The sequence below is a fragment of the Xylanibacillus composti genome, assembly GCF_018403685.1.
Taxonomy (GTDB): domain Bacteria; phylum Bacillota; class Bacilli; order Paenibacillales; family K13; genus Xylanibacillus; species Xylanibacillus composti.
This window is the reverse complement of record NZ_BOVK01000018.1, coordinates 1-57,671: the sequence shown is the minus strand read 5'-3', so window position 1 is coordinate 57,671 and position 57,671 is coordinate 1. Positions and strand designations below refer to the sequence as shown.

General features: G+C 54.0%; 51 protein-coding genes, 3 pseudogenes and 1 riboswitch (1 of these 55 running past the window's edge). Of the genes and pseudogenes, 10 read left to right on the top strand and 44 right to left on the bottom strand.

Features of this window, described 5'->3' with window-relative positions; all coding sequences use genetic code 11:
- The 11 genes from nrdF to XYCOK13_RS07890 form a co-directional block, all read right to left on the bottom strand.
- Positions 1–336, bottom strand: the start of a protein-coding gene (gene nrdF, locus XYCOK13_RS07940) for a class 1b ribonucleoside-diphosphate reductase subunit beta (protein WP_213411466.1). It extends 621 nt beyond the left edge of the window; the window shows 336 of its 957 coding nt (coding positions 1–336); its start codon is at positions 334–336; the stop codon falls past the left edge of the window.
- Between the two features lie 29 nt (positions 337–365).
- Complete coding sequence (nrdE, locus tag XYCOK13_RS07935; RefSeq protein WP_213411464.1) at positions 366–2,450, bottom strand: class 1b ribonucleoside-diphosphate reductase subunit alpha; 2,085 nt, start codon at positions 2,448–2,450, stop codon at positions 366–368.
- Positions 2,437–2,796, bottom strand: a complete 360-nt coding sequence (gene nrdI / locus XYCOK13_RS07930; RefSeq protein WP_213411462.1) for a class Ib ribonucleoside-diphosphate reductase assembly flavoprotein NrdI — start codon at positions 2,794–2,796, stop codon at positions 2,437–2,439. The genes nrdE and nrdI overlap by 14 nt, the downstream gene beginning before the upstream one ends.
- Positions 2,797–3,067: 271 nt before the next feature.
- A riboswitch (cobalamin riboswitch) is annotated at positions 3,068–3,268 on the bottom strand.
- Between the two features lie 89 nt (positions 3,269–3,357).
- The gene (locus XYCOK13_RS07925) at positions 3,358–4,626 is read right to left on the bottom strand and encodes a hypothetical protein (RefSeq protein WP_213411460.1); all 1,269 of its coding nucleotides are present in this window, start codon (positions 4,624–4,626) and stop codon (positions 3,358–3,360) included.
- Between the two features lie 262 nt (positions 4,627–4,888).
- Entirely contained in the window at positions 4,889–5,539 is a 651-nt protein-coding gene (locus XYCOK13_RS07920) for a GntR family transcriptional regulator (protein WP_213411458.1), read from the bottom strand.
- Between the two features lie 861 nt (positions 5,540–6,400).
- On the bottom strand, positions 6,401–6,589 hold the full coding sequence (locus tag XYCOK13_RS07915) for a hypothetical protein (protein WP_213411456.1): 189 nt from the start codon (positions 6,587–6,589) through the stop codon (positions 6,401–6,403).
- A 30-nt stretch (positions 6,590–6,619) separates the two neighbouring features.
- Positions 6,620–8,623, bottom strand: a complete 2,004-nt coding sequence (locus XYCOK13_RS07910; protein WP_213411454.1) for a GTP-binding protein — start codon at positions 8,621–8,623, stop codon at positions 6,620–6,622.
- Positions 8,624–8,712: 89 nt separating this feature from the next.
- Complete coding sequence (locus XYCOK13_RS07905) at positions 8,713–9,042, bottom strand: ArsR/SmtB family transcription factor (RefSeq protein WP_213411452.1); 330 nt, start codon at positions 9,040–9,042, stop codon at positions 8,713–8,715.
- A 1-nt stretch (position 9,043) separates the two neighbouring features.
- A complete protein-coding gene (locus tag XYCOK13_RS07900) occupies positions 9,044–9,469 on the bottom strand; it encodes an SRPBCC family protein (RefSeq protein ID WP_213411450.1) in 426 nt (141 codons plus the stop codon).
- 399 nt (positions 9,470–9,868) lie between these two features.
- Positions 9,869–14,422, bottom strand: coding sequence for an S-layer homology domain-containing protein (locus XYCOK13_RS07895; protein WP_213411448.1), 4,554 nt, complete (start codon positions 14,420–14,422; stop codon positions 9,869–9,871).
- Between the two features lie 109 nt (positions 14,423–14,531).
- Positions 14,532–16,091 (bottom strand): methyl-accepting chemotaxis protein, encoded by a 1,560-nt coding sequence (locus XYCOK13_RS07890; RefSeq protein WP_213411446.1) that lies wholly within the window; start codon positions 16,089–16,091, stop codon positions 14,532–14,534.
- A 163-nt stretch (positions 16,092–16,254) separates the two neighbouring features.
- Between XYCOK13_RS07890 and XYCOK13_RS07885 the strand changes: the two genes are divergently transcribed.
- Entirely contained in the window at positions 16,255–16,920 is a 666-nt protein-coding gene (locus XYCOK13_RS07885) for a flagellar brake protein (RefSeq protein ID WP_213411444.1), read from the top strand.
- A 100-nt stretch (positions 16,921–17,020) separates the two neighbouring features.
- Here XYCOK13_RS07885 and XYCOK13_RS07880 read toward each other — a convergent pair whose 3' ends face one another.
- From XYCOK13_RS07880 to XYCOK13_RS07835, 10 genes and pseudogenes are all read right to left on the bottom strand, one after another.
- Positions 17,021–18,877, bottom strand: a complete 1,857-nt coding sequence (locus XYCOK13_RS07880) for an ABC transporter ATP-binding protein (protein WP_373314354.1) — start codon at positions 18,875–18,877, stop codon at positions 17,021–17,023.
- A 4-nt stretch (positions 18,878–18,881) separates the two neighbouring features.
- Positions 18,882–19,829, bottom strand: coding sequence for a phosphoenolpyruvate carboxykinase (ATP) (locus tag XYCOK13_RS07875; protein ID WP_213411442.1), 948 nt, complete (start codon positions 19,827–19,829; stop codon positions 18,882–18,884).
- Positions 19,830–19,926: 97 nt separating this feature from the next.
- On the bottom strand, positions 19,927–20,067 hold the full coding sequence (locus tag XYCOK13_RS07870) for a paeninodin family lasso peptide (protein WP_213411440.1): 141 nt from the start codon (positions 20,065–20,067) through the stop codon (positions 19,927–19,929).
- A gap of 29 nt (positions 20,068–20,096) precedes the next feature.
- On the bottom strand, positions 20,097–22,079 hold the full coding sequence (locus XYCOK13_RS07865; protein WP_244865059.1) for an asparagine synthase-related protein: 1,983 nt from the start codon (positions 22,077–22,079) through the stop codon (positions 20,097–20,099).
- 139 nt (positions 22,080–22,218) lie between these two features.
- Positions 22,219–23,239: pseudogene (locus XYCOK13_RS07860) on the bottom strand (siderophore ABC transporter substrate-binding protein).
- Positions 23,240–23,312: 73 nt separating this feature from the next.
- Positions 23,313–24,071: an iron ABC transporter ATP-binding protein gene (locus tag XYCOK13_RS07855; protein ID WP_213411436.1), complete on the bottom strand. Its 759-nt coding sequence runs from the start codon at positions 24,069–24,071 to the stop codon at positions 23,313–23,315.
- Positions 24,068–25,018 carry an iron chelate uptake ABC transporter family permease subunit gene (locus XYCOK13_RS07850; RefSeq protein WP_213411434.1) on the bottom strand — a complete coding sequence of 317 codons (951 nt, stop codon included), beginning with the start codon at positions 25,016–25,018 and terminating at the stop codon, positions 24,068–24,070. Before XYCOK13_RS07850 ends, XYCOK13_RS07855 begins: the two co-directional genes overlap by 4 nt.
- Positions 25,011–25,961: an ABC transporter permease gene (locus XYCOK13_RS07845; RefSeq protein WP_213411432.1), complete on the bottom strand. Its 951-nt coding sequence runs from the start codon at positions 25,959–25,961 to the stop codon at positions 25,011–25,013. The genes XYCOK13_RS07850 and XYCOK13_RS07845 overlap by 8 nt, the downstream gene beginning before the upstream one ends.
- A gap of 230 nt (positions 25,962–26,191) precedes the next feature.
- Positions 26,192–27,697, bottom strand: a complete 1,506-nt coding sequence (locus XYCOK13_RS07840; RefSeq protein WP_213411430.1) for an AraC family transcriptional regulator — start codon at positions 27,695–27,697, stop codon at positions 26,192–26,194.
- A 93-nt stretch (positions 27,698–27,790) separates the two neighbouring features.
- On the bottom strand, positions 27,791–28,888 hold the full coding sequence (locus XYCOK13_RS07835) for a GerAB/ArcD/ProY family transporter (RefSeq protein WP_244865058.1): 1,098 nt from the start codon (positions 28,886–28,888) through the stop codon (positions 27,791–27,793).
- Between the two features lie 91 nt (positions 28,889–28,979).
- On the opposite strand from XYCOK13_RS07835, the gene XYCOK13_RS07830 reads away from it, so the two are divergent.
- Positions 28,980–29,207: a YczF family membrane protein gene (locus tag XYCOK13_RS07830; RefSeq protein WP_213411428.1), complete on the top strand. Its 228-nt coding sequence runs from the start codon at positions 28,980–28,982 to the stop codon at positions 29,205–29,207.
- Positions 29,208–29,213: 6 nt separating this feature from the next.
- Here XYCOK13_RS07830 and XYCOK13_RS07825 read toward each other — a convergent pair whose 3' ends face one another.
- The 3 genes from XYCOK13_RS07825 to XYCOK13_RS07815 form a co-directional block, all read right to left on the bottom strand.
- Entirely contained in the window at positions 29,214–30,413 is a 1,200-nt protein-coding gene (locus tag XYCOK13_RS07825; RefSeq protein ID WP_213411426.1) for a Ger(x)C family spore germination protein, read from the bottom strand.
- On the bottom strand, positions 30,414–31,973 hold the full coding sequence (locus XYCOK13_RS07820) for a spore germination protein (protein ID WP_213411424.1): 1,560 nt from the start codon (positions 31,971–31,973) through the stop codon (positions 30,414–30,416).
- A 110-nt stretch (positions 31,974–32,083) separates the two neighbouring features.
- Positions 32,084–32,923 (bottom strand): manganese catalase, encoded by an 840-nt coding sequence (locus XYCOK13_RS07815; protein ID WP_213411422.1) that lies wholly within the window; start codon positions 32,921–32,923, stop codon positions 32,084–32,086.
- A 115-nt stretch (positions 32,924–33,038) separates the two neighbouring features.
- On the opposite strand from XYCOK13_RS07815, the gene XYCOK13_RS07810 reads away from it, so the two are divergent.
- Entirely contained in the window at positions 33,039–33,827 is a 789-nt protein-coding gene (locus XYCOK13_RS07810; protein WP_213411420.1) for a hypothetical protein, read from the top strand.
- On the opposite strand, the gene XYCOK13_RS07805 is transcribed toward XYCOK13_RS07810, so the two are convergent.
- The 3 genes and pseudogenes from XYCOK13_RS07805 to XYCOK13_RS07795 all read right to left on the bottom strand — a co-directional run bounded on the left by XYCOK13_RS07805 (position 33,824) and on the right by XYCOK13_RS07795 (position 37,249).
- Positions 33,824–34,849: an NADH:flavin oxidoreductase/NADH oxidase gene (locus tag XYCOK13_RS07805; RefSeq protein ID WP_213411418.1), complete on the bottom strand. Its 1,026-nt coding sequence runs from the start codon at positions 34,847–34,849 to the stop codon at positions 33,824–33,826. The genes XYCOK13_RS07810 and XYCOK13_RS07805 overlap by 4 nt on opposite strands.
- Positions 34,850–34,901: 52 nt before the next feature.
- Positions 34,902–36,276, bottom strand: a pseudogene (locus XYCOK13_RS07800) (YjiH family protein).
- A 607-nt stretch (positions 36,277–36,883) separates the two neighbouring features.
- A complete protein-coding gene (locus tag XYCOK13_RS07795; RefSeq protein ID WP_213411416.1) occupies positions 36,884–37,249 on the bottom strand; it encodes a VOC family protein in 366 nt (121 codons plus the stop codon).
- Between the two features lie 259 nt (positions 37,250–37,508).
- Here XYCOK13_RS07795 and XYCOK13_RS07790 point away from each other — a divergent pair, with 259 nt between their 5' ends.
- The 4 genes from XYCOK13_RS07790 to XYCOK13_RS07775 all read left to right on the top strand — a co-directional run bounded on the left by XYCOK13_RS07790 (position 37,509) and on the right by XYCOK13_RS07775 (position 39,514).
- A complete protein-coding gene (locus XYCOK13_RS07790) occupies positions 37,509–37,736 on the top strand; it encodes a helix-turn-helix transcriptional regulator (protein WP_213411414.1) in 228 nt (75 codons plus the stop codon).
- A complete protein-coding gene (locus XYCOK13_RS07785) occupies positions 37,729–38,175 on the top strand; it encodes a hypothetical protein (protein ID WP_213411412.1) in 447 nt (148 codons plus the stop codon). The genes XYCOK13_RS07790 and XYCOK13_RS07785 overlap by 8 nt, the downstream gene beginning before the upstream one ends.
- Positions 38,176–38,182: 7 nt before the next feature.
- Positions 38,183–38,680, top strand: coding sequence for a small multi-drug export protein (locus tag XYCOK13_RS07780; RefSeq protein WP_213411410.1), 498 nt, complete (start codon positions 38,183–38,185; stop codon positions 38,678–38,680).
- A gap of 210 nt (positions 38,681–38,890) precedes the next feature.
- Positions 38,891–39,514, top strand: coding sequence for a GyrI-like domain-containing protein (locus tag XYCOK13_RS07775; RefSeq protein WP_213411407.1), 624 nt, complete (start codon positions 38,891–38,893; stop codon positions 39,512–39,514).
- A gap of 715 nt (positions 39,515–40,229) precedes the next feature.
- Here the strand turns inward: XYCOK13_RS07775 and rlmN are convergent.
- From rlmN to XYCOK13_RS07720, 11 genes are all read right to left on the bottom strand, one after another.
- The gene (gene rlmN, locus XYCOK13_RS07770; protein WP_213411404.1) at positions 40,230–41,309 is read right to left on the bottom strand and encodes a dual-specificity RNA methyltransferase RlmN; all 1,080 of its coding nucleotides are present in this window, start codon (positions 41,307–41,309) and stop codon (positions 40,230–40,232) included.
- Between the two features lie 38 nt (positions 41,310–41,347).
- A complete protein-coding gene (gene greA, locus XYCOK13_RS07765; protein ID WP_213411402.1) occupies positions 41,348–41,827 on the bottom strand; it encodes a transcription elongation factor GreA in 480 nt (159 codons plus the stop codon).
- Between the two features lie 175 nt (positions 41,828–42,002).
- Positions 42,003–42,302: a spore coat protein gene (locus XYCOK13_RS07760; RefSeq protein ID WP_213411400.1), complete on the bottom strand. Its 300-nt coding sequence runs from the start codon at positions 42,300–42,302 to the stop codon at positions 42,003–42,005.
- Positions 42,299–42,508, bottom strand: coding sequence for a hypothetical protein (locus tag XYCOK13_RS07755; protein ID WP_213411398.1), 210 nt, complete (start codon positions 42,506–42,508; stop codon positions 42,299–42,301). Before XYCOK13_RS07755 ends, XYCOK13_RS07760 begins: the two co-directional genes overlap by 4 nt.
- A 39-nt stretch (positions 42,509–42,547) precedes the next feature.
- Positions 42,548–43,684, bottom strand: a complete 1,137-nt coding sequence (locus tag XYCOK13_RS07750; protein WP_213411396.1) for a zinc-dependent alcohol dehydrogenase — start codon at positions 43,682–43,684, stop codon at positions 42,548–42,550.
- Positions 43,681–44,067: a spore coat protein gene (locus XYCOK13_RS07745; RefSeq protein ID WP_213411394.1), complete on the bottom strand. Its 387-nt coding sequence runs from the start codon at positions 44,065–44,067 to the stop codon at positions 43,681–43,683. Before XYCOK13_RS07745 ends, XYCOK13_RS07750 begins: the two co-directional genes overlap by 4 nt.
- A gap of 16 nt (positions 44,068–44,083) precedes the next feature.
- Positions 44,084–44,341, bottom strand: a complete 258-nt coding sequence (locus tag XYCOK13_RS07740; RefSeq protein ID WP_213411391.1) for a spore gernimation protein GerQ — start codon at positions 44,339–44,341, stop codon at positions 44,084–44,086.
- 220 nt (positions 44,342–44,561) lie between these two features.
- Positions 44,562–45,377 carry an ATP-grasp domain-containing protein gene (locus XYCOK13_RS07735; protein ID WP_213411598.1) on the bottom strand — a complete coding sequence of 272 codons (816 nt, stop codon included), beginning with the start codon at positions 45,375–45,377 and terminating at the stop codon, positions 44,562–44,564.
- Between the two features lie 104 nt (positions 45,378–45,481).
- Positions 45,482–46,354, bottom strand: a complete 873-nt coding sequence (locus XYCOK13_RS07730; protein WP_213411389.1) for a Crp/Fnr family transcriptional regulator — start codon at positions 46,352–46,354, stop codon at positions 45,482–45,484.
- 138 nt (positions 46,355–46,492) lie between these two features.
- Positions 46,493–47,719, bottom strand: a complete 1,227-nt coding sequence (gene fabF / locus XYCOK13_RS07725; protein ID WP_213411387.1) for a beta-ketoacyl-ACP synthase II — start codon at positions 47,717–47,719, stop codon at positions 46,493–46,495.
- A 77-nt stretch (positions 47,720–47,796) separates the two neighbouring features.
- Positions 47,797–48,393 (bottom strand): TetR/AcrR family transcriptional regulator, encoded by a 597-nt coding sequence (locus XYCOK13_RS07720; RefSeq protein WP_213411384.1) that lies wholly within the window; start codon positions 48,391–48,393, stop codon positions 47,797–47,799.
- Positions 48,394–48,651: 258 nt separating this feature from the next.
- Here XYCOK13_RS07720 and XYCOK13_RS07715 point away from each other — a divergent pair, with 258 nt between their 5' ends.
- Complete coding sequence (locus XYCOK13_RS07715) at positions 48,652–49,635, top strand: dimethylarginine dimethylaminohydrolase family protein (RefSeq protein ID WP_213411382.1); 984 nt, start codon at positions 48,652–48,654, stop codon at positions 49,633–49,635.
- A 29-nt stretch (positions 49,636–49,664) separates the two neighbouring features.
- Here the strand turns inward: XYCOK13_RS07715 and XYCOK13_RS07710 are convergent, their stop codons facing one another.
- The 6 genes and pseudogenes from XYCOK13_RS07710 to XYCOK13_RS07685 all read right to left on the bottom strand — a co-directional run bounded on the left by XYCOK13_RS07710 (position 49,665) and on the right by XYCOK13_RS07685 (position 55,477).
- A complete protein-coding gene (locus tag XYCOK13_RS07710) occupies positions 49,665–50,546 on the bottom strand; it encodes a TolB family protein (RefSeq protein ID WP_213411379.1) in 882 nt (293 codons plus the stop codon).
- A complete protein-coding gene (locus XYCOK13_RS07705) occupies positions 50,543–51,070 on the bottom strand; it encodes a GNAT family N-acetyltransferase (protein ID WP_213411377.1) in 528 nt (175 codons plus the stop codon). Before XYCOK13_RS07705 ends, XYCOK13_RS07710 begins: the two co-directional genes overlap by 4 nt.
- 897 nt (positions 51,071–51,967) lie before the next feature.
- Complete coding sequence (locus tag XYCOK13_RS07700; RefSeq protein ID WP_213411597.1) at positions 51,968–52,858, bottom strand: metal ABC transporter permease; 891 nt, start codon at positions 52,856–52,858, stop codon at positions 51,968–51,970.
- Between the two features lie 27 nt (positions 52,859–52,885).
- A pseudogene (locus XYCOK13_RS07695) lies at positions 52,886–53,779 on the bottom strand (metal ABC transporter permease); the annotation flags it as partial.
- Positions 53,776–54,513, bottom strand: a complete 738-nt coding sequence (locus XYCOK13_RS07690; protein WP_213411374.1) for a metal ABC transporter ATP-binding protein — start codon at positions 54,511–54,513, stop codon at positions 53,776–53,778. The pseudogene XYCOK13_RS07695 and the gene XYCOK13_RS07690, both read right to left, overlap by 4 nt.
- Before the next feature lie 4 nt (positions 54,514–54,517).
- Entirely contained in the window at positions 54,518–55,477 is a 960-nt protein-coding gene (locus XYCOK13_RS07685) for a metal ABC transporter solute-binding protein, Zn/Mn family (RefSeq protein ID WP_213411372.1), read from the bottom strand.
- Positions 55,478–55,801: 324 nt separating this feature from the next.
- On the opposite strand from XYCOK13_RS07685, the gene XYCOK13_RS21835 reads away from it, so the two are divergent.
- Entirely contained in the window at positions 55,802–55,888 is an 87-nt protein-coding gene (locus XYCOK13_RS21835; RefSeq protein ID WP_280520884.1) for a putative holin-like toxin, read from the top strand.
- 222 nt (positions 55,889–56,110) lie between these two features.
- Entirely contained in the window at positions 56,111–57,166 is a 1,056-nt protein-coding gene (locus tag XYCOK13_RS07680; RefSeq protein ID WP_213411370.1) for an LLM class flavin-dependent oxidoreductase, read from the top strand.
- Positions 57,167–57,671 lie beyond the last annotated feature (505 nt).

Genomic DNA, 57,671 nt, shown 5'->3' with positions numbered 1-57,671 from the left:
CTCTTCGTTGGATACCAAGGTGGTAAAGATGCTGCTGTAGGATTTGGCATGAATCTGCTCCATCATGCCCATGAAGCCGAGCACGGCCTTGCGCTGCAGTCCGTCCACATGCTCCAGAATCTTCGGCATGCCGACGCCGCCCTGCACGGTATCCAGCAAGGTCAGACCGCCAAGCACCTTGATGTACAGCTCTTGCTGCGCTTCGCTCAAGGACAGCCACGCCATCTTGTCATCAGACAGCGGTATTTCCTCTTCTGTCCAGAACTGCATAATATTTTGGTTCCAGAAGGTCAGACTGAAATCATCGTCCGGCCGATTCCAGTTCACTGCTTTCATCGTCGCACATCCCCCTATTCATCGGCTGCCTAGACGGAACAGCTGACGCATTCCTCGACGGACAGATGGTTCGTCCGCGTGTAATAAAGTGACTTCAAGCCTTTTTTCGCGGCGTAAATATAATAGCGGGCCAACTGCCGGGTCGAAATATCGCTGTTGACATGCAGGATGGTGGACACGCCTTGATCGATATGCGCCTGAATTTCTGCAATCAAATCGAGCATCTTGAACGGGTCCATCTGGTACGCCGATTTGTAGTAGAAAAAGTTGTCCGCGCTCAAATACGGCATCGGGTAATACGTTGTCGAGTTCGCATAGGTCCGCGTTTCAATCGGCTGCACGATCGGCATGACGCTGGATGTGGCGTTCTGCACATAGGAGATGCTCTGTGTCGGCGCGATGGCCAGCCGGTATGCATGATACAGGCCATACCGGGCAACCTCCTCCTTCAACCGTTGCCAATCTTCCGGCCCGGGAACAGCGATGCCCTCGAACAGGCGCTTGACCTTGTCTGTCGCCGGACGGTAATCGTTCTGCTCATAGCGGGCGAAGTATGTGCCATTCGCATAATCCGACTGCTCGAAGCCTGCAAAAGTCACACCGCGCTCACGGGCAATGTCCATGCTTTTTTCCAGCGAGTAAAAGTTCATCATCATAAAAAAGGTGCGAGCGAAGTCCTTCGCTTCTTCGCTGTCATAAGCAATCTTGTTCTTCGCCAAATACCCATGCAGATTCATCGCGCCGAGCCCGACAGAGTGCAGCTCCCGATTGGCCTTGACGACGCCCGGCGCGTTGGCGACCTCTGTCATGTCGCTGACCGCTGTCAAGGCGAGCATGCCTTCATGCACCGACTCTCTCACCTTGCGACGCTCCATGACATTGGCAATGTTGAGGGACGCCAGATTGCAGCTGATGTCCCGACGGATTACATCCGCTTGTCCGTAATCGCCGATCTCGGACGTCTCCTGCAGCTGGAAAATTTCCGTGCACAGGTTCGACATCTTGATGGCGCCCAAGCTGCGCAGGGCATGAGCCTTATTCGCATTGCTCTTGTTCATGATGTAGGGGTAACCGGATTCCAGCTGGACGGCGGCGATTTTGGTAAGCATGTCGCGCGCGCTCATGACAGCCTTCTTGCGCACCCGGTCATCCGCCAGCAGCTGATCGTACATCTCGTCCATATCCATATCGTCCATATGTATGCCATAAGCTTTGTAAATGGAATAAGGCGCAAATACATGAAGCGGTTTGTTCTCTTCCGCAAGCTTATAAAATTTGTCCGGCACGATCAGCCCGATCGACAGCGTCTTCAGGCGAATCTTCTCATCCGCATTAATCTTCTTGCTGTCCAGGAATTCCACGACGTCCCAGCCGAAAATGTTATAGTAGGCCGCACCCGAGCCTTTGCGCTGCCCCATCTGATCCGCATAGGAGAAAGCATCCTCCATCAGCTTCAGCACCGGCATGATGCCTTTCGCCGCGCCCTCAACTTCCTTGATCGGCTCGCCGCGCCCGCGCAGCTTCGACAGATTGACGGCTACCCCGCCGCCGATCTTGGAAAGCTGCATGCATGTGCCCAGCACATAGTTGATCGAGTTCAGCGAATCGTCCATCTCCAATAAGAAGCAGGACACCATCTCGCCGCGTCGGCTTTTGCCGGCATTCAGGAAAGTCGGCGTAGCCGGCTGCAGCCGCTGTTCCATCATGGAGGAGACGAGCTCCCGGGCAATGGCTGCATTCCCGCGGGCTAGATGGAGGGCAACGATCGCAACCCTGTCCGGAAAGTGCTCCAGGTAGTAGGCGCGGTCGTTGCTTCTCATCGCGTAATCGTTATAAAACTTGGAGGCCGCCATATAGGAGGCAAACTGGAACGGATAGCTGTGCGCCAAAGCGTAGATGTCCTCGACTTCCTCCGGCGAATAGTATTCATAGACATTTTCATAGTAATTGTTCTCGATCATATATTTCATCTTGGCCGCCGTGTTCGGGAACGAAAGGCTCTTGCTGCGCACCTCTTCCATGTACACTTCTACGGCCTCGCGGTCTTTGTCCAGCTGGAAAAATCCATTTGGATCACGCTGCATGATTCGATTGTTCAGTTCAATATGCCGCAATGCTGCTCACTCCTTGTCTAAACTGATCCACATCCTGGCGGGTTCCGGAAAGCTCGAACTTGCTGACGACAGGAACTCCGTACAGCTCTGCAATGCGATCCGCGCTGGCCGCGAACCGATCACCCCAATTGCGGTTGCCGCTTGCCGACACTCCGCGCATGCGACGATAGTTGCGCTTCAAAAAAGCATCGACCTTGTCCGGAACTTGGCCGAAGCCGGTCGTATAGGTCACCAGCACAAAGGGCTCGTCCAATGACAGTTGATCATCGATCTGAACAGCGGGCATATTCAGCTTTGCAATGAACCGGCGCACGTTGCCAGTCCTCGAATCATAAGCAATCAACATCGCAGTTTGTCCCCTTTCGTTCCTCTCGCATCCTGGTGCTCGTTCTCCCTTGACCCCAACGACTGCTCTTGGCGCGTGCTTCGTCAGCCAAGGAGCTTATGTATGCCGACCCGTCATGTTTCTTTGTGCCGCCAGCACTCGCATGCTGACGGAAGCCATCAAAAAAGGCGCATACGGCCAACAGAAGGGCCGAATGCGCCAATTGCGGGCAAACCATGTCACAAGCCACACAAAAAGGACAAAGCGGACACCTTCCTGTTCACCGCAGGGTCGTGTCTAACATGGACAGGCAGGTCTCCTGGCTTGGGCATCAACATGTCCGTTCCCCTTCCCAGCTTGCTTCGCAGCCAGTGGCATGTTGAACGAACACTCCGCTTATACAGTGGCGGGACCGCGCCGGATTCGCACCGGACTTCCCTATTAAGCTTTTCATTCGATCGAATGAAAAAACACCTGTACATACTATATATAGTTGGTAATTAACAATCTATATCAAGAACTTGTATTTGTCAATGAAAAAACTAGCGGAAGCGAAGGGAACGTCATAGCCAAATCTAGCGGTTAAGACAGGGTAACTTTCTTCTCTATGCTGCGGCCATCTGTCAAATGCACGACCGCCTTCCATTCCTTGTCTTCCTCTGTCATGACCCAGGCGTCCTGAATCCAGGTCGTCTGATTGCGAATCATGAACGGCTCGTTGAAAGCCAGGTCCACCAGCTCGCCATTGCGGAAAAACTCCACATAATCGATCCGTTCCGGGTAGAGACTGGCGAGGCGAATCCAGCGCTTGTTGTCCACGGTCATATGCGGCTCAAAGCCCTGCAGCACAAATTGTTCCTCCTCTTCGAGCGGAGGCAGCTCAATGCCCAGTCCGGCAGCCATCCGCCGGGCGAAGAACGTGTCCTCTCCCTCGGTAATGCCCCAATCGGCAGGCGGCTCCTGCTTGGTCAGATTATTGTAATATCCCCAGGACGTAGCGGTCTTGTAGGCGACTTCCATCATGCCGATGCACGGTGAATCTTCATTGCACACAATGGGCTTGTTCATCTGCCAGCCTCTCACCTTTTGGATCATATTGTAGTATTCCTGACGCGTGCAATTATTGGCGTGAATCAGGATGACATCGCTGGCTCGCGCCACTTCTTCATTCGTCGCGCCGCCCATCAGGCTGGAGCCTGTCGGCATGCCGCCCGAGCTTTCCCTGGCCAGTTCGATTAAATACGCCATCCCCTGATGCGAGCTGATGATCGGATAGGCGAGGAAGCCGGCGATCTCATATTCATTCGCCACCTCAATGATTACGTTCGTATATCCGCCCTTCTTCAGGATGCCGCAGGCGGTCTTGATCGCGTTCCGTACGGCCTCCCCGTCTCGCAGCCGATGAATCTGCGCCTGATAGAACAAACTGACAATCACGACCATGCCGATCTCGTCGGCCGCCTTCAGCAGCCGATGCAGCCGGGCTTCATACGCCGGGTCGAAGGAAAGGCCGTCTGCGCTGTACGGATTGTTGTCGATCGAGGACCAGTCCTCAATCGTGAATACGGGGCCTCCCCCCTGCAGGCCAACTGTGATTGCCCGCAAGCCGTGCGCGTACCATTCCGGCAGAGCCGCAATCAGCTCGTCTGTGTGCAGATCCGGATCAAACGTCTTGCGTCCGAATCGCGCGAACCGCTCCTGCTGTGCCCGATCATCGAACACCCCCTGGATGAAACGGGCGTTCATAAGAAGCCCATGCGTGGAGGCCGGACTGTTCGGCAGCTCGGAATAGGTGAGCCTGCCGTTGATCAGAAATTTCTCGCCGCTGATGCTGAGTTGTGTGTTTCCCATGTGAATTCCGCCTTTCTGTAATGGAAGGTGTGTGCGTATTGCTTCTTGCATTGGCGCTGCTTGCCAAGCATGCCTGGATGCGGCCTGCCGCGCAAACAGGCTGCGATTGGATACATTGTATACAATGGTGGGCGCCTAGGGGGGAGGTTGCGTCCCATACTCATACGAGCTCTTGCTCGGGGACTTCACCTCCCTGTTGCCAAGCATGTTGCTTCCGCTGTCAGGGTGAGCATTGGTACCGCGGTGTCTGCCGGGGTCAGGCCTATCCATCCGACCAACCGGATTGTCGGATAGTCGGAATGGCTTTGCGGAGGTGCTCAATCATCAGCTTCTCTGCCTGTTCCTCATTCCGCTCTTCGAGTGCGTCCAGAATGGCCAGATGCTCCGGATATGTTTCCTCGGGAGAACGAATAATTCCCTTGCTGAAAGCCAAGGCAAACACTTGCGTCTGCGTGAAATTTTGATGCAGAATTGGATTGCAGCTCGCTTGCACCAACCGCGTATGGAAGTCCACATCGGCCTTGCGGTATGCCTCCAGCTCGCCATGTTCTTTCCACTTCTTATAGGCCGATGTGATTAGCGTCCGCAAATAGACAAGCGTAGCTTCGTCCATCATTTGCGCCGAGAGTCGGCACGCCAAGCCCTCCAACGCCGCTCTCACTTCCCACACGGAGATTAGCAGCCCGCTCGAAATCCGGCGGACAACCAGCCCTTGCGGCGTTGACTCGAGCAAATAGTCTCTCTCCAATTGAGCCAGCGCCCGGCGCAGCGGTGTCCGGCTAACCCCGATCCGGCGGGCAATCTGATCCTGGATAATCAGGTCGCCCGGCTTCAGCTCTCCATTGATAATGAGTTCCTTCACCTCGTTATACACCTTGCGTTCCAAATACCCGCTGTTTGCTACTCGCGACACAAGCCCATCACCCTTCACCGCTCTAGTCTCCGCATTCCCAAATCCGAACCACCTGATATTGTGCTTCCCTTACCTTGCCTTGCGCCTAAGTGCACTGCCTGCATCTGTGACAGGTTCCGAGTGTCCGCGAAGCATCGAATAGTCGCTGATCCTGCACCCAGGGCCTGGAGGCGTGAGTCGCATGGCGTGCGCTTACTTAGAGCAGCATCGGCAACGGAAGCTAGGCTTGAGACAAGAACGCTAAGCCTAAGTCCAGTTTGGAGGCTTGGGACAAGAACGCTACGCCTAACTCCAGTTTGGATACCCAGTTTTGGGAAGTATGCTCTTGGCTCCGACTGCGCATGTTTGCATGCTGGAAGTTCGTGCTTGGTTCATGCAAAACATACGTGAAGTGCATGTACCATTCCAGGCTGCTAATCGGATGTTGATTCTATCCATTGTATACAATGGGAAGTTGCAACCATTATAGGCATAACACGCAGGAAGCGTCAAACGAAGTGCGCTCTTACTCCCGCCTGCCGCTATCATGTAGGACGCGCCTTACCCTTGCTCGTTGCATATGGCGATGCCAATCCCATGCGAGGGCGGATCATGGTCAGGAATGATACCTCTACCAATAATTAATGGTAGCGAATACATAAAATTAAGCAAATATAAGCCGATTTCGTCAGTTTATTACCCAATTACTATTAATAATAGATACGAGCGTAATAGTTAATGGTAATTGGGTAATAATTCGCCTGTATCCCTGCCCCATGCCAGCGAATTAGTGAAGTTGCTACCATTCATTTATGATACTGCTACTAATATGGTCAAGTATACGCGGCTTGCCCACTCTGGCAGGCTTATTCCCCGCTCCTTCTATACCCATTTGCAGTCCGGCAGCCGCCAATGATCTGCTGACAGCTTGCCGAGAAGCTGCCCGACACGACAATAAGTGATGGACGAAGCACCGCCCTGCGGCCTTTGCGGCCTTTGCGGCCCTTGTGTCCCATGCATCCCTTGCGTCCATGCGGCATCCATGCGCCCCTTGCGCCCCTTGCGTCCCATGCGCCCCTTGCATCCAGGCGGCCCAGCGCATTATAGCAAATGCATCTTGGCCTCCGCTTCATCCCAGGGCACTGTGTACCCGACTCCCTTCGCGCAGAAAATGGAGGATGAGGTGTACAGCGGATCGGCGTCCTTGCGGTAACCCTTGCGTTCGATCACCTCTTGTTCATTATGGCAGCGGTCGTAGCCGCCGAACGTCGCATGAAATGCGCCTTTGCCGTGCGTGATCGCCGCAAGCTCTGCGGCATACTGCATCATCGTGGCCACGGGGGCTCGTCCGGTAATGACCGCTTGATTGCCCACGGTCTCCGGCGGGTCGAATTGTCCGGCTGCCTGTTGAATGTCGGACAAAACCCTGCCCAAATGGTCCAGCTCAACCTTGATCTTGAATTGATAGTATGGCTCGAGCAAGATATTATCCGCCTTCTCCAAGCCTTGTCTGAGCGCACGAAACGTAGCTTCGCGGAAATCCCCGCCATGCGTGTGCTTGTTGTGGGCACGGCCGGTCAACAGAGTCACCTTCACATCGGTAAGCGGCGAACCGGTCAGCAAGCCATGGTGGTCCCGCTCGAACAGATGCGTTCTTACAAGGTTCTGGTTGCCGACACTCAGATCATCGGCATGACACGCATTCTCGAACACAAGACCGCTGCCGCGCTCCCCCGGTTCCAGCCGCAGGTGCACCTCGGCATAATGCTTGAGCGGTTCGAAATGGCCGTATCCGTTGACGGTGCTCAGAATCGTCTCCTTGTACAAAATTTCAGGCGCACCAAATCGCACGTTTATGCCAAACCGTTCCTGTACAAGCTGCTGCAGCACTTCCAGCTGAATCAATCCCATCACGTGGATATGGATTTCCTGCACGGTTTCTTCCCATACAACCGCAAGCGAAGGATCCTCCGCATCGAGTATGCGAAAGGCTTGAAGCACCTCCTTCACGTTCCATGGGGGATCGAAGATCACCTTAGCCTGCATGGTCGGGACCATCTCGAATTCCGCTTTTTCCTGATACACACCCAAGCCCTGTCCAACAGCGGCACCAGACAATCCGGCAACAGCGAACAAGGCCCCGGCCCGAACTTCATCGATCGCCTGATATTTGCTGCCGTTATAGAGCCGAAGTTGCGTCACCTTTTCACAAACACGGTCCTCTTCATACCCATAACAAAGCTCATCCCGCAGCCTCAGCTTCCCGCTTATCGCCTTGGTGAACGTCAGCCGATTGCCGTTCTCGTCATGGCGAATTTTATACACCCGGCCGCCGAACGGGGCCTGCTCATCATACTTGGTGTCTGCCAGCAGGTGGAGCTGATCCAAAAAATCCGTAATGCCCACATCCTGCAGAGCAGATCCGCATGCGCAGGGAAACAGACGATGCGCATTGACCATGCCCTGCATCGCCTGCAGTCCGAGCATGTAATCCGCAGCGCCTTCCAGATAGGATTCCAGAAGACGCTCATCCCGCTCAGCCAACTGCTCCAGCAATGAGTCGCCTATGCGTCCCTCCTCGAATTGTCCGGTAATCAGGCAGACATCCGGTGTCAAATGCGTGCGTATGTCTGCCAGCGCCTTTTCCATGTCTGCACCTGTACGATCGGTCTTGTTGAGGAAAAAGAACGTCGGCACCCTGTGCTTATGAAGCAGCTGCCACACCGTCTCCGTGTGCCCCTGAACCCCTTCGACGGCGCTCACGATCAGGATGGCGTAATCGAGCACCTGGATTGCCCGCTCCATCTCCGGCGAGAAATCGACGTGCCCTGGCGTATCAATCATGTAGTAGGTATTATTCCGGTAGGTGAAAACAGCCTGATCGGCGAACACGGTAATGCCCCGGGCCCGTTCAATCTCATGACTATCCAAGAAAGCATCCTTGTGGTCCACTCTCCCCCGCTGCCGGATGCTCTGTGTATGGTAAAGCAGCTGTTCGGCGAACGTGGTTTTGCCTGCATCCACATGCGCGAACACGCCAATTGTAATTTGCAACGGTTCCACCTCATTCCCTATTCCCTTGCTGGATCGCACCCGGCTGTTCATGAGCCGCGTGTGCGCCCCTAGTTGATTATAGCACTTGACAGGCAAATTGCAGGGGGTAGGATTTATGAGGTTGGGACGGATGCGTTTAACTATTCCTCCTCGGATTCCACATATGATTTGAGCATGGACAGCTTGTTTTCCCAGTAACGTTCATAGTAGGCCAACCATCGTTTGAGCTCCAGCAGAGGTTCCGGATCTAGTCGATAGCGCCTTTCCCGGCCGACCTTGCGCTCGCGAACGAGTCCCGCGTCGGCCAAAATGTGCAGATGCTTGGAGACAGCGGTTCGGCTGATTGGGAAATGGCTGCTGATTGCTGTCACCGGCATTTCCTGTTCATCCAACAAACGCAGCAACCGGCGCCGGGTAGGATCGGCGATGGCTTGGAACACATCCGGCTTCTCCGAACGGGCTGCTTCCATCTTACGCCTCCACCTGCTCGCCAAGCTTCTGCACGAGCCCGACCCAGCCCTGGTTCATGCGATCGCGCACCTCGCGATGGCTCTGTCCGAACTCGGTCACCTTGTCCGCATCCCATCCGCTGTGGATTAAGGTGAATTCCGTCTTCCCTCCGACATCCTTCAGCTCGAACGTTACCGTCCAGTCCTTTCCCCATTGAAACCTGACCAGACTTTGCGGCACAACCTCCAGCACCTTGCACTGCGACATACCGAAAGGACCGGAATCCATCTCGAATTCATATCCCGGCTCAGGCTTGAAATTGTTCGGCATGAACCATGCCGCAATCCCCTCCGCTGTTGCAACAGCGTCCCACACCTTGCTTACCGGGGCGTTGAACACCTGAGATTGGCGAATATCCGGTACGGCATTTGATTTGGAATCTGACATTTCTCCACGCTCCTGACTTGTAATTAGCTTGCATCACGAATAGTATGTCCACTATATCGCGAAACCAAAAGGTTTCATATAAGAGTATACGAAACCAAAAGGTTTCATGTCAAGAAACAGACCTGGCCTCCTCTATTCGCGCAGAAGGGGAGGCCGAAGAATAGTCGGGCCGGATGTCAGCAGCACCGTCGTCGGCAATGCGGTGAGAGGCAAATTGGCGACCGCTACATGATGCCGATTCTGATCATCGGCTTGATCTGTTGACCCTAGCGTCCACCACTTAGACTTAAGATAAATGTACCCACTTAAAAGAAAAGAGCCTCCTGATTTCTGATGAGAAATCAGGAGGCTCTTTCAATCCATTGATTCGTTTATGGCTAGGCTGTGAGAGTCACTCCATTAAGGAGAAACCCAGTGTTCGCCGCCTTCAGTGCGAAGCTTATAGGAATGATCAACCGACGCCTCCATAATGTCGCGGAAGGCCCAGTGACTTTCCTTTACATCTGGCCATATGGATGTTGGCGCGTTATACAGCGGTCCTCGCTCAAACAGCTGATTGATCAGCGTTACAGCTTCCGCACGCGTCAACAATCCGGCAGGTTTAAACGTGCCGTCCAAGTATCCTTCCATCCACCCTTCCTGGGTCAAAGCTGCAATAAAGCCGTGCGCCCAGTAGGTTGGCGAGACATCCGAATACGTAGTTTCCTCAGTTGCCGCTTGCAGGTTTAGATAGTTGAAAGCAAAGGCGGCCATTTCAGCACGTGTGATCATTTGATCCGGGCGGAAGGTTGCATCCGGATAGCCTGTCATCAATTCGGCAGCTTGCACCCGCTTAATGGCCGTTGCAGCCCAATGCGTGTCAGCTACATCCGAGTAACCTTCTCCGACGACTGAGCCTGCTGCGCCGAGATTGTCCAAAATCATCGCCAGCTCTGCCCGAGTCAACCCATTCTCCGGCTTGAAGGTACCGTCTGGATAGCCGTTCATATAGCTTTCATGACGGCCATCCGATGCCGTATGAACGATCGTGAAGGTACTGAATTTCGCAATGCCGAATTGCAGCCCCCATGTTCCATCGTTCATCCGTACCGGCTTGCCTTGAACTAGTGCCTTATCTCCATCAGTGTGCTCGATGAAGATGGACAGTTCACTCAGGAATTGCTCGCGCTCTGCCGCATCGCTCGGCAACTGGACATCGCGCAATGGGAGGATCAGAGTAACTGGACGACTGGACAAGTTCGTCTCGATGGTCATGGGACGCGTTACGACATATACTTCCTTGTTTCCAGCCATTTCACGAACAATCCGTTCCGTCGTTGCGCGTTCTTCTACTTCACTGCGCAAATTCGGATCTCTCACCGGCACAAGGCGGAAGTAGAATTCCTCTTCCAGTCCTTCCAAAGAAGTGCGCGGAATTTGGATTACGCCATGGTCAGTATAAATCTCCAGATCAATGCCGCTATCCTGCAAAATCTTCAACGTTTCCAACGGTATATCCACTTGCAATTCGCTCACTTCATCTTCTGGGTCAGGAATCACTATGCGAGCGATGCTTTCTCCAGTTTCAGCAGCCTTCTGCGCCGCTTCCTCAGCTTTCTCCGGCGTGAAGGCTACGCGGTCATGGATACTGCCGTTCTCTCTAGTGCGGTGGATATCGACTTTAACAATATCCGCTTCCTTGTCTCCGCCAATGATGACATCTACGGTCACAGACTCTGTAACAGGTCCGCCACCGCCGCTGCTTGCTCCAGAACGAATCACAGTGACCGTGTATTCGGTTACCTGTCCTGAGGAATCCGTTACGGTTACGAGAATCGTATTCGTCCCGACTCGAAGGCTGAAGCTCTCGCTGGCGTCGCCATTAACGACAGGTATGGCCTCGCCGTCGTTGATGCTCATCACGATTTGCGCTCCCGGATCGAGTGCAGTCGCAGTGAGGGCAATGCTTCTTACGGCATTCCCTACCCGAATTTCGTAGTCTTGTTCTTCCGCATCCGCATCAAAGGCCGGACTTAGTTGACCATGAGAAGATTCAAGGTTAATCAGCTTGCCTGTAGCACGCACGATGACAATCGTGTACTCCTCCAAAGGCGCAGTCAGATCGGTTTGGTCAAACACTTGCACTTTAATTTCATTCCGTCCTTCTTGAAGCTCTCCGAGGTTGCTCCAATCCCATCCATCCACGGAGTCTTTTACAACCTCCACGCCGTTCAACCATACTTTGGTGACAGTTTCTTCCACATTGTATGGAGTTGGAGAGATCGACACGCTTGTCACATCATTCGGTACTACCGCCAGGTAGCCCTCTCCATTACCGTTATTCTTATCCGGATCGAAGTCAGGCAGCAGCACTAGCGGTTCGCCATTCAGTTCCAAACCAAATTCAGAAATCTTCCCGCTTACCATCGGTATAGTAGAAAGGTTGATATTGCCCAGCTCATTGTTCACATTGCCCGCTGCAGCAATATCGCCCGCGGTTTCATCGTAAGCGAGCTCATCCCCCGCCACGTAAGGCGCATCAAGGCGAACGGTGATTTCATCGCCAGCCCCATTGCTTCCGACATAGTAGACTGGCTTTTTGTCATCGCCAACAGTCAATCCGGCAATCGCTTCCCCCGGGGCCAAACCGTCAGTGGCGATCGGCATATTGAACTTCAGCTTCAATTGAGCCGGATTGTTAGGGTCAGTAGTGACTCTGACCAGTTCAAGCGCCCGAATCTTGTTGGCAACTGTGTCCGGCTGCTCCGCGGCGCCGATATTATCCAACAGATTGGTAGCAGGGTTATAGTAGGAGCCTACCGAACCTTTGGCCTTATCGTAGATGAGCGACAGCTCTTCCGGCCCTAGCGGCTCTGGAAGCTCCAGTACAACAACAGGATCATTGTCGTCAGGGGAAAGCTTGCCAATCGGCGTCAGACCGTTAATCTCGAAGCCTGTCCAGTTAAAGCTAGCATCATCAATGGGATAATTAAAGGTCAGCTTCACCTGATTCGGCGTCTCATGCTCGACTTCCACTCGAACCAGTTGCAGCGGATCTTCTGTCACGTCAGGCTGAGACGCGGGATTTTCCCCTTCGATCGGAGCCAGTGTATTGTTCCGGTTGTTGGCATCCGCGATTCCATTATCCGCGTCATAGGTAACCTGGTCATCGGCTTGCAATGTCCCGTCGATCTTAACCCGTACAATATTTCCGTTGATTTCTTCAACCGTAACGGACTTGCCTCCGATTTCAAAACCCGGAATGATCTTGCCTACCTCTAGTCCTGCGCCGCCCACAGGCTTATTGAAGACGAGGTCAACCGTATTGTAAGGTTCTTCGCCGATAACCTGAATCCGTTCCAGTTCTAACGGGATAATCTGGTTGTCTACCGGTCCACCCAGATTATCAGCGATCATGGACGGCAGCTTATTGTCCGGTTCATTGACGGACTGCACATTGTCTCGCTCAGCATCATAAGACAGCGTCAACTCTCCCGGACCAGCAGGTTCTTTCAATTTCACTACAACTTTTTCGTCTTCTACAGATAATACAGAGTCAATTTCCAATCCATTGACCTTCAAATTGTCCAGGTCAACGTCATTCACATGATTGCCAACAGGAAGATTGAAGGTCAGCACCAATTCCCCTGGCTTCTCATCTTCTACAATTGCGCTGAGCAATTTGAGACGCGGTTCGGCTACTACAGTAACGCCGCCAATCGTATACGTATCGCCTTCCGAATTAGCAAGGGTCATGTCGATTTGCCGCTGAAGCGGATCCACAGCTGTTCCGTCATTCGAATAAGTAACCAGACGGGCTACAGACTCGGCCACCTTGTCTGTGATCGCGCTGCTCAACAGACGGACATTGTCGATTTCCAGGGATGCCCCTAGCACCAACCCGCCCGTTTTATCATAAGATCCCACTACGAACCGGAACTTGTATCTTCCGTCGTGTGGAATTTCTCCCCGATAGGACGTCCAATCTCCTGTTTGTCCACGACCATACATCAATTCAATGTGATTACCGGACTCATCCACGATGAAGCCGTACACTTCATAGTTGTCATCTTGTCCGGCTGCCTTCCAATCAAAAGCCAGTCTATCTCCTCGCTTGGCTTCAAAGAAATCCGCGCTTACAGCCTCCGCCCGAAATGCAGTGCCAAAAGGAGGTACATTTCGAGTACCTGTAATGCTGCCGCTCGTAAATCCAAGCTCTAAAGAATGATTATTATCCACAATATTTATTTGAGCAATGGATCTCCCCGGATTTGACAGGGGCCGCTCCTGACCTTCGTAGAACTGGTTGCCTGGATAGGCTTCATCAGTGGTATAAGTATACGTTGGGCCGCCTGCATACACGGAACCTGTGACGGTGTATGGGCCGCTGCCGCTTATGGACTCGTATGGTATGCCTTTAGTTTTTGTGGCAAGTTCCCCTAAAAAGATTTGGGAGTCGGAATTAATCTCCCAACCTGGAAGCTGCAATCTCCCAGCTACTTCGTAAAATTCTTCGAAGTTGCCATTTTCCAGAGGAGTAGAGAAATCGATCTGCAATGCGTTTCCTACTCCATTATCCGTAGTATTTACTGAACCAATGGTTACCCCGTTCAAGTAAATATTGTGGCCGTCAGAAGTAAGCAATGCCCCGCCTATTTGGATCGGAGTCTCGGTAACTCGCAGCGCCAACGTTTCATTTGCCTTCACCCCGCCATTGATATCAAAGCGGAGGTAGCCGTCAGCAAAAATCTCGTCCCCATACACACTAAGACTTACATTAGGAGCCAGAGTAAGAGGATCCTCATTTGCATCGTAATAGAGTTTGTCTGTCGGCAACCCGCCAACACTTGGAGCTGCTTCTGCTATCAGCCCGACCCCTGGAAAAAAGCCTCCAAACGCAAGCATAAAGGATAAGCACAACGCCAGGTATGATCTCCATGTCTTCAAATCTGCTTCACTCCAATTTTCTGTCATTCGTGAGAGTCTCCATCCATCCGTTCCCCTTCTTCGCTGTCCCCTCCTTCTGTTTATTAGAACGAAGCTGGATCGGATCTATTCTAACCGGCTCGCCTATACATAATCTCTACACGGAGACTTGTCCGGCTCTCGCAGGAACCACAGTCTCTTCAATTCCCCCGCCAATGTCCCCGGACAATTCGGAAACAAGCGTATGCAAGCGAATCGCAATCTGTCGCATCGTTTCAACGGATGACAACATTTCTTCCATCGATTGGTGCTGTTTGTTCGACGCACCCAGGACATGCTGAATATTCCCCCGGATTTGGTCAAAGGAACCCGCGCTATCCAACATGGATTGTTGAATTGTGGAGGTGCTGCCCGCAATGGCCTCTGTTGAAGCGGAAATCTCCATAACTCTTCCGTGAACCGCTCCATTCGATTGCACGATGCCCAGAAATGCTTGTGTGGTGTTGTTGACCAGCTCATTGCCTGTAGACACTTGCTTCTCCAAGTCATCCATCGTTTGAGCAGTATGTGTGATCTTCTTCTGCATTTCTGAAAGGAGTTCCAAAATATGAATGGCAGACACCGTCGTTTGCTCGGACAGCTTGCGAACTTCCTGTGCCACCACCATGAACCCGGCTCCTTGCTCACCTGCATGGGCCGCTTCAATTGTGGCATTCAAGGCCAATAGATTGGTTTGCGCTGCAACGTCCTTGACCAGATCCACGATTTCTTCTGCCTGATTCGCGTGTTCGACCAACTCCCCTAATACTTGTTTGACCGAAAGGGAGGACTCGCTGATTTGGTTCATCTGCTGCCCCGTCTGCTCGATCACTCCTCTGCCTTGCGCAGTCAGCTCCATATTCTCGCTTGAGGTCTCGCTGAGAATCACAGTTGCCTTGGCAATGTGCCGAACCTCTTCCTCCATGCGCTGCATGAGCATAGCGATTTGGTCGGCCTCCCGCTGATTCTGTGTTGTCAAAGCCGAGATAGACATTGTCTGCTGGTGAATGGAGTCAGCATGCTTCGTATTCGACTCTGCCCGGGCCAACAAGGATGCGCTGTGCTGCTCTATCGATTCCGAGGTAAGCGTCAATTCCCGCAGTAATTGTTTAATCGTCTGCTGATGCTTGTCATTTTCTTGCTTCATGGCTGCCGTATCCTTCTGTTTCCTATGAATCTGTGCCATGTTCGCCGCTGCAGTCAGCACTAGAAAAGCCGCGTGAATCATAACCATCGAGAAGGAGTAGTCGCTTTGCCCGTAGGCAAATTCCGGCATCCACAAGTACGATCCAATATGGTGTATGGCGAATAAGGCGGTCATCCAAACCATCAGACCTATATGTTGATAGGAGGCGGCTACCGCCATGACCATAAAAATGGAAAAATGATACTCGACCATACCGTTGCCTGCAACAATGATCGTCACACTGGTGAACGTGAGATGCGTGGCGTTCACCCACGGAAACCACGACAAAATTTGCTTGCGATACAAATACACATTCCATAGAAAGATACCCGCGGTCAAGCCCATCATCGCGAAAAATGCCGTGTCCAAGTTGACTTCGCCGTGTCCGTGACCGGCCATCAGTTCGGTATGATGCAAGGCATATACAATCATAGCCAGGATCATCCCGCACATCGATAACCGCAGATGCAATTTTTGAAATTGTGTTGTCATATTCCTCTCCTCATTGCCAATTGTATTTTTATTGAGTCAACTACGCAGAAGTATAAATTTTCCTCCTCGACGAATTCTCCACAATCCGTTTAGAAATTGTTGAGAACAATTTGCTGTAATAGAACTTGCAGCTAGGGAAACTGAACAGGAGGCTACATTGGAAATGGATGATGCAGAACATCTAGAATTTTGGCCAGGACAATGGATCGAACTGCAGAATGAAAGCGGCGATATCTTCCATACGCAGATTATGAAGAGCGAGGGCCGACTTACCTATATCCAACGTCCCACTAACCGATATTGCGAGCATATGTCCATGACTCCAGGGCAATCGGTGGAAGTCTTCTTCCACGATCAGCGAAACGGGCTTTATAGCTTCACCGCGACTCTGCAGCGAGTTCAGGGGCGGGATTCGTTCGAATCGCCTTTTATGCGGAATGTGAAGAGGGCCCAGCGAAGAAAATATTTCAGAGTGCCGGTTGATATGGAGATGGAGTTGGTTGAGAAATCAGATGATCCAGCCAAGAGCCGCCAGCCGCTGCTGCTGCGCACGGCAGATCTGGGCGGAGGCGGAGTCGCCTTCCACTGCGCGCAATCCATACCCGCAGGAAGCAAGACGAGCGGTGTGCTCCATCTGAGGACCAAACAGAATTCGAAGCAGATCCCGTTCCACGGCACGATTATGAATTGTCGCCCTTTGCCGGATGGACAATACAAAATAGCGCTCGAATTCGAGGATATGAAAGAGTCGCTCCGCTCCGAAATTATCAAGTTCTGCATGTTCAAGCAGATCGAGCTGCGCAACAAGCTGAAAAATTATAGTGTATAAGCCAGAAGCAGCATGCAAACAGCCCTGCACGGACCCTAAGGTCTGATGCAGGGCTGTTCGTTCTGTTCGTCAGTCGTCACTTGACGGCTACCCGCCCGCGTTACTGCGCCTGATAGGCAAGCAGGCGCTGGAAGACGCCGGCGCCATCTGCAGCCAGCGCCTGATAGTTCCCTTGCTGCACAACGGTCCCCTGATCCATGACGACGACCTGATCCGCATTGCGAATCGTGGACAAGCGATGCGCAATAACGATGATTGTCATTTTGCCCTTAAGCTGCTCAATCGCTTGCTGAATCTTCTTCTCGTTCTCGGTGTCAAGCGCGCTCGTAGCCTCGTCCAGCACGAGCACGGACGGCTTGCGCAGCATCGCTCTCGCCAGCACGATGCGCTGGCGCTCGCCGCCCGATAGCCGAATGCCGCGGTCGCCGATCACGGTATCCAGGCCTTGCGGCAGCTCACGCACGAAGCCGTCCGAAACCGAGAAGCGCAGCGCCTCCCACATTTCCTCCTCGCTTGCCTGCGGCGCGGCAATGGCCAAGTTCTCCCGAATGCTGCCATGGAACAGAAAAGGGTCCTGCGAGACATAGCTCACCGAGTTGCGCAGCCGCAGCGCCATGGACGCGGTTAAAGGCACACCATCCACAAGCACTTCTCCGCTTTCCGGATTCATCAGTCCGATCAGAATATCAATGAACGTGCTCTTGCCCGCTCCCGATTTGCCGACGACCGCGGTCATCCGGTTCGCAGGTATGCTGACGCTGACGTTCCGCAGCGCATATGCCGCGTCATTGCGGTCGTAGCGGAAGCGGAGATGACGGCAGGCCAACGCCTCGCGGATCTCCAGCTTATCCTGTTCCGCAGGGCTCGCAGGTACGGGCCGCTGAACCCCGCCCCGCGGCTTGGCGATATCAACGGGTGAAGACGCGGCGTTCTCTGCCCGTCCTTCTTGAGCCTCCGCTGTCTCCCGCTGCAGCTGCAAGAGGCTGCGAAAGGCCGGAATGGACTGGGCAATTTGCTCCCAATGATTCTGCAGGCCAGACAGCTTCGGCCACAGGCGAGAGAAGATCAGGATGATTACAGCGAGCTGCTCGATCCCAACCTTAAAGAAGGCAACCGACAAATAAACGAACAGCGAAATGATAACAGCCGAAGCGATCTTGTAGCGGAACTGCGAAGCCGATTGGAGGCGGGCGAATTGAACGAAATTCCGTTCCATCCGCATACACAGCTGCCGAAACCAGTGAACGTGCTGTTGTTCCATCCGGTTGCTCTTGATCTCTTTAATCCCGTTAAAGTGATCTGTTACACTGGCCATGTAGTGCTCCGACAAGTGCGTCGCTCTTTCCCCCAGCTGCTGCGAGCGGCGCACGAATTTCTTGGAGTACAGAGCCAGCGCCGCACCGCATAACAGAACGAAGGCTGTGAGCTTCCATGACAGCCAGAAAGCGAACACCAGCTGTACGATGGTGAACAGGATAGTGGTCGTAATCCGCAAGGTCAAATACGTGCCGCTTGTCACTCTCGCCAATTCATTCGTCATGATATGATTGAAATCCGATTTGCGCTTGCGCAAAAAAAACGACCAATTGGCTTGCAGCAGCCCTTCGTAGATTTCCATTCTCAAGTGGCGGATGTATCCCTGCTGGATGGCCATATTCATATTCGTTTGGAAGCGCTGCAGCCAGGCCTGCCCGGTCAGCAGCGCAACGAACAGAAGGAGGATGGCGGGCAGCAGCCAATCGGTCGGCAAACCGTCAAGCGGCCGGAGCAGCCAGTCCACTAACGGCATGGACACCGCATCGGACTGGAACAAGCCAACCAGATGAAGCATCGGCACCAGCATGAAGATGCCCACGCCTTCCATCAAGCTGATGACAACCATTGTCGTCAGATTGAGATACATCCTGGCTCCAGCAAAGCGATGCAGTTTTTTGACATAAAGCCAAATCTCGCTCACTGGCTCACCTCGCTTTCGTGCTGCTCGCACGAAGCATCGGCATGCGGGCTGCATCCATGATCTGGCGCATCATTTCTTCCACAAGAAATCCTTCCGCCGGTCTCCGCAGCTTGAAAATAGGAACCGTTCGGCTGAGTGCAACACACATGTCCAAATGCCATTGCAGGCGGCCGAGCAAAGGAATCAACTCATGCCGATAGGTGTGCTGCTGCAACAGCGGCAGCTTCTTCAGTCCTTGAACAGCCATCAGACTTACGGAGTCAACATGTTCCTTGTCCAGTTCGAACACACCGCCTAGCGGCACAGGGGAAGGATGAAAATCAGCGTTTGTCGGCACGGCATACTTCGTCTCATACAGCGGGGTATACCGTTCGGCCCCATCCATACCTAGCTGCTCAAGGCTTGTTTGCCACAGCTTCTGCTGCGGATAAGCTGGTGCGACTATCGGAGCGGTCTGCCGGGAGCTTGCATCCACCGCAATCACATCGTCGCTGATGATGGAGAAGCCTTCCCGCACAAACGCCGCCGCGAGCGTCGACTTCCCGGCGCCCGACTCCCCTACGAATGCGTATGCCTGGCCATTCATCAACACAGCGCTGCCATGAAGCGGAAGCGTCCCTCGCTGCATCAGCAGTACGCCCATACAAGTCCCCAGCACGTACATGCGCACGCGAGCGGCAGGCGCATCAGGCAGCGGCGATACTTTTATGCTTCGTCCGCCCTCCACGCAATAGAGGGCCAAATCCGGCACGCGCAAATACAGCTTATCGTCATATATGGCGCAATAGGAAGCTGCTCCGCCATATTGCCGCCACTCGTCCGTCAGGTCTGCCAAGGTGACCTCCACTTGCGCTTCGCCAGACCCAGCTTCGGCTGCTTGCAGCTCCGGCATAGGCAGCTCGCTGACAATATGCAAGCCGAACGCTTGCATAGGCATGCGGACGCGATCCATTCGACTTCCCCCCTTTTCCCTGGTTCACTGGCATTAGAAGAGTTCTGCTTCTCCCGAAGAGCAAGCGAGGACTCATCGTCTGCTTCTTCTTCCATACTTATGATTCCGGCGGATAAGCGCCCGGGGTACGCGGATTCGCATCATCCCGCCTGCTGTCAATCCAGATGCCTCGGCCGTTCATGGTCTGACTGACGTCCAATACCTCCACATTGGGACACTGCCATGGCTTTTTCTCCATTTGCTTCACCTCCCTTCGTCATGCAGGTCTCAAAACCGCCGAAGAAAGCGATAGACTACCAAACTGCGCATGAATAGCCGCAAATCAGGATGTGCGGCATGCTCCGGCTTGGGCGGAACGCTCCAGTTATCGAGCAGCTGCTTCAGTCTGGCTGTGTGCAGATAAGGCGCTGCCGCCGAATCCTGGCACAGCCTGCCCAGTTCCTCCCTGATTTGCGGCCAGTGAGGCAGGCAGCGATGGACCCAGTCCGCCCCCTGAATTCCCCGCTTCTGTTGATTCAGCCTGACGGCATCCGGCAGCATATGCTTGGTTGCCCTGCGGATCAGCGCGCGGTCGTAGCCGTTCTGCACATATTGGGAAAGCGGAACAGAAGCGCAGAAGCGGATCACTCTGGGATCGAGCGTCGGGTCGCGCTCTCGGACGCTGTAGCGCAGGGACAGCTTCGTCCCCGACACCCCAAGCATGCTGGGGATGCGCAAATCTTGCAAGGACAGTTCCCTTGCCTTGCACGCATCCAGCGTGCTTATGCGCAGTTCGCTCAGGTAGTCGCTGATTCGCTCATCCACTCGCATCCGTTCCGCAAACGAGGGGTGAATCATGGACGGCAGTCCTGCCTGATCGGGCTTTTCATCTTGCTTCGCCAGCATAGGGAACGCTGTCTGGAGGATATCCGGCAGAATGCGCCTTCTCCCGGTACCGATCCGGCGGCTGTAAAGATAAAGCTCCCTATAGAGCCGCAGCCATCTCCACTTTCTAAGGAGCTTGCCGTAATAGGCGAGGGACGGCCCCCATGAGATCGTCTCGTTTCCGCCCGTCCCGGTTAGCATGACCCCGACCTGCTGCGCCTGCGCCTTTTCGAAAGCTCCCCGCATCCAAAAGGAATTCTCCACGTACTTGTAGGGCAGCTCCAACAGCTCCAGCCAAGTGTCTATATCTTGATAGGGACTGCTTCCCTGGAATGTCTCCATGTGGGGAATGATATGCCCGATATGATCCACAGTCGCCTGAATATAAGGCGTTTCATCTGCTATCCGATCACGGGCCGTCCAATCGGAGAAATCAGCCGGAGGGATGCAGCTGTAGGCATACAGGCGCTTGCCTCGATCCTTCAACGAATGGACCGCGAACGCAGCCACTGTCCCGGAATCCAGGCCGCCGCTGAGCAACACACCTACTTGGCGAACCGTGCGCACCTTATCGTCCACTGCCTGCTGAAAGACGGAACGAAACGCCTCCTCGTATTCAGCATTGGAGCGAAGCCTGAGGGGTTCGGCTGGAGGACAGATGGCGCTGTACTGCTCGATGCTGATGCGTCCTTGCTCCATACAAATGCAGTGGGCGGGAGGAAGCTGGCGGATCTGCTTATACGGAGTAGCATGCAGATTCAACGCATCAACCAGGCTTGGCAGCGCCAGATATTCGGCCAGCCACTCCTCATTCAGCCGCTTGCACAAGTAGGGCAGCGCCAGCAGCGGGGAGATCGTGGTGGAGAAGGCAAACTGCCCGGACTGATAACAGTAGTAGAGCGATCGATTGCCCAGCAAATCCCGAGCCCCGAACAAGCGCTGATGCCTTTCGTCCCAGATGAAAAAAGCAAAATCTCCATGCAGGTAACGGGGAGCGTCTGTCCCCCACCGGCGATAGGCCAGCATAATGAGCTCGCTGTCCGTCAGCCGCTGCCGCAAATGTCTGTCGATGCCGAGCCGGTCGAACAATTCTGCCCGATTGTCCACGATGGCATCGGCTGTGATGGCCAATCCCTCCTGCGGATCATAGAAGGGAAGCTGCTCCCGACAGGACTCCGGCGTAATCCATTGAGTATGACATCCGAAAAAGATAGGACCGCTGACCCAGCTGTCCGTACGGTCAGCCGGGTAGGCTTCCAGCGCTCGCATCATCCGCGCGCCGTACTCCGGGTCCACAGGTTGTGAGTGATCGTGATAAAGACCTACGATTGCCGTCATCATTCCCTCTGTCTGCAACACAACGGTTACAATTTTGATAGATACCATTTGTTACTTTTGTACTAAAAGTATACATTATGTATCATTCCTGCGTCAATATACAGTCCATTCTCTTGCTTTAATGATAAAAAGCCCGCGCACCGCCATAATGGCGGGCGCGAGCTTCTCCCAAGCTACACATATTTTATTATTGGATGCCTTCTGCAACTTCCTTGACCATCTCCGCCACGGAGATCAGACCGCCGCCGGACAGATACCAGAACTCCGCATCCACGTATACAATGTTGCCGTCCTTGTAAGCGTTGGTGTTCTTCACCAGATCGTTCTCGATCACTTCCTGGGCAGGCTGCACATTCTCCCCGGACACGACGGCATCGCGGTCAATGACGAACAAATAATCGGGGTTCTTCTCCGCAATGTATTCGAACGAGACGCTCTGGCCGTGAGTGGAAACCTCCAGGTTCTCATCGACCGGCGCGAAGCCCATGACGTCATGCAGCAGACCAAAGCGCGAGCCCGGACCGTAAGCGCTTATCTTGCCGCCTGTGGTCAGTATCATCAGCGCCTTCTTGTCGTCGCTTCCTGCCACTGTCTGCAACTTCTCAATCGAGGCGCGAATCGACTCCAGCTCCTGCTCCACCTCGGCTTCCTTGCCGAAGAGCTCACCGATCATCTTCGCATTATGCTCGAAGGATTCCATATAGTTGGCTGTATCCAGACCGACAAATACCGTTGGCGCAATCTCGTTCAATTCCTCATACGCTTCAGACGTTCTGCCCGAGATAAAAATGACATCCGGCTGAAGCCCGTAGATCGTCTCGAAATCAGGCTCGAACAAAGTGCCCGCATTGACATATTGCTCCCCCTCGTACTTGCTCAGGTATGAAGGCAGACTGGCTTGCGGTACAGCGGCTACTTCGATGCCCAGCTTATCCAGTGTATCCAGCGTGCCATTGTCGAAGACGACAACAGTCTGCGGATTTTTCTCTACCGTAGCCTCACCCAACTGATGGGAGATGACCATCGTCTCCGGCTCAGCTGCATGGTCGGCATCCTGATCAGCCTCATTGCCTCCGCCATTGTTTTCCTGAACAGAAGCAGCACCATCGTTGCCGCCTGTAGCAGCCGGTTCATTCGCCCCCCCCGCATGCAGCTACTATCATCGCCACAGCCAAAATCAACAACAATACAGATAAATTCTTTTTCATGTACAACCACTCCTTTTGTATGTGAGGTTTTATTTTTCTCAAACCTTGTTAACCAAGTTACGACCAGCGCCTATTACGAGAAATACACGCAAATCTTGCGGTCATCAATCGTTTCGATCGGAATGTCCATGTCATAGACCGCTTTCAGCACCGTATTGTCAATGATGCTGTCGGTCGGCCCATCGCTGACGATCTTGCCGTCCTTGAGCGCTACAATTTGATCCGAGTAGCAGGAGGCGAAGTTGATGTCGTGGATGACGATGGCAATCGTCTTGCCCAACTCGTCGACCATCCTTCTCAACACCTTCATAATTTGCACGGAGTGCTTCATATCCAGATTGTTCAGCGGCTCATCCAGCAAGATATAGTCCGTATCCTGCGCCAGAATCATAGCGATATAAGCACGCTGATTTTGCCCGCCGCTCAGCTGGTCCAGATAGCGGTCCTGCAGATCGGCAAGCTCCATGTAGCGGATGGCCGCGTCCACATGCTCCCAATCCTCCTTGTTCAGCCGGCCCTGCGAATAAGGGAAGCGGCCGAAGCTGACAAGATCGCGCACCGTCAAGCGGACGGTGATATGATTCGACTGCTTGAGAATGGATATTTTCTTCGCAAGCTCCTGCTGCTTCCACTGGGACAGCTCCTTGCCCTCGACCAGCACCTCGCCTTCGTCCTTCGACTGCAGGCGGCTGATCATGGACAGCAGCGTACTCTTGCCTGCGCCGTTCGGACCGATAAAGGATGTGATCTTGCCCTTCTCGATGCGAACGGAAACTCGGTCAACAACGGGCTTTGCCCCATATTTTTTGGAAACCTGCTTAACCTCTATCATTTCGATGGATTCCCCTTCAGCAGCAAGTAGATGAAATACACGCCGCCTATAAAGTTAATGATGACGCTTAAGGTAGTTGAGAAGGTAAACACCCGCTCTACGATCAGCTGACCTCCGACCAAGGCCACGATGCTGATCAGGATCGCACCCGGAATCAGTATCTTATGCTTGTGCGTGCCGTGGTACTGATAAGCGACATTCGCCACCAGCAGCCCGAGGAAGGTAATCGGACCAACCAAGGCGGTGGATACCGATACCAGCACGGCCACCATCATCAGCATTCGCTTCACGACCAGATCATAGGGGATGCCGAGGTTGACCGCATGATCGCGCCCAAGCGAGATCGCGTCCAAATACTTGGCAAACCGCACGAAGTAGACGGCAATGGCGAGCAGCACGATGCCGGAAATCATCAGCAAGTCTGTGTTCACGTTGTTGAAGCTGGCAAACATCCGGTTCTGCAGCACCAGAAATTCGTTCGGATCGATGATCATCTGCATGAACGACGATATGCTGGAGAAGAAAGTGCCGAAGATGATCCCGATCAGCAGCAGGAAGTACAGGTTTCGCCCTTCCCCGCGGAACAGGATCTTGTACAGCACGCCGGCGAACAGAACCATCAGCCCTACCGAAATCGCAAAATGCAGATTTTTGTTCATCATGACGAGCGTCGTTGAACCGGCTGTGAACACAATCACCGTCTGAATGAGCATGTACAAGGCGTCGAGTCCGATGATGCTCGGGGTCAGAATCCGATTGTTCGTAATCGTCTGGAAGATGACCGTCGAGAAGGCAATGGCGCTGCCTGTCAGCACAATCGCCAATATCTTCTTGCCCCGCCGGGGCAGGACGTAGTCCCAATGCGGCCCTATATCGATAAAGAGAAACAATAAAATCAAAGTAATTGCGGCAGCGCCGAGTATCCCCATTTTCACAGCATTACCCATAGGCCCGTCTCCTCAACAGCATATACAGGAAGATTCCGCTGCCCACTACGCCGACCGTCAAACCGATAGAAATCTCATACGGATAAATAACGAGCCGTCCCAGAATGTCGCAGACCAAGACGAATACTGCGCCCAGCAGTGCCGTGTGGGACAAGCTTCGCTTCAGATTGTCGCCCTGATAGATGGAAACGATATTCGGGATAATCAACCCGAGGAACGGAAGCATTCCGACGGTCAGCACGACGACAGAAGTGACAGCCGCCACGATGATCAAGCCGACATTGACAACCGTTCTGTAATTAAGCCCCAAATTGGCGGAAAAGTCTTCTCCCATGCCGGCGATTGTGAATCGATTGGCAAACACATAGGCCAGAATCACAAGCGGCACGCTGATATACAGCATCTCGTATCTGCCCTGCAGCACGACCGAAAAATCACCATGCAGCCAAGAGCCAACCGTCTGAATCAGATCATGCTTGTAAGCAAAAAAAGTGGTAATCGATCCCACGATATTGCCGAACATGAGCCCGACCAGCGGAATAAAGATCGCATCCTTGAACTTCACCTTCTCCAAGATGCGCATGAAGATGGCGGTGCCGAGCAGTGCGAACAAGAAGGCGACTGTAATTTTCCCCAGCATGCCCACAGTCGGGAAGACCAGCAGCGAAACCAGAATGCCCAGGCTGGCGGAATCCATCGTACCGGCAGTCGTAGGCGACACAAACTTGTTCCGGCTCAGCTGCTGCATGATCAAGCCGACTACACTCATGCTCACCCCTGCAATAATAATGCTGATCAGTCGCGGAATGCGGCTAACCCACAATACCTGCGCTTGCTGGGGCGTCAGATTGAACAAATCGAGCGGCGATAGGCGCTGTGCCCCGACAAACAAAGAGGTCAGCGACAAAACAACGAGTGCGACAATCAAGTATCTTAGCTTCATGGCTCTTCCTAACGTATGAATAGTCTTGTTCAGTAACGATAATCATTCTCATTAAGAATGAAAAAGAAAAAGGCTGTCGTTTAGAGAGACGCTTTCAGAGAAGGGCAGTTCGCATCAGCGCTCTCTATGTATGCCATATTGATAATGATTATCAACGTCAGCCATGTATTATGATACACGATATTGTATAAATGGGAATGGACATTTCTGTTTTTTGCTTGGACTTTTCTTCAATGTGCCCGATACGACAGCTCCTTCACTGCGCTCTCCACTACCTTTTCGTGGATAGCCGCGTTATACAGCAGCCTTTCGCCATGATGGACAAACAAGCTTTTGGCCTGCAGCGATCCTCCGAGCGCTGACCTCCACTGTTCCTCCAACCTCTTGCACGCCGCATCGTTGGTGGAGGCGGAAACGAGGAATACCGCATGCTCGCAGCCCAGAGCCGCTGCTTCCTCAAGGCGGCAAATCTCCAAATAACTGTAGGCATGCAAAGGATGCTCCGTCTGACCCTGCAAGCCGCTGTAGAACAGATCCTGCACCTGATCGGTCTGCTTGCTGTAAACGCGGAAGCCATCGGGCATTACCCCGATCAGAAGAAACGGTTCCCCTCCCAGCTGCTCCCGAATGTGGAACCTGGCCGCTTCTGCTTTCTGATCAAAATTGACCAGCCAGTATTTCGCTACTGGCTCAAGCTCCAGGAACTCGCTGATCTTCAACAGGCGCTCCTTCCACGACAGCATCTTCCAATACAGCACCTGAACCGGCGCAATCTCCTCCAACCTGTCCTGCAGCTCCTTCGGAATGGGGGAAGTCAGGATGATATCGGGCTTGCTGTCCGTTATGGCAGGCAGACTCTCCCGGAGCTTTCGCGACCAGCCCCGTTCTAATGACAGAACAGGTGTCACACCCAAGACAGCGAGATCACCCGTGAAGACCGGAGACAGATTGGCGACGCGACGGCGAGATCGAACGATGTACTCGCTTGGCGCGAGGCCCATGTTTTTCTTAAACAGACGGCTGAAGTAATATTCGTCTTGATAGCCGACTGCATGGGCCGCCTCCGATATCGACAGACTGCCGCTGTTCAGCAGCCGCAAAGATGCTGTCAGCCTCACAGCAGTAATATACTTGTGCGGCGACAGCCCTGTCTGCCTGCGAAACAGCTGATAAAATCGGCTCGCGCTCCCTCCCGATTGCCTGGCGAGCTGATCGATGTCAATCTGCGACGCGTAATGCTCCAGGATATATTGCTTGGTTTGTTCAACATAATAGAGCAGGTCCGGCACATCTGCTCCCTTGTCCCTGGTATGGACATATTCGAAGCACGCCGCAGCGATGGCATACAGACGGGAATGACGCTTCAATTCATCCGCTGGCTCGTCCGCTGACCGCCTGAAATCCTCCAGCCACAGCTGTGCCTGCGGCAGGCGGAATGCAAGCAATCGCGGGTCATCCGACGTACATACCTGCTCGCTTCCCTCTCTCCAGGCAAACCGCAGCCAGGCCAATGAAGCGGGGGTGTCGTGAGCATTGACGATGGCGGTATCGCTTAAGGGCGGAATATAAAAAAGCTCTCCCGCTGCGACCCGACCGGCTGGTTGCCCGGCCAGCACGACCTCCACACTTTCCCGAATAACTAAGGCGAAGGCATGATCTGGGCTTTCCGGTATGCGGATCGTCGCAGTGCCTGGGACGAGGATGTCTTCCAATTGTTTGAATTCCAGCACAATCACGTCTTGTACACCTTCCAACTGAGAATGATTATCAATATATTCACTTTACCGCATTTTTCTTTTCTTTACAATGGGGACGTTCGCTGAGCGGAGCTAGCCCTTCGGCTGAAGCGTCTTGCGCACGCGATGGACGGCAGCCAGGACAATCGGTACTGCAGCAAACAAAATCAGAATGATGTAAAGACTTATCTCCCCTTCCTCCGCATGCTCGGGGTAGCTCCAGGCGGACAGCACCGACATAAACAAGACAACCGTTACAATCGGATAGGAAAGCTTCCGCACATCGGACACCTTGAACAAATCCCCGACTAATGCCGAAGCGGCATAGCAGTACAGCGTCATCTTGAAGAAAACGCCGATAATGAGCGTGAGCATGACAATGGCATCCAACCGCTGCAGAAATTCGCCAATATGGACGACACTGACGGTCGTAAACAAGGGAAAGGATGCCCGCCCGTAAATATCCGCGCCGAGTACGGCAATATTGAGCGCATGTGTCATGCTGAGCAGAATGCCGCTGGCCATAATCGCGGCCGAGCCGACTTTTGCCGCTTTGCGCTTGTTGTTAAGCAGCGGCAAAATAACGGTAAAGGTTGCGAGCTCGGCAAAGGGGAAGGCTAAAATTTTCGGGTAGGCTGCCTGCAAGATGGAGCCCCACCCCTCTCCATATATGGGCAGCAAATTGCTCATATTGATCTCGCCGGAGAATAAGGCTGCACAGTATCCAATCGCGCCCAGCGAGAGCATGACCAGGATGTAGATCTCTCCCAGCCGAAAGAACACCTCTACCCCCTTGGACAGTACGTAAATGACCGGAACAGCAAACACGGCGTGAATGACGAATAATGGCGTTTGATCATACGAGGTGGTAATCAGCAAATCTCCGGCCTCGCGCAGGTTGCGCGCGGCAATATACATAAAGCTGAGAATAAACAAGTAGCTGATCGGAAATGCGAGGAACGGTCCCACTATTTTGCGCATGTACCCGCTTAAAATCAGCTGGGGATATTCCCGAAACAAGTACATATACACCCCGTACAGCAGCAAGCCTCCCGGCAAAGCAATGAGAATGGACAACCAGACGCCCTGCTCTGCTGTAAGGCCTATAGGCACAACAAGAGCCGTGCCAAATTCAAACAGCATGATCATGGCGAACAATTGCGCCAGGCTTATGGTCATTTTGCCAGACAATGCGATCCCCCCTGCGTGGATACTTTTTGCGGAATGTACATTTGACTTTCGGGCCATCCTAGTAGCAAACTTTGCTGATTCGGAGGCAAGCATGAAAAACTTTGGGATCTTCCTCCTGCTGTTCGCATCGAATGCCGCCTACCTCACATTGGTCGATTGGATCATGGCAGGGAACTTCGCCGAAGCCATTCACACGGTGATCCACTCCTTCGTTGCCATTACGATGGCAGAACAGCTGATGATCAGTCTTTACATATTCGTTCCCGCTGTTACCGCATTCATCAGATGGTGGAAGGCGCGGTCAACTCGCGCCTCCTAATGCTGTCTACTCCCCTCCAACGGTATAGGGCTTCATTCTCATGCCGGTTCGCCGAATGAATGCCTCCACTTCCACTTCAAGCAGGCTCTCTGCGAAAATGTCCGGCCACTCTTCCTTCCACTCCTTCCACAGCTCGGGATGCTGTTCGCCAACACGAATGCCGAACTGAAAAATATCGCTTTTGGCTTGCTTTGCTGCCTGAACAGCGGCGACAATTTCCTTCTCAGTGGCAGCTGCCCACTCCTGCTGAAGCTTGACCAGCGTTTCCTTCTTGCTAATATCCATGGGACATTGCAGCTCGTTGACAGAGCCCTCCTGTTCGACCTTAATGCGAAACAGCGGTCGTCCGTGCTTCACTTCCACCTGTGTACTCGTGCTCGAGCGCAGCAGCTCGATAGCCGCCCCCTCCGGTTTGTCATCGCAAGGAAGAGACATGCTGGTCCCTTTGAGCTCATCGAGCAGGAAGACAGTCCCTCTCGCTTGCGGACCGTCCAGCCAAGAAATCAGCTTCCCTTCCTTGAATAGCCCGATGCCATCGATGGACATAAAGGAAGGCACCTTCGTTTCTTCCTCATTCTTGGAAGACGCCCCGAGAGCGGGGTCGCCCTGGATGCGAATGCCGGAGATGGCCGGCTCGCTCTCGCCGACCAAAGTCTGAATCAGTTCCTTGATGGTCATGGCATGGCTTTGCCCCCAAGTATCGGAGGCGAATTCCAATCTCCTCATAATCCCCGAGGCAGATACGTTCTCAAGCGGCGTAAACATCGACAGCACTTGCTCCGCTTTGGCTTCCTTGGCGATCAAGATTTGCGCATTCATCCGGAACTCCCGGGATCGTTCATAAAAATCGAATAGATTGGAGAATCCTTCCCGTGCCAGTTCCTCGCCTATAATAATGATCTGTGTATGAGCGAAAAACGGCTGCAGGGGCACACTGTTGGCAGCTTTGCGCATCGCCTCGAAAATCGAGCTCCCCGTTTCAGCATAGAGAGTTATGGGCATTGCTTTGACGGTTCCACCGCTTTTTTGTCCCACGGCCATCGCGCCCGGATTCACAATTTGCATGCTCACCCTGTATTGGTCCGCCTGCCCGGCCTTGTCGATGCCGAGTCCCACAACGATCGCCAGCTGATCAAGCTCGCGGTTGTTCCAGCAGCCGGTCAGCACCAGCAGCATCAAGCCCCCTACGAGCCAAGTTCGGCGCATTCAGCTTCCCTCCTCGTCAGGCCGGCTCTGTGTTCCTTGCCGACTCATATTTTGCTGGCTGATCAATCGGGGCCGGGCAAAGAGCTTTTTATGCGGGAAGCGTACCAGTGTATCTTTATGATCCTCCAAGATGAAGGGAGCGAACGGACTCATATAGGGAATGCCGAAAGACCGCAAGCTGCACATATGGGTCAGAATCAGCAAACTGAACACCGCCATGCCGTAGAATCCGAACAAAGCCGCTGCCACCATCATCAAAAACCGGACAACCCGAACGCCCAGCGACATGCCAAACGACGGATTGGCAAAGCTGCTGATCCCGGTAATGGCTACGACGATGACCATCATCGACGAGACGATGCCCGCTTCAACCGCTGCCTGGCCGAGCACCAACGCGCCTACAATAGACACCGCCTGCCCCACTGCCCGCGGCATGCGCACTCCCGCTTCCCTTAATATTTCGAAAGCTACCTCCATCAGCAGAGCCTCGATAAAGGCAGGGAATGGCACGCTGTCCCGCTGTGCCGCCAAACTGATCAAGAGCTCGGTCGGAATCATCTCCTGATGGAACGTGATCGCCGCAATATAGACCGATGGGCCGAACAGGGCGATCAGGAACGCCCCATACCGCAGCAGGCGGATGAAAGACGTTACGGGAAACCGCTGGTAGTAGTCCTCGGAAGACTGAAAATGCATGAAAAATGTCGTCGGCGCAATGAGCACGAATGGTGTTCCATCTACAAAGATCGCAATGCGGCCCTCCAGCAGATTGCCTGCTACAGTGTCCGGCCGCTCTGTATTATAAATTGTCGGGAATGGCGTATTCGACTCATCCTCAATCCACTGCTCGATGTAGCCTGATTCCAGTATCGCATCCGTGTCGATCTGATGAAGCCGATCCTTGATTTCCTTGACAATCTTTTCACTGGCGATGCCATTTATGTACATGACGGCCACATCCGTCTGGGTGACCAGACCGATCTTCATCGTCTCCAGCCGCAGATTCTTGCTTCTAATGCGTTTGCGCACCAACGCCACATTGGTGCCGATGGATTCGGTGAACGACTCCTTCGGTCCGCGAATAACCAGCTGTGTGGAAGGCTCCTCCACACTGCGATGCTGTCCGCCCTTCGTCCCGCAAACCAAAGCTTCCGCATGCCCCTCTACGAATAGCACGGTATCCCCGGACAGGACAGACAAGATCACGGTATCCCAGTCCTGTGCCAGCTTCACTTCACCGACGGCGAGCGCATGGCTCTGCATAAATCGAAGCAAATTGTCTTCGGCGCTCCCGTCTTCCTGCGAAGGCTTCTTGGGCAGTTGGTTCGATTCGGTCAATAAGGAGTGAAAGATATAGGCGTTAATCTTGTCCTTGTCGCTGATGCCGTCCAAATAGACTGCGGCCGTCCGAGTATTGCCGACCGCCCGAAGCTCCCGCACAACCAGATCAGAGCTGTGGCCAAGCATCGCTTGCAGGTTCGCCAGATTGACCGCAACCTGCTCCGCCAGCGAGGGCTGTGCTGGCGCCTGGCGAGGCTCTGGCTTGCTTCTCCATCGCATGAGGTTTCCTCCTCACCATCCGTAATCGGCTAGTCGGTTCTATGAGCCCCTATTGTCCAGGTGTAAGACTACGAAGGAAGGCACTTCCGCGGAAGCGCCTTCTCTCCCGTCTACGGATTGGCTACAACGGGTTCCATGCCTGGCGTTGCATGCACGAAAGCCGGCGCCGGATTAAGCTTGGGCACCTGTCCCCTGGCGATCGGGTCTGCCACATATTCGAATTGTCCGCGCCCGTCCATGCTTGCGCCTGCCGCCCAACGACCTTGCTTGCTCTCCTCCCCTTTGGAGAAATCCAAGAATTGATACGATACTTCCTGGTACTCCAGGTTTTGCGGGAAGGAAGCAGGAACGACAGCGCTCTGGATCTGCTCCAGCTCCTCAATGGCAGCCATCCATTGGTTCTGGTGCATCGTATCCCGCGCGATCAGGAAGGACAGCATATCCCGTACGCCGGGATCCGTCGTTTCCTCATACAGCCTAACCACCTGAAGCCTGCCCTGCGATTCCGCATTCAGATTAGCGCGGAAGTCGGCAAGCAAATTGCCGCTTGCTATCGTATACCTGGAATTCCAGGGATAGCCCACGCTGTCCGTAGGCGTTGCGCCTAGTCCTGATACGATGACGTGCTGCGGATTCATTCCTCCGAGCACGGCCCCGACCGCCGGATTCTGCGCCGCCTGCTCCACTTGGTCGACTGGCGCGCCATCGAGCAGCTGGGCAATCATTGTAGCGATCATCTCGACATGCGCCATTTCCTCGGTCCCGACATCCAGCAGCATATCCCGATACTTGGCCTCCGCCCGACAGTTGAACCCCTGGAACAGGTACTGCATCATCACCGTGATTTCGCCAAACTGACCCCCCAGTATTTCCTGAAGCTTCTTGGCATATACCGGGTCCGGCCGATCCGGCTTGGCATTGTACTGCAGCTCTTTTACATGAAAAAACATTGTCGCACCCTCCTGTTAGCCAGCAACTTTTTTCCATCCATAGATAACTTGCCCTGCCGCTGCCAGCTTCATGCGAAACAAGAGTGCATTCCAATTCAACAGCAGACGAATGTCCATGAATCCAGTACAATGGATAAGGGCTCGCAACCTAATCATTAGACAACTCAGAGAGGATAGACAGCATGAACAATTGGGTACGAAGCACAGCTGCAGCCGCGCTGCTCTGCCTGGGTCCGCTGACACCGGCAGCGCAGGCAGCAAATGTAAGCAAGCAGTGGATACATACGGACGAGCCTGCCTTTGGCAGTGCCGCGCACAGTGTGCAGGCCGTTTCGAGCGGCGGCTGGATTGCAACTGGAACTATTTGTCCGATGAAGAAGGCGTGCAAGCCATTATGGTTAAGGTTGATGCGGACGGCCATTTCGAATGGCAGCACGTTTACGAGAAAGGCTATGAGCGGATATGGTCCGTTGCCGAGATTGCCGATGGCTATATTCTGCCGAATGATATCGGTTCCGCTGCCGGCGAGCAGCCGGTGCTGACCAGAATCTCAGAGGATGGCGAGCCGGTGGAACAGATACGGCTGCAGCCAGGAGTAGGACAGCCTCACTCCTATCTGTATGTTTCGCAGGTAGCAGCAGGCATGGACGGCGGCTTTATCGCCGGGCTGCGAACAGGCCAGAGTCAACTCGGCCTCGTTAAAGTGAGTGCAGACGGCAAGGCGGAATGGCAGCGCCAGTATGCGCCGCAATTTTCCCGAGCATTCTTCCAGATCGAAACGGGCGACGTTATGGAATGGGTTTCTCGTGTTATAAAACAACGCCTCCGACAAAGCTGCCTTGGCAGCTGTCGCGAGGCGTTTTGGTCTTCATGCGGAATTCGCAATGAGCAGGGCACGCGTTAATACCCGCGTTCATACTGCTGAGGAATTTCGGTTCGATCGCTTTTTAATGCTATCGCGGCATGTGTTGCCCAGTACGGGTCCCGCAGCATGCCGCGGGCAATCGCGATGAGATCAGCATCCTCGCAACCCAACACGGCCTCGGCCAGTGCCGGATCTTCCAGACGGCCAACCGCAATAACTGGGACCTGCAGCGCTTCCCGAATGCTGCGGGCGAACGGGACTTGATAGCCCGGGTAACTGCCCGGCTTGCGGGTTCCAGGCAAGCCTTCTCCGCCAGAGCTGACATGGAAGGCGTCTACGCCTGCCTCCCGATACGCTCGGCACAGCGCAATCGCATGATCGATGTCATAGCCGCCGTCTGCATACTCGACTGCGGAAATCCGGAATACCAACGGCATGTCCGCCGGCATTTCCCGCTTCACGGCTTCAATCACCTCACATCCAAAGCGCGCCAAATCTTGTCCATATTCATCGTCCCGCTTATTGGTCAAGGCCGATTGAAATTGATGAATCAGGTAGCCGTGCGCACCATGCAGCTCCAGCATATCGACCCCTGCCTGTACGGCCCTGCGCGCCGTATCCCCGAACTTGCGGACCATCTGCTTCACTTCTTCAGTCGAAAGCGCGCGGGGCGTCTTGTAGGCCTCTCCAGGGAAAGGAATCGCCGATGGCGCCACGGGCTCCGCAGCATCTTCGGCTTTGCGTCCCGCATGGGCGATCTGAATGCCAACCTTGGCCCCGCTCGCCTGGACGCTTTCGATTATTCTCGCGAAAGCCGGGGTCTGGTCATCCGACCATAAACCGAGATCGCGATTCGTAATGCGTCCATCCGGCTCCACGTCTGTCATTTCCATGATGATGAGACCGGTGCCGCCAACTGCGCGGCTGACATAGTGGACATAATGCCAATCATTCGGCCTGCCGTCTTCGGCTGTGACCGAGTATTGGCACATTGGCGCCATGACGACGCGGTTCTTCAGCTCCAATCCCTTCAGCTTGAATGGGGCAAACAACTTGCTCATGTTCTGCATCCTCTCTGGTTCCGTCTTTGCAATCCGTTATCTTCTCAACCCTTTACAGCAGCCAATGGGCCATCAGGACAATGATGGGCAGCGCGATGAGGGTGCGCAGCACAAAAATCAGGATCAAATCCTTTAAGCCGATCGGCAATTTCGATCCCAGCAGCAGCCCCCCCCACCTCTGACATATAGATCAGCTGCGTGACCGACAGGCTGGCTATCACGAACCTCGTTAGCTCGCTTTCGATGCTGCTGCCCAGAATAGCGGGCAGAAACATGTCTGCGAAACCGACGACCATGGTTTGCGCCGCCGCAGCCGCCTCCGGCACCTGCATCCACTCCAGAAGCGGCACGAAAGGCGCGCCGAGCCAGCGGAACAGCGGCGTATATTCCGCAAGAATGAGGGAAATCGTGCCAAGCGTCATCACAATGGGCAGCACGCCAAGCCACATGTCCAGCACATTGCTCATCCCGCTTTTGGCAAAGCTTGTGAGCCGATTGTCCGGGTCCTGTGCTTTGCGCACAGCAAGCGACCAGCCCCAACGCCAGGCGCTCGTATTCTCCGGCGTCCCCGACTCCCGCGAGCCCGCCGCTTCGCTGATGTATGTATCCGGCTTGCGGGACAGCGGCGGAATGCGCGGCATGACAAGCGCCAGCACGAAGCCTGTAATCACGATTGTCAGGTAATATGGCATAAGCAGATGCTCCAGGCCCAGCTCGGCCAGCACCACGATGCTGAACGTGAGCGATACGACGGAAAAAGTCGTCCCGATGACCGCCGCTTCCCGCTGCGTATAATAGCCTTCCTCATACTGCTTGTTGGTCATCAGGACCCCGATCGTGCCGTCGCCGATCCAGGAGGCCACACAGTCGATGGAGGAGCGGCCGGGCAGGGTGAAGACAGGACGCATAATCCTCGACATCAACGCACCGCATAGTTCCAAGAGCCCGAAGTTCATCAGCAGCGGCAAGAAAAATCCGGCGAACAAGAACACTGCGATCAACAACGGAAGCAAGCTTTCCAGCAAAAGTCCGCCCGTATCTTCGGAAATCAGCCATTCCGGCCCCCACTCGAGGAGGGTGAGCAGAGCGAAGAGAAACCCTAGCATACGAGCCAGCAGAAGGAGCGGACTTACAGCGAACAGCTTGCGCAGCAGCGCGTGCTTCCGATTTTTCCTTAGGCCGCCGAACGCGTACGCCAAAGAACCGAATAAAGCGACACCCATCAGGACTACTGCGATGAACGGCAACGCCCCGCCCAACAGCGCCTCAAATCCTTTGGCCAGCCATGCAACCGGAATCGTCAGGCCTTCGTTATAAGGCAGCGGGACCATGAACAGCAAAACCCCGGCAAGCGACGGGATCAAAAACTTCAGAACCTGCTGCCGCGTAAAGCGATCTGCATGCGGGATCTTCCTGCTGGATGACATAGGCATATCCCTTCTTTCTTCCAAACGTCTTTATGTAAATAGGTACGTAAAGATCCGGTATGTCATGCTTGGCCAGCATGCCCTATAGTGTGCATGGATCAGGGCAGGACTATTCTGCCAGCATGCTCATCCTTGCTCACTGCGCCCCCCCTCTCCTTCTACTCATTAGCTCCCTCCCCACAACTATCCTTCTGAAGCCTGTCGTTTCCTTGCATGCAGCACGCCGAACTTTTGCCCGTTATTTCTGCTGAATAACTCCTCGGCTATACCTCCACTCTGCTCTAACGGAACCAGGAGACGCTATGTGGTTGATTTAGAGGCATTTGGAATTCTAACGGAACTAGGAGACGCTATTCCGCCCACTTGCGGCCATTCCCCAGCATTTTAACCGCGTTAAGGTCTGTCCGTTCCGTTAGCGTTCCATTTTTAATAAAAGCGGCCTATTAGTGTCGCTCAGTTCCGTTAGCCGAATGTAACCATGACGACCGACGCAAGCCGAGCTTCTACCTACCGCCTCGTACCCCGCTCCCCAACTGCATAGTCTATCCCCTCCCAATACGGTGTTATGTCAACAGCATCCAGCCGGAACATCTCCTTATGCCATCGCTTATTCCCTCCGCTCGATGGCATGCGATAAAATATTCACCAGCTTGCCGAACGGATCGCGCACATAAAATCGCCGAACTCCCCAAGGCTCCTGCACGGGCCCGTATGTGACCTCAAATCCGGCATGCCGCATGCGCGCGAGAGCCTCGTCGAGGTCGTCCACTTCAATGGACAGGTCCGGTACAGGCGTATCCGAACCTCCTTGCGAGGCGAAGCTGATCTGCCCCTTCATCTCTTGCTGCACCCCATAGGTGGCGATCCAGCCGAAATCCATCCACAATTCGAGTCCCAGCACATCCCGGTAGAATGTTTTCGCTGCTGCAATGTCTGAAGTAGCGATATTGGCAACTATTCGTTTCACCTGCATCCAATTCTCTCCCAGTTACCGTTTTTTCGCTTATTACCGCCATCGTTCGCTTGCGTTGTCTCTTGTGATCAATATAGCATAGGGACATATTTCTGACAGCTATTTGTTTGACCTTCTGCCTTAGTCACAACTCAAGCCACAACTCAATTGTCTAATCCAAATATGCAAATCATAGTAGTCAAAATGCAAATGATCCTTTACATTTTGACGGAGATCATTTACAATTCATGATGATGATGAAGAAAGGAATCGTTGCGCCATGCTGGAGAATAAGGTACGCGAACTGCGAGCACGCTACAAACTGTCACAATCCGATTTGGCCGATCTGGTAGGCATTACCCGACAAACGGTCGGGCTGATCGAGAAAGGCGACTATGCTCCATCCGTTACACTCGCGCTCAAATTGGCCAAAGCCTTTCAGACATCGGTCGAAGAGGTGTTCTGGCTAAGCGACCAGCAGGAGGGGGGAAAGGGAAAGCATGCTTAGTCGAATGATTCGCTCACCATTTACGGCGCTCGCCATCCTTGCCTTGACCATCGGGCTCTTGTGGATGCACTTTATCGCACCGCCCTCTTTGGAGCCTTATCGCCCCTGGGTGAAGCTTGGCGCTCTGCTTCTTATCACGCTATTTATAATTCTCGTGCTGATCCATAATCGGCGCCATCCGCACAACAAGCTCAGCTTGTTAAGCTGGACGCCCTACGAGTTCAAGGAAGAAGACGAAGGCATGAAGTGGATAACGCTGCAAGCCTGCCGCAAAGTATATATGTTTTACTATTTCGCTATTCCTGCCGGCGCACTGCTTATCGCCGTCTTCCATTCCTATTCGTTCATGCCGCTCTTGATGCTGTTCGTATTGGGAGGATGTCAATATTGGATTTACTGGCGGGAAATAAGAAAATACCTCCAACAGGAGAAAGGTTGATGTTTCGATGCTGTTTCTAGTATACTTGGCCGTCTTTCTATTGGCCGCGACGCCATTTCTCGAGGTTGTCGGCGTCATCCCCATAGGCGTGGCAGCAGGCCTGCCCGCACTGAATGTGACGATCGTAGCCTTGCTCGGCAATCTGGCGACGATCTGGCTGCTGATCTTACTGATTGACAAATTCAAGCAATGGCGGGCAAGACGGCAAGCCAGCAAGGGACAGGCTGCTGAAGGCAAGCGCCATAAGAGGGCCGCGCAAATTTGGAAGAAGTACGGGCTGCCCGGATTGGCCATCATCTCTCCGTTTCTGATCGGCAGCCATCTGGGAGCGATGCTCGCCATGAGCTTCGGCGGAACGAAGAGGCTCGTCGGCATCTGGATGACCGCCAGTATTGTGGCGTGGTCCATCTTGGCTGGCATTTTCTCACACTATGGCGTGGATTGGCTCTTTAGCCAAACCGGACGAGATGGATTTCTCGTTGACTTCCTGAGAGACCAATCCTGACGGGGAGGAGAATCCTCGTCTGCTTCTAGTGGAACAATCCAGACGGGAGAAGGCTGCGCTGGAAAAAGTCAAGAATTGGCTCTGATTCGTTGGCGTCAAAGTCGGCCATTTTGTGTTCGAATGGCGGTTGGATTCTATTGATAATATGACGCACTCTTGTCATATTCCCTCTGGTACTATCGTGATAAACGATGCCAAGGAGAAATGGTCATGTCGAAGAAAGTGGATTATAAAAAAGATTTCAAGCATTTATATGTGCCCGGCACTTCTCCGGAAATCCTCGAGGTGGGGCCTATGCCCTATTTCATCCTGCAGGGAGAGGGCGATCCGAATACCGAGCCATTCGCCCAAGCGACCGAGGCGTTGTACAGCATGAGCTATGCGGTGAAGATGTCTTACAAGAGCGACAACGTGCCGGCAGGCTACTATGCCTACACCGTCTTCCCCCTTGAAGGGATATGGGATTTGATCGATTATGCCAAGCCAGCGACGGACAAGAGCAATCTTCGCTACACGCTGATGATTCGCCAGCCAGATTTCATGAACGAAGCGCTTTTCACACGGTATCTAGAACAGACGAAGGCCAAGAAGACCAACCCCCGCTTGGACGATATTGTGTTCAGCGAAGTAGCGGACGGCCTCAGCTGCCAAATGATGCACATCGGCAGCTATGATGAAGAACCCGCTAGCTTTGCCAGGATGGAAGCCTTCTGCGAGCAACAGGGCTACGTCCGCACCAGCCTCACGCACCGCGAAATCTATCTGTCCGATCCGCGTAAAACGGCTCCCTACAAGCGGAAGACCGTACTGCGCTTCTCTGTGGAGAAACGATAGAGCGAACCGAACAGCACGAGCCGATCACCGTTGATCATGTCCGCTGTGTCGGAGCAACTGTGTTCGAATCTAACCGCTAACGGAAGTGAGAGACGCTATCGCAGTGGATTCAGGCGTTTTTTCATTTTAACGGAACTGGGAGGCACTATTGCGCTTCAATTGGACGATTACCCGATAGTTTGCCGTGATTAAGGTCTCCTGCTTCCGTTAGAATTTAGAACGCGCTGTTTTCGGGGAAATAAGGGTTGTCATTTCCGTTAGAATGACAAGCCCTATGATCAACGCCTCTTCGCTATGCGAGCAACCTGCATATTCAACCGCTCATTCCAGCGGGTTCCGCCTCATGTCCTCGTACTACTGGTTTTTGCGTCCTGCAGTGCAAGAGACTTCAGGTATCTGTGTCGGCTGCAGCGTTTTTTACTTTTGACCCATTTTACATGCTGCATGTGCAGGGTGGCATCAACGAGAGTGACGTCTGCCGAACCGCTGGCAGGGTTGCTTCGGAGACTGAGGCTTCTACGCAGGCTTCGATGAATGCTGGCAGATGCCGGGAGTGTTTACAGCTTGATGCGTGCTTGAACTGCCCCATTCGTCCACCACCGACTTCGGCGGATACTTGCCAATAGCGTCTGCGACCAGGTCAGGCAAAGAAAAAAGACCTCCGCATGGAGAAGTCTTCTTTCTGCTCTATGGAACGCAGATGCCAGCGGCGCCGTTACTGTGCCAGACTCGGCTCGCCTTCTTCCCGCAATTGCTTGCTTCGCAGCTGGCCGCAGGCTGCATCGATGTCAGTACCATGCTCCAGGCGCACGCTGCAGCTGAAGCCGCGCTTTTTCATCGTGTCGAAAAACGCCCGCACGGTGCTTTCCTCGCTGCGTTGGTACTGGCTGTGCTCGTCGACCGGATTGTACGGGATCAAATTCACATGCACCGATCCTTCCCGGCCTCGCAGCAATTCAGCCAGCTCCAACGCCTGCTCGACACCATCATTCACATCCTTCAACAAGATGTATTCGATTGTCACCCGCTGATTCGTCCGTGCGATGAAGTCATCGATTGCCTCCATTAGCTCCTCGATCGGAATCGCCCGGTTGATCTTCATAATGCGGGTACGAAGCTCGTTGTTCGGCGCATGCAAGGACAGCGCCAGATTGACGCGCAGATTCAGATCGGCGAACGCCCGGATCTTCTCTGCCAGCCCGCTCGTCGAGACCGTGATGTGACGCGGTCCGATCGCCAGACCCTTCGGGTCCATCACGATCCGCAGGAAGGCGATCAAATGGTCAAAGTTGTCGAACGGTTCGCCGATGCCCATGACCACCGTGTGCGTGACTCGTTCGCCGCGGCCTGCCTCGTCGAGATAGCGCTGCACCTGCATAATCTGCTCCACAATTTCGCCGCTGGCGAGATCCCGCTTCTTCGCCAGCAGACCGCTGGCGCAAAAGCTGCAGCCGATATTGCAGCCGACCTGCGTCGTCACGCATACGGTCAAGCCGAACTTGTGCCGCATCAGCACGGTCTCGATCAAATGGCCGTCCGCCAGCCGGAACAGAAATTTCACGGTCCCGTCCCGGGACTCCTGCTGCACATGCACGTCCATGCTCCCGATCAACAGCTGATCGGCGAGCAACGCTGTACACGTTTCCGGCACATCTGCCATTGCAGCGAAATCGGCCGCCCGCTCGCGGTAAAGCTGTTGCCACACCCGCGATGCCCAGTACTTGCTATATCCTCGATCCTCCAGCCAAGCAGCAAGCTGATCGAATGTGTATCCATAGATGGATGGTTTGCTCATGGTTGTTCCCCATTTCGTCTTCCTCGTGGTGGTCGGACTTACCCGACTTTAATATCGAGCAGCTCATACTTGATGACGCCGGCAGGGGCATTCACTTCGATGGTATCGCCTACTCGCTTGCCTAACAGCTCCTTGCCCAGCGGACTTTCGTACGAAATTTTATTCGCCGCCACGTCCGCTTCCTCGGACCCGACAATTTTATATTCCACTTTCTCGTTGAATTCCTGATCGTCCAAGACGACCGTACAGCCAATTTGGACGTGGGACAGATCGCGGTTTTCGATTTGCACGACTTTGGCCTTCTTCAACAGCTTCTCGATGGTGAGGATGCGCGACTCCATCATCGCCTGATCTTCCTTGGCGGCATGGTATTCGCTGTTTTCCCTCAGGTCCCCGTAGCTGATCGCCAACTTGATCCGTTCGGCCATTTCCCTGCGCTTGACGTTCTTCAGCTCATCGAGCTCGGCCTCCAGCTGGGCCAGGCCTTCCTCGGTCAGCACAACCTCTTCCTTGGTCATATCGCCACACTCCTGTTTTTTCTGTATTTGATTCTATTGTAGCCTTTTCCGGATGATCTATAAATAGCATTGCTTCAATCTTTTCCCCCTAAACCCTATCCTGCGCGCGAAATTCCTGCAAACAAAAAAAAAAGCGGGGGCATGGACGCTCCCCGCATACTTGCAAGCTCACACGTTATAGAGTTGGCGCTCTTAGCGCCGTGTCGCTGTTCTTCAGGTCCACTTCAATCTGCTCGTTCACATTCCAGGGGTGGTACTGGCCCTGCTCCATCATGTACGCAAAAATCCGCTCATGCATGTCGATCGCTTCCTCCAAGTGACGCATGAGCAGTTCCTTCACTTCAGGTGTCCCTGCCTCTGTGGCCGCCATGGCGTAGTTGCGCACGCCGCTCTTGGCAGATATCAACAGATCCATCGCGACCACTTGGTCGGTTAAGGTGTGCATCCCCGTCAGATGCTCAATCAATGTATTCATTTCATGTCCCCCCGCTGCTTCGCCTTTGTCAATACCTCGCGCAGCTCTTGCAGCTGTCGGGTGGACAAGTCAACATCCTGCTGCATGATTTGCTTCAGCCTCTCGTCGGAGACCAACCCCTTCATCGTCTTCGACTTCGTCAGGCAAAGCGTTTTGAACGCCGTGATTTCGTGCAGTTCCAGCGCTTCATGCAAGGCATAGCTCATCGAATGTACCCCGCTTTCTAATATCGCTTTTTTTGGGAATCAAGGCTTTAGCATGACTTTGATGCAGTTATCCGTCTTGGCATCGAATAGTTCATATCCTTGCTTGGCTTCACTTAGCGGAAGCACATGGGTAATGATGTCCCCCGGGTCCACCTTGCCTGTCGTCAAGAGCTCGTACATATACGGCAAATAATGAATCACCGGCGCTTGTCCCATGCGGAGATTAATGTTACGCTGCATCAGGTCTCCAAGCGGAAAGCCGTTATAACGGCCGCCATAAATGCCGGTCACCTGAATGGTGCCCCCCTTGCGGACGGCCTGCGATGCTATAACAATCGGACTTAGCGTGCCTCCTTGCAGCTTCAAGCCGCTCGCCAGAAATTCCAGGTCGCTCATCTTGCCGTCCATGCCGACGGCATCGATCACGACATCGGCTCCGCCCTGCGTCATTTCCTTCAGGCAGCTGCCAATATTGGACTCCTGTTCAAAGTTGACAGTCTCCACACGATTGGTGCGCTTGGCGTGCTCCAGCCGATACCCGACATAGTCGACCGCGATGACGCGCTTCGCGCCTTTCAACCAGCAAAACTTCTGCGTCAGCAAGCCGACCGGACCGCAGCCAAGCACGATCACGGTATCGCCGTCTTTGACTCCCGCGTTGTCCACGCTCCAATAAGCTGTCGTCATAGCGTCTGCCATCAGCCCAAGCTTCTCGTCTTCGACTTCACTATCCTCCGGCACCTTGAAGTGCGTGAAATTGGCGAACGGCACGCGCAAATATTCCGCCTGCCCGCCTGCATAGCCGCCGGTTGACCCGGAATAGCCGAAGTAGGCGCCCATTTGCCCATTTTCATTCGCATTGTCACATTGGCTCTCCAGTTCATTTTTGCAATACGCGCATTGTCCGCACGCGATGTTGAAGGGAATGACAACGCGGTCGCCCTTCTTCAGATTGCGTACGTCGGGACCGACTTCCTCCACAATGCCCATCGGTTCATGGCCGATGACGAAATCCTCCTGCATATTCGGAATCATGCCGTGAATCAGATGAAGGTCAGAGCCGCAGATCGCCGTGGTCGTAATTTTGACAATCATATCATCCGGCTTCTCAATCTTCGGATCAGGCACTTCCTTGACAGCGATGTTCTTAACGCCTTGATAAGTGACCGCCTTCATGCTTCGCTCCTCCCCAGCTTCGCATCCGGCTCACGGTCAAACATGCCCTTGCGCGATGTATCGCCGGGGAACAGGTCCATCTCACTGATCATCAGGGTGTTCTTCGCTGCCAGTTGATCCAGCTTGTACTGCTCCTGCAGCTCGTGGGGATGGAACCACTTCTTGCGCATCATAAGCTCCGTTACTTCCTGATGCATGGCAATCCCCTGCCGCAGCTGCTTGCGCAAGACAGAGCGCAGCTCAGTGGAAGCGGTCTCGGTCAGCGCAATCGCCATATTGCGGACACCCTCCTTGGCCCGCATCATCAGATCCATCGCAAAGGTCATATCCGCCAGCTCCGGCATGTGCCGGGCGTTGCTCGGATCGAGATAATCTTGATTCATGTTCGCGCGTTCCCTTCTATTGTAGGATAGGCGTGGGCCGACTCTCCGGAACCGGCGCCTGAAACGGAGCATTCTCGTAGATCGCCTGCAGCTCCGTCAGGTCTTGCTTCGTCTGCACGACGTCTTTTTGCATGAGCGCCTTCAGTTCTTGGTCGAATACCAAACCTTGCATAAGCTTCGACTTGGCCAGACACAGCGTTTTGAAATTGATGATTTCATGCAAATCAACCGATTCGTGCGCTGCCAATAGCTGGGGTTGTGCTTGCTGCTGCATGGATGCACCTCGTTTCATCTTTCTTATTGGCCATTTGGTCACCCGTATTTTGTCCGCAATCGGCCGACCCTAATCAAGATGGGCTTCTATTGCCCGAATGACCTATCCTGTCTAATAAAAAAAGGGCTGTTCCCGGCCGAAGGCCAGCGTGTCTGGTATGCCAGAGCTTTCGCTGTTCGGTAGGGGTGGCCCTTTTGGCGTTTGGCGCCTCCATCTGCAATTATGAGATAATCTTGCCAGGCGTCGTAGGCGAGGTCGGGAAGGTAGGCACGAACTGCTGGATTAAATATTGATAAATAGCGGTTTCTACAGAGAGGCCCCTGGCCTGAATGCCTTGATTCCCGAACAATGCGTTGAATTCCAGAATATAAAATCGATCGCCGCTTATCATCACATCAAAGCCTGCATGGTTGATATTCAGCTCCCTGGCTACCCGAAGAACCAGCTCACAGGCTTCCCGCGGCACAAAGTCGAAGCATATGTCCCCGCCCTGCGCTACATTGTGGAGAAAAGAGCCCTCAGGACAAACCTTCCAATATGCGGTGAATACTTGATCGCCAACGACACAAACGCGCAGTTCCTTGCCGTCGTTCTCCAGGTATTCCTGAACGTACAGCACCTCGCTCTGCTCCGCATACCTTCGGAAATCTGCCTCCCTCTCAATCAGGAAAACCCCGTTGCCTCTTGCGTTCCGGGCTTCCTTGGCTACGAACGGATAGGGAAAGGCGTTCAGCACATAATCGATATTGGCCGCTGTGTTCGCCATGATTTCCGTGTACGGTACATTTTCCGGCGCAACGGTCCACAAGGCCCGCGTCATGTCCACCTTGCTGAACCCGAGCTGAAGCGTCTCTATGCTGGGGAAAATATGTTTCTTCAACCCGTAGACCAATGCAGGCACCTGCCAGGTTTCCGGGAACAAGACCACATCAGCCTCCCGGATTGCATCGATTTCCTTGAACATTAAACTAGGTTTGATGTAGCGGACATCGGGCAGCCCCAATGTCCGGTACGCTTGAAAGGTAATCAATTTCATCAATCGTCACCACACTCCAGATCGATAAAATGCCGGCAATCTTCTTCATCATAGCACCATCGCCGGAAATTTCAATCTCCGATTGCTGCCGCTTAAGGCGTGCCCTAGCTATGTTTCACTTTCTCTTGAAGCCGTCTTCGGTCGGGTATAAAAATCTTCTTCTGCTCGATAGAGATGATGTTCTCCCGCTGCAGCTCCAGCAGGCTCTTCGTCACCGTTTCCCTGACCGTTCCGGACAAATCCGCGATCTGCTGATGCGTCCATCTCGTATTGATCCAGACACCCTCCGACTTGGGCACGCCATATTCGTCAGCCAGCCGCAAAATGGTCTTATAAATACGTGAAGACGCGTCGAGCAGTGTCAGGTCCTTGATCATCTCGTTCGATTGACGAATGCGATGCATAGCCAGGTGGAGCAGATGAATACAGATGGACGGATGCTGGACGATCAGCTCATTGAAATCGTGCTGCTTCAGTACATAGAAGGTGCTCTTCTGAGTGACTTCCACCGTGGCGGAGCGCGCCTCGTCCTTCTGAATAACCGCCATTTCGCCGAAATAATCGCCCGGGAATAAATATGCCAGGACAACTTCCTTGGATTCGCCGGTCCGGTATACCTTCACCTTGCCTGCCTTGATAATGAACAATTCATCCCCCGGATCACCCTCGAAGAATAAAATCGTCCCCTTCTTATAGGTACGCTCGCTCATAACATTTCGAATCCGGGACAAGTGCTCGGCAGACAGCTCGCTGAAAAAATCCACACGCCGCATCCATGCCTCAAAGCAATCCATCACGCTTCCCCCTTCTTCAGTCAGACGCCTGTCGGGCACGGAACTTCCATGCTTCATTGTGCACGTCCCTTGGCCTTGGAACGTAAGCATCTTTTGTGCTGGTCGTTCCTTTGCTCGCGGGTCATGCAGCGTACTGCGTCCGGGATTGGCCGCAGCCGGGAAAGCCCGAATCATCATTCGCATTCCCTTTCTTGCAGCCTCCATTATACAAGAATGACTGGCCTTCGAGAAGCGTTAACGGAAAGCAGACCGGAAAGCAATCCCTGTGTGAGCGCCAGCTTGTCTAGCAGCAAGGTCGGATGAGTGACTGTTCCTTCGAAACTATGTCCGAAACACAAGAGACGCATTGTGCCCGCCGAATCCGAAGCCGTTGGACATTGCTGTTCGTATCGGCACCGCTCTCGCTATATTGGGAACATAGTCCAATCGGCATGCAGGGTCGGGCGTCTCGTAATTGATAGTCGGGGGGACAATCCCGCAGCGCAAAGCCTGAATGACAGCAACTGCCTCTATAGCGCCGGCCGCTCCAAAAAGATGTCCGGTCATCGATTTGGTCGAGCTGACCAAGGGCATTTTGCCGCCTGCTCCGAATAGCGATTCAATCGCCTTCGATTCAGCGGCGTCTCCGAGCGGCGTCCCGGTTGCATGCGCGTTAATATAGTCTACGCTTTGCGGCGAAAGCCGCGCATCCTCAAGCGCTTCCTTCATCGCTTGGCAGGCTCCTTTCCCCTCCGGGTCCGGGGCGGTCATATGATAGGCGTCAGCCGCCGTCCCGTAACCGATTATCTCCGCCAGAACGGCCGCTCCTCGTGCCAGGGCGTGATCCCGTTCCTCCAAAACCAGCACGCCGGCTCCCTCCCCCATCACGAATCCGTCGCGATGGAGATCGAACGGCCGGGATGCCCGTGCCGGCTCCTCATTGCGAACGGACATTGCCTGCATATTGCTGAATCCGGCGAAAGCCAGCTCATGCATAGGGGCTTCCGTTCCGCCGGCTATCATCGCATCCGCTCTCCCGCTGCGAATCAGATGAAAGGCCTCCCCGATAGCATGATTACTCGTCGCGCATGCGGAGACCGTTGCCATATTCGGCCCTTTCGCCCCCATGCGAATGGAGATGAGTCCTGCTGCCATATTGCCGATCATCATCGGGATCATGAATGGACTGACTCTCTTCGGCCCCCTTTCCAAGAATGTCCGGTGGTTTTCAAGCAATGTATGCAATCCGCCAATGCCCGTGCCGACATAAACGCCGACCCGCTCCGGCTGATCCGCGATATCGAGCCCTGCCTGATCTATTGCCTGCTGTGCTGCGGCTATCGCAAACTGCAGATAACGGTCGTATTGCCGAACCTCCTTCGCGCTCATATATGACTCCGGTCGGAAATCACGCGCCGTTCCGCCAATTCGTGTCGCTAATTGAGAACTGTCAAAGTGCTCAATCTCGGCAATGCCGGACACACCTGCAGCTAGCTGGTTCCAGAATTGTTCCACATTGCAGCCAAGCGGCGAGATGACACCCATTCCCGTCACAACTACGCGTTTCATCCTTCCATCAGCTCCTTGTTTTCATTTTCAACGCTAAATTCCAAGACCGTTCGGTCTGTTTTTACTGCAAAAAAAAATTAGCTGTTTCGCACAAACTGGTTTATATACTGGGTTAACGAAGAAATCGCCGTCCGCAGAGGACGTTCCTCATCTCTCAATTTGCTCAGCATGAGCGCGCCTTCTATGGTAGAAACGACAAAAACAGCTACCTCTCTCGCGTCCACCGCTGTCCTTATGTCTCCCGTCCGCTGTCCTCTCTTGATAATAGAAGCGATCCTGGCAAGCAATCGATTCATAGATTGATTAGCCTTCTCCTTCAGGAAAGGGTAAGCGTCATCCGACTCGACCGCCGCATTCATGATGGGACATCCTCCGGGCACGGGACGGCCGTGATATAAATCCTTCGCTGCGTCAATGAGCGCCAGAAGCTGGTCAGCCGCATGGGAATGGCGGGATACGGCTTGTTGAAAGTGCGCGTCCAGCTTGTTCACACAGTAGTGGAACACCTCGGTGACGATCTCCTCCTTGCTGCCAAAGTGATTGTAGATCCCTCCTTTCTTCAATCCGGTAGCCTCCATGATTTCTGACAAGGAGGAGGCATAATATCCCTTTTGGTTCAGGATATCCGCTGCTTTGGCAATGATGTTCGCTTTCGTCTGCTCCCCTTTTCGCATCGGCACCCCCGCTTTTTTGAGACCTATCGGTCTTTTTTTATGATTGTACCCGAAGCCGACCCTTCTTGCAATTCCGTTTTGGCCCGATGAAGCGCCGTGCATGCACGCAAGTATAGGCACCCTTGACCCAATCTTGCATGAAGCAGGTTCATGACGCTCATATTATTAGGTACGAAAACCATGCGAACGGGCAAGTCTGCGAGAGCTCTTCCGGCAGATTGCACCCGGCGTGTATTTCCTGAGAGAGGATGAGTGTGAATGGATTTGCCTTCCAAGTACGGCTCGAGAAAGCTGGTGAAGGAGCCCTTTCAGCATCAACAGCTGCTGCGGGATATTTGGGGCGAAGCATGGGGAGTGTCTAATGAAGTCGGCCAGATCAAAAAAGCCTTGATGCATCGCCCTGGCACTGAGGTCGAGCAGCTCCATTCCGGGGCAAGCCAGATTGAGTCAGGACCTGTATTGCTCCAGAGCATCAAGGGACAGTCGCGGCAGGACAGGGGGACGGAGAAAAAGCCATCCTTGGAACGGCTTGTGTCTCAATGGGAAGGCGTGCGCCAGGCGCTGCAGCATGAAGGCATTGACGTCGTCGAGCAGAAGGACAGCCGGCAACCATGGCCAGAGCAGCTGTACACCCGAGATTTGGGCATGGTCATCCCCGGAGGCGTCATCTTGTCCAGATTGGCGCTGTACATCCGCTACGGGGAAATTCGAGCCACGGCGGAAACGTTGGGGCATCTGGGTGTGCCGATACTGGGCGCTGTACAGGGTACGGGATTTGCGGAAGGCGGCAGCTTCGCGATGCTGGATGACCGAACAGCTGTAATCGGACGTTCGGAACGGGTCAATCCAGCGGGGATTGAACAGATTCGGCATATCCTCGCTATCCAGCATATCGAGCTGCTTGTTGTCGATCTGCCCGCTTCCATCATTCATTTGGATGAAGCGTTCATGATGGTGGATTACCACAAAGCGCTCGTGAACACGGCGCTGCTTCCATATTGGTTTCTCGACGAGCTGAAGTGCCGGGGCATTGAAATGCTGCACGTCGATCCGCAAGATCCGCCGCTCACGATTAACGCCCTGGCCGTTGCGCCAGGGCGTGTAATCATGGCCGACAGCGGCAAACGGACCATCGATCTGCTTGATCGCCATGGCGTATCTGTCATCGCTGTCGAAGCGGATGAAATTTTCAAACTCGGCGGCGGCATTCATTGCATGATCCTGCCGCTCATCCGAGAGTAGCTGGTACTAAGGTCTTGGCGTGAACGCAGTTACTCCTTCAGCTCATAGCTGACGAAGGCCAGCTGCTTGCTGTCAGGCGACCAGGAATTGACGTTCAAGGTCCCTTGCCCGCCAAAAAGCTGGACCAGCGTCCGATAATCGCCGCCTTCGCTCGACATCACTCGAATCTCTACCTGCTTGTTCGGCGGATGATCGCCGGGCTCGACATCGCCTTTGCGATAGGTGATGTAGGCGACCTGCTTGCCGTCGGGCGAAACATGCGGAAACCAATTGTTACTCTCGTCTGTCGTCATTTGGGTTGGATGGCTGCCGTCCGCTTCCATGCGCCACACCTGCATGAGGCCGGAACGCACCGAATTGAACCAGATATGCTTGCCATCCGGCGAATATTCCGGACCATCATCCAGTCCCGGGGTATCCGTTAGCTGGGTCTCCAGCCCTCCGTCTGCCGGAATGGTATAAATGTCATACTGGCCGTTTCGTTCCGCACAATAAGCGAGTGTGCTGCCGTCCGGCGACCAGCCGTGCAGATAGCTTGGAGCCATCGGCGTGATTAGCGTCGGCCTCCCGCCCTCGAGCGGGAAGACATAAATGCGAGACTGTCCGTCTTCCCGCGTATGGTGGCTGACCGCGATATACCGGTTGTCCGGCGACAACACATGGTCATTGTTGCATTGATTCACATAGGCCGACTCAATCCGCTTGCTTGTCTTGGAAGCCAAGTCAAAGGCATAAATATATCCCTGGCTGTTATATATCAGGCGCTGCCCGTCGGCAGTCCAATTCGGCGCTTCTATCAGCTCATCGAACTCTGCCCATACAGTGCGCGCGCCGCTCTCCACATCTACAGTCTCCAAGTAACTCTTGACATTACGGCTCTCAACTTGACGCGGTTCCTTCAATGTGTTCATGGGGCTAATCCCTTCCCTTCTGCTCTCTTCTTGGTCAAATACAAGGCCAGATCATGTCCGACCTGAACCGTATCGCCCTGCTGCACTTGCCGTTGTCCATCGTACAGGCCCCGGCCATCCGGCATATAGCCCCTCCGGACATACAAGCGCTGGGCCTGCCCATAACTGGCATTCATCCCTACACCGATGCCAACCTCCGGGTACTGGGCAAAGGCAATCTGTTCGATGGCATCCATCAACTCCTTGCCAACGCCTTGCTTGCGATATGCGGGAAGCACCTCGAAATTGTTGATCTCCGGTATGCCTGCCGCTTGGAATGGCGGATAATTCGAATGTGCAAGCAAATGCAGCCATCCGGCGAACTGCTTCCGGCGCAGCGCAATCAGTGTCACGCGAGCACCCGATTGATGTTCCGCCCAGCACCTTTCGATGTAGGCCAACGGCTTGCCCATCTGGTTGTCCGCAAGCGCCTGATGAATCACGCGGATGTCCTCCTGCTGCATGCGGCGTATGTGCACGTTCATGGCGGCCTCTCCTTTTTCATATGGTTGGCCTGCTGCTTCTTGCTTTGACGGGGCTCACCTTCATCTGCCTGCCGAAGCCGAGCGCGATAATATGCAAACCTTTACATACCACGGTGCGGGACCTTGCTCGCTGAGGGGGACTTGCCCATTCGAGTGTGGGGCTTGCCCGCCGGGAGACTTGCCCATTCGAGTGTGGGACTTGCCCACCGGGAGACTTGCCCATTCGAGTGTGGGGCTTGCCCGTCGGGAGACTTGCCCATTCGAGCGCGGGGCTTGCCCGCCGGGAGACTTGCCCATTCGAGCGCGGACCTCGCTCCAAGGAGTTTCAATCACTTGCCCCCAAAATTAGCGGAAAATGTTGGTCTTATTTCGCACGTTTGTCAGGGAACCCAGCCAGTAAGGGAATGCTTTGGTCTTATCTGACCGATTCATTGCCGTTCCCCTCCAAATTCGCTTGAATAAGACCACAAACTGGCGTTAACGTAACACCTCGTGTGTAGGTGGCCCAAATAACGCCCTTTTTTCCCGTTAATGGAGCCTCTTATGCCCGTCGGAAGATACCGGATACACTACGCCACGTGGGCACACCAACTTGCCGGCACATTCTTCAGTTCTATGTGTGGACAGGTTCATTATAGTACAAATGCCCCCTCAATCATAGAGCCATTGGAAGCGAATTCATCACCGGCGGCAAAGCAAGCATCCATGGCAGGCGCTACAACCCGCCGCACGAACGAAAACCCCGGCTAACAAACCGGGGCACCACACTTGAAGCTTTCAAACATGCTTCAGGACAGACCGCCACCCTTCACGTCAGGGGGCATGCGAAAGCAATGCGACGAAACGCCGTCTGACTCGTTCACGGGATTTCTTGCGAATGGCCTCAGGACTGACCGTTTACACGTGCGGAGGCGATTCGGCGGCTTCAGCCGGCTTCATCCAGCGAGCAAGCATTCCGTATTTGGGCGAGCCGATAAAGCTGATCATGAACAGGATGCCGGTTGCAAATGCCATAGAGCCGGAGATGGAAGTGTCCAGCCATGCCGCTATCGCGTAGCCAAGGAAGGCCGACAGGACGCCGATTCCTCCGCTAAGCGCCAGCATGACGGCAAGCCGATCTGTCCAGAGGTAAGCACTGGCGGCCGGCGTGATCAGCATGGCAACGACCATAATAGCGCCGACCGCATCGAATGCGGCTACGGTCGTCATCGATACCATCGCCATGAACAGGTAATGCATGAACACGACCGGCAAGCCGAGACTTGCCGCGAGCGCAGGGTCGAATGAGGTGATCTTCCATTCTTTATAGAAGGCGAGAATGATCGCCAGCACTACCGTCAGCACGATGACCAGCATCAGCACCGCTTCCGGGATCGCACCGATGCCGGGCACTTCGACCCTCTCCCAAGGGATAAAGGTGATCTCTCCCATAAGCGCGTGCTGCACATCCAGATGAGCATTGCCTACCTTCGTGGCTATGAGCACGACGCCAATCGCGAACAGCGTAGTAAAGACGATTCCGATAGAGGCTTCCTGCTGAACACCGCGTGTGTGCAGCCATTGCACAAGGACAGCGGTCAGCAAACCGGCAAGCGTCGCACCGATTAACATGTGCCCGCCGCTTAATTCGCGGGTGATCAAGTAGGCAATGACAATGCCAAGGAGCACCGTATGGCTGATCGCATCCGCCATCATGGCCATGCGCCGCAAGATCAACAGACAGCCGATCAAGCCGCAGGACAGGCCAACCAGGGACGCGGTCAACAAGATCCAGCCGGAATAGCTCATCCGCAGCCCCCCCCTCTGCACGGCATTGGCCTGCAGGTTGGAGGCGCGCAGTCTTTTCCGCTGAGCGCGCTGCTGCCACGCCGCTACCAGCAGCCCTTTGCGCAGCCCGAAGGCAAGCGACACCACAAACAGTACAGCGGCGGCGATCACGATGAACGGGCCGGTAGGCCAGCCCTTGCCGAGCGTGCTTATCCAGGTGCCCGCCATGCCGGCTGCCCCTCCGAATAAGGCGGATAGCACCATCATCCAGCCGAACGAATGGGTCCAGTACCTGGCGCTGACGCTAGGCATAATCAACAGCGCAGCCATGAGAATGACCCCCACAGCTTGAATGCCGATGACAATCACAACAACAAGCAGCAGCGTATACATGCCATTCATCACCGAGCGGCTAAGCCCCAATCCCTTGGCGAATGCCGGATCGAATAAATACAGCTTCCATTCCTTGTAGGCCACGAGAGCCGCCACGATGATCAACATTGCAACGATTGCCATCGTATACACATCCCGGCGCACCATCGAAGCGGCCTGGCCGAATATAAAGCTGTCCAAGCCGCTCTGATTTCCGCCCGGCATCCGATTCACCCAGGTCAACAGCATGATCCCCAACCCGAAAAATACGGACAATACCATGCCCATCGCCGCATCCTCCTTCACACGGCTCGAGGAGCGAATCCATTGAATCATCAGGGCGCCGAGCAACGCACTGGCTGCCGCACCTCCTATCATGATTGGCATGTTCTTGCTGCCCGCCAGCACAAATCCGATAATCACGCCAGGCAGCGCCGCGTGAGACAGGGCATCGCTCATCAGGCTTTGCCGCTTCCAATAGGCCAAGCAGCCGACGACGCCGGCTGCCATGCCAAGGAGCAGGGTGCTGGCCAGCACCCATTGCGCATTATGAGATAATCCAGGTATCATCCCGACTTCTCTCCCATCCATCGAATCGCGCCGCCATAGGTCCGGTAAATGTTGTTTTGGTGAAAGACCTCCTGTGTAGGCCCATGGGCAACAACCGTGCGATTCAGCATTAGTACGTGATCAAAGTAATCCTCCACCGTCTGCAGATCATGGTGAACGACCATGACTGTCTTCCCTTTTTGTTTCAATAGCTTCAAGGTATTCATGATCGCTCGCTCAGTGGCGGCATCAACACCTGCCAGCGGCTCGTCAAGGAAATACAGATCCGCATCCTGAACAAGCGCGCGAGCCAAGAACACACGCTGCTGCTGACCGCCCGACAGCTGGCTGATCTGCCGTTCCGCATAATCAGCCATTCCCATCTCGCTTAGCGCCTGCAGAGCCAGCTCGCGATGCTTGCGCTTCGGCCAGCGCAGCCAGCCGATCTTTCCATACAGCCCCATCATGACGACATCCAGCGCATTCGTCGGGAAATCCCAATCAACCGAGCCCCGCTGCGGCACATAGCCAATCCTGGATTTCGCTTTCGCATACGTGGTGCCGAAGAAGGAGACAGTGCCGGATAGCCGCGGATGCAGCTCCAGCATCACCTTGAGCAGCGTCGATTTGCCTGCTCCGTTCGGGCCGATAATGCTTGTTAAGGTGCCCGGCGCAATCTCAAACTGCACATCGGCCAACACCTTGTTTTTTTGATAGGACGCACTTAATTGATTTACGCTGACCACAGGCACCATAAGCTTATTCCGCCCCTTCTCTCAATGCCTCGAAGATCGTATTCACATTATGTCTGAACATGCCAAGGTATGTGCCTTCCTCAGTGCCCGCTTCACCCATCGCATCAGAGAACAATTCTCCGCCCAGCTGCACCTCGAGTCCTTCTGCTTTCGCGCCCTCGATGACCGCATGAATCGAATTCGGATTAATGCTGCTTTCCACGAATACAGCCGGCACTTGATACTCGGTCAGAATCGCAATTGTATCCTCAATGTCCGACAGGCCGATTTCATCTTCCGTGCTCAACCCCTGCAAGCCAACGACTTCAATGTCCAGCATCCGGCCGAAATAGCCAAAAGCATCATGCGCGGTCACCAGTACACGCCGGTCACGGGGAATTTGTCCCATCTTCTCTGCCGCCTCTTCCTTCAAACTATTCAGTTCCTCGAAATACCGCACCTTGTTTGCCTCGAAGTAATCGGCATCGTCCGGCAAAGCCTTCTTCAACTCTTCTGTTGCCGCAGCAAGCGCTTGCTGCCACAAGTCAAGGTCGAACCAAATATGCGGATCTGTCGCGCCTTCTTCATCCTGCAGCAAATCACCGGCATCAATAACATCGCCGATAGCCAGGACCGGCCTGTTCTTGCCGATTTCGTCGAATACCCGCACCATGTTGATTTCCAGACCCAACCCATTGTAAAAAATAATGTCCGCCTGCTCCAGTGTCTGGATATCGCCTTGCGTCGCGTTGTACAAGTGCGGATCCACCCCCGGACCCATCAAGCTCCGCACTTCCACACGGTCCCCGCCTATGACCGAAATCGGATCGGCGATTTGCGCAATCGTCGTCATCACGTTCAACTTCTTATTCGGGTCCAGCTCAGCGCTTCCTTCGCCGCCTGCCCCACAGGCAGACAAAATCAGGGACAGCCCCAAAATCCATGCCGCCAAGCGAAATCTTTGACCTCGAGTGAATACCTTCATGTACTTCTCCTCCCCATGTCCTTCTCTGTATTTGCCGTCTGAACATATATTCAGACAAACCTGCACCGCAACAATTTTGTTTCCCTAGTGCAACTTTTATTCCTGAGACTAAAATAATTGACTTAAGCCATGTTGTCAAGGTTTTTTTTCGCATGGCAAATAACCCTCCATGTTCCGGAGAGCCGGGAATACCGCATTCTCTATTGTCTTGCACCTCGAATTTGAAAAGAAAAAGTCGTCCAATGGACGACAGTTTATGGTAAAATATAGATGTATAACTGACTTGAGTGGGCAGTTCCCTCACAGAGAGGGGGGATAACCATTATGGACACTTTCCAATCGATTATGGCCATGTTAGCGTTCGGAACGTTCCTGTTGGCGCTGCTGACATACATCGAGAAAAGAAAGTAACCCACTCAGGTTCGCGGCCGGGGTGGGTTACTTTTCTGCTGTTGCACCTTAAGGGGTTTTTCCCACTCAAGATGTTATGCGGGAGGGGTGTTGGTCGCGCCCCTCTGAACATTTTTATCATAAATCAACCTTGTCATTCATGCAAGCGATTCGACGCCGACTTCGGGAAAACTTACTATGAGAGCACGATGATTTCAGACAAAAAAAAGGTGGGATTTGCACATGTCAGACCATCAACCGTCACCCCCGGCAGACAAGCACCTTCACCATACTCCTGTCTCGGTCCTCGACCTGGCCCCGATTGTGGAGGGTGGATCGGCCTCAGACTCGTTCGGCCGCAGCTTAGATCTGGCGCGCCATGCTGAGCGTTGGGGCTTTCACCGCTTCTGGATGGCCGAGCATCACAACATGCCGGGTATCGCCAGCTCTGCCACTTCCGTCCTGATCGGGCATGTTGCCGGCGGTACGACGTCCATTCGCGTCGGGTCCGGCGGGATCATGCTGCCGAATCATGCGCCGCTGGTTATCGCCGAGCAGTTCGGAACGCTGGAGTCGCTGTATCCCGGCCGCATTGATCTCGGCCTGGGCCGGGCGCCCGGCACCGATCAGCCGACAGCCCGGGCTTTGCGCCGAAATTCGGGCATGAGCGGCAAGGATTTTCCGGATTTGCTAGACGAGCTGCTGCATTATTTCCAGCCTGCCGGCGCACCGGAACAGCAGACAATTCGGGCGATTCCGGGCGAGGGGCTGTCGATTCCAATCTGGCTGCTTGGCTCTAGCGGGTTCAGTGCGGAGCTCGCCAGTCAGCACGGCATGCCATTCGCATTCGCCAGCCATTTCGCCCCGGATTATCTGATGCAGGCCTTGAGGCTGTACCGCGAGCAATTTCAGCCGGGCTTCCTAAGCACGCCATATGCCATGGTAGGCTTAAGCATCATTGCCGCCGATACGGCGGAGGAAGCGCATCGGCTGGCTACGTCGCAGCAGCAGCAAATTCTAAATATGATCCGCGGCAAGCGCGGACCGCTGCAGCCTCCTGTGGACAGCATGGATGCACTGTGGGACCAGCACGAAAAGCACATCGTTGAAGCCCAGATGAGCTATGCGATCATCGGCGACAAACAGACGGTGAGGGAACGGCTCCACGCAGTGCTGCGAGAAACCCAAGCGGATGAGTTCATCATCGCCACGCAAGTGTATGATCATCAGGCGCGTTTGCATTCGTATGAGCTGGTCTACGAAATCATGCAGGAAGCAAGAGAAGCGGAGCCGCGATAAGAAGGGATGCTGTCTCGACAGTCATTTGTGACTGGAGGCAGCTTCTTGTTATTTGGGTGCAGTGCGAGATTCGTGATACAGGCCTCTCGTTGACCTCGTCTGGATTGACTTTGTCTGGATAATCGTCCCATGCTTCTTGCTGCCCTCTGCATGCACTGTGGAACGGTCCTGTGGACAGCGGCAACATGCTCGAAGTGTATGACGCTGACGGGCCGGGTATCGCCGCCGGACCTCCTGCTGAGTATGTACGATTTTTCACTTCGATGGAGTGCAGCAGGGGGCGGAACCGCAACTTTTATAAGATTATTCGTTCAAAAGGACGCGGAAACCTCGTGTGACTGGCGACTTTGTACGACTATTCGTTCAAAAGGACGCGGAACACCCATGTCACTGGCAGCTTTGTACGACTATTCGTTCAAAAGGACGCGAAAACCTCGTGTCACTGGCGACTTTGTACGATTATTCGTTCAAAAGGGTGCGGAAACCTCGTGTCACTGGCGACTTT

Excerpts from the sequence above, each read along its gene's own strand:
- nrdI (WP_213411462.1), bottom strand. The coding sequence starts at position 2,796 with ATGTTGATTGCTTATGATTCGAGGACTGGCAACGTGCGCCGGTTCATT.
- XYCOK13_RS07925 (WP_213411460.1), bottom strand. The coding sequence starts at position 4,626 with ATGGGAAACACACAACTCAGCATCAGCGGCGAGAAATTTCTGATCAAC.
- XYCOK13_RS07915 (WP_213411456.1), bottom strand. The coding sequence starts at position 6,589 with ATGGGACGCAAGGGGCGCAAGGGGCGCATGGATGCCGCATGGACGCAA.
- XYCOK13_RS07910 (WP_213411454.1), bottom strand. The coding sequence starts at position 8,623 with ATGAACAGCCGGGTGCGATCCAGCAAGGGAATAGGGAATGAGGTGGAA.
- XYCOK13_RS07905 (WP_213411452.1), bottom strand. The coding sequence starts at position 9,042 with ATGGAAGCAGCCCGTTCGGAGAAGCCGGATGTGTTCCAAGCCATCGCC.
- XYCOK13_RS07900 (WP_213411450.1), bottom strand. The coding sequence starts at position 9,469 with ATGTCAGATTCCAAATCAAATGCCGTACCGGATATTCGCCAATCTCAG.
- XYCOK13_RS07895 (WP_213411448.1), bottom strand. The coding sequence starts at position 14,422 with ATGACAGAAAATTGGAGTGAAGCAGATTTGAAGACATGGAGATCATAC.
- XYCOK13_RS07890 (WP_213411446.1), bottom strand. The coding sequence starts at position 16,091 with ATGACAACACAATTTCAAAAATTGCATCTGCGGTTATCGATGTGCGGG.
- XYCOK13_RS07885 (WP_213411444.1), top strand. The coding sequence starts at position 16,255 with ATGGATGATGCAGAACATCTAGAATTTTGGCCAGGACAATGGATCGAA.
- XYCOK13_RS07875 (WP_213411442.1), bottom strand. The coding sequence starts at position 19,829 with ATGGATCGCGTCCGCATGCCTATGCAAGCGTTCGGCTTGCATATTGTC.
- XYCOK13_RS07870 (WP_213411440.1), bottom strand. The coding sequence starts at position 20,067 with ATGGAGAAAAAGCCATGGCAGTGTCCCAATGTGGAGGTATTGGACGTC.
- XYCOK13_RS07865 (WP_244865059.1), bottom strand. The coding sequence starts at position 22,079 with ATGGTATCTATCAAAATTGTAACCGTTGTGTTGCAGACAGAGGGAATG.
- XYCOK13_RS07855 (WP_213411436.1), bottom strand. The coding sequence starts at position 24,071 with ATGATAGAGGTTAAGCAGGTTTCCAAAAAATATGGGGCAAAGCCCGTT.
- XYCOK13_RS07850 (WP_213411434.1), bottom strand. The coding sequence starts at position 25,018 with ATGGGTAATGCTGTGAAAATGGGGATACTCGGCGCTGCCGCAATTACT.
- XYCOK13_RS07845 (WP_213411432.1), bottom strand. The coding sequence starts at position 25,961 with ATGAAGCTAAGATACTTGATTGTCGCACTCGTTGTTTTGTCGCTGACC.
- XYCOK13_RS07830 (WP_213411428.1), top strand. The coding sequence starts at position 28,980 with ATGAAAAACTTTGGGATCTTCCTCCTGCTGTTCGCATCGAATGCCGCC.
- XYCOK13_RS07825 (WP_213411426.1), bottom strand. The coding sequence starts at position 30,413 with ATGCGCCGAACTTGGCTCGTAGGGGGCTTGATGCTGCTGGTGCTGACC.
- XYCOK13_RS07820 (WP_213411424.1), bottom strand. The coding sequence starts at position 31,973 with ATGCGATGGAGAAGCAAGCCAGAGCCTCGCCAGGCGCCAGCACAGCCC.
- XYCOK13_RS07815 (WP_213411422.1), bottom strand. The coding sequence starts at position 32,923 with ATGTTTTTTCATGTAAAAGAGCTGCAGTACAATGCCAAGCCGGATCGG.
- XYCOK13_RS07810 (WP_213411420.1), top strand. The coding sequence starts at position 33,039 with ATGAATCCAGTACAATGGATAAGGGCTCGCAACCTAATCATTAGACAA.
- XYCOK13_RS07805 (WP_213411418.1), bottom strand. The coding sequence starts at position 34,849 with ATGAGCAAGTTGTTTGCCCCATTCAAGCTGAAGGGATTGGAGCTGAAG.
- XYCOK13_RS07795 (WP_213411416.1), bottom strand. The coding sequence starts at position 37,249 with ATGCAGGTGAAACGAATAGTTGCCAATATCGCTACTTCAGACATTGCA.
- XYCOK13_RS07790 (WP_213411414.1), top strand. The coding sequence starts at position 37,509 with ATGCTGGAGAATAAGGTACGCGAACTGCGAGCACGCTACAAACTGTCA.
- XYCOK13_RS07785 (WP_213411412.1), top strand. The coding sequence starts at position 37,729 with ATGCTTAGTCGAATGATTCGCTCACCATTTACGGCGCTCGCCATCCTT.
- XYCOK13_RS07780 (WP_213411410.1), top strand. The coding sequence starts at position 38,183 with ATGCTGTTTCTAGTATACTTGGCCGTCTTTCTATTGGCCGCGACGCCA.
- XYCOK13_RS07775 (WP_213411407.1), top strand. The coding sequence starts at position 38,891 with ATGTCGAAGAAAGTGGATTATAAAAAAGATTTCAAGCATTTATATGTG.
- rlmN (WP_213411404.1), bottom strand. The coding sequence starts at position 41,309 with ATGAGCAAACCATCCATCTATGGATACACATTCGATCAGCTTGCTGCT.
- greA (WP_213411402.1), bottom strand. The coding sequence starts at position 41,827 with ATGACCAAGGAAGAGGTTGTGCTGACCGAGGAAGGCCTGGCCCAGCTG.
- XYCOK13_RS07760 (WP_213411400.1), bottom strand. The coding sequence starts at position 42,302 with ATGAATACATTGATTGAGCATCTGACGGGGATGCACACCTTAACCGAC.
- XYCOK13_RS07755 (WP_213411398.1), bottom strand. The coding sequence starts at position 42,508 with ATGAGCTATGCCTTGCATGAAGCGCTGGAACTGCACGAAATCACGGCG.
- XYCOK13_RS07750 (WP_213411396.1), bottom strand. The coding sequence starts at position 43,684 with ATGAAGGCGGTCACTTATCAAGGCGTTAAGAACATCGCTGTCAAGGAA.
- XYCOK13_RS07745 (WP_213411394.1), bottom strand. The coding sequence starts at position 44,067 with ATGAATCAAGATTATCTCGATCCGAGCAACGCCCGGCACATGCCGGAG.
- XYCOK13_RS07740 (WP_213411391.1), bottom strand. The coding sequence starts at position 44,341 with ATGCAGCAGCAAGCACAACCCCAGCTATTGGCAGCGCACGAATCGGTT.
- XYCOK13_RS07735 (WP_213411598.1), bottom strand. The coding sequence starts at position 45,377 with ATGAAATTGATTACCTTTCAAGCGTACCGGACATTGGGGCTGCCCGAT.
- XYCOK13_RS07730 (WP_213411389.1), bottom strand. The coding sequence starts at position 46,354 with ATGCGAATGATGATTCGGGCTTTCCCGGCTGCGGCCAATCCCGGACGC.
- fabF (WP_213411387.1), bottom strand. The coding sequence starts at position 47,719 with ATGAAACGCGTAGTTGTGACGGGAATGGGTGTCATCTCGCCGCTTGGC.
- XYCOK13_RS07720 (WP_213411384.1), bottom strand. The coding sequence starts at position 48,393 with ATGCGAAAAGGGGAGCAGACGAAAGCGAACATCATTGCCAAAGCAGCG.
- XYCOK13_RS07715 (WP_213411382.1), top strand. The coding sequence starts at position 48,652 with ATGGATTTGCCTTCCAAGTACGGCTCGAGAAAGCTGGTGAAGGAGCCC.
- XYCOK13_RS07710 (WP_213411379.1), bottom strand. The coding sequence starts at position 50,546 with ATGAACACATTGAAGGAACCGCGTCAAGTTGAGAGCCGTAATGTCAAG.
- XYCOK13_RS07705 (WP_213411377.1), bottom strand. The coding sequence starts at position 51,070 with ATGAACGTGCACATACGCCGCATGCAGCAGGAGGACATCCGCGTGATT.
- XYCOK13_RS07700 (WP_213411597.1), bottom strand. The coding sequence starts at position 52,858 with ATGAGCTATTCCGGCTGGATCTTGTTGACCGCGTCCCTGGTTGGCCTG.
- XYCOK13_RS07690 (WP_213411374.1), bottom strand. The coding sequence starts at position 54,513 with ATGGTGCCTGTGGTCAGCGTAAATCAATTAAGTGCGTCCTATCAAAAA.
- XYCOK13_RS07685 (WP_213411372.1), bottom strand. The coding sequence starts at position 55,477 with ATGAAGGTATTCACTCGAGGTCAAAGATTTCGCTTGGCGGCATGGATT.
- XYCOK13_RS21835 (WP_280520884.1), top strand. The coding sequence starts at position 55,802 with ATGGACACTTTCCAATCGATTATGGCCATGTTAGCGTTCGGAACGTTC.
- XYCOK13_RS07680 (WP_213411370.1), top strand. The coding sequence starts at position 56,111 with ATGTCAGACCATCAACCGTCACCCCCGGCAGACAAGCACCTTCACCAT.